Below are 52,864 nucleotides of genomic sequence, written 5' to 3' on the forward strand. Positions count from 1 at the left end.
GTCTCGGACCACGAATCGAGCGGCGGCGTCAGGAGGACGAACAGGCCGCCGCCGTCGACGACGCCCGCGAGGCGGCCGACGACGTTCGGCGAGAACTCCTCGTGGGCGTCGCAGACGACGACCGTTCGGGTGGTGCCGAGGAGGTTCCCGGCGTGCTTCGGGCGGACGCGCTCGAATCGGAAGCCCTCGCGGGCGGTGACGAACGCCACCTCGTCGTCGGGCGCGTCCGCGCCCGCCACTGCGTCGAAGGCGGCGTCGAGGTCGGCGTCGCGGGGGCCGGCGAGGACGAGGAGTCGGCGCTGGTTCGTCCGCCGCGCCGCCGTCCGGAGGGTACGGGCGAGAGCCGCGATATCCATGCCCGCCGTTTCCGGAGGCGTCGTAAGGAATGTTCCGCTCGCGACCGGCGACCGGAGAACGTTCGAACGCCGTGAATGTGCCGATAACGGCCGTGCGGACGGGTGACACGCCAGGGGAGCATTGAAAGCGTTTTTATGGGGTCCTGAGCTAACTGACTGTACAGCCTGCCCGGGGTTGATGAACGCTCCTCGCCGAGAGGGAACGACCGCGACCAGCAGTGGTCCGCCGGCGAGGATGTCGAGCCCGCGAGCAGGAACCAGGTGAACAACATGGCAGTATACGTAGAATTCGACGTCCCAGCCGACCTCGCAGAGGACGCCCTCGAGGCGCTCGAGGTCGCACGAGACACAGGCACGGTAAAGAAAGGTACGAACGAGACGACCAAGTCCGTCGAGCGCGGCAACGCCGAACTCGTCCTCGTCGCCGAGGACGTCTCGCCCGAAGAGATCGTGATGCACCTCCCCGAACTCGCCGAGGAGAAGGGCATCCCGTACATCTTCATCGAGACGCAGGACGAAGTCGGCCACGCGGCCGGTCTCGAAGTCGGCTCCGCCGCCGCCGCCATCATCGACGCCGGCGAGGCGCAGGAGCAGGTCGAAGACATCGCCGCGAAGGTCGAGGAACTTCAGTAATCGACCATGAGCGCAGAAGAGACCGCCAGCGACTCGACGTCCGCGGAAGTCATCGAGATCGTTGGCAAGACCGGGATGCACGGCGAGGCCATGCAGGTCAAGTGCCGCATCCGCGAGGGCTCCAACCAGGGCCGCATCATCACGCGGAACGTGCTGGGCCCCGTCCGCGAGGGCGACATCCTCCAGTTACGTGAAACCCAGCGTGACGCGGACTCCATCGGAGGTCAGTAACCAATGGTAGAGACGCGAACCTGCGATTACACGGGTGAACAGATCGAGCCCGGAACGGGCACGATGTACGTCCGAAACGACGGCACCATCCTCCACTTCAAGGACTCGAAGGCCGAGAAGAACTACTTCCTCGGCCGCGAAGCGCGTGACCTCGAGTGGACCGCCGAAGGACAGGCCGCCAGCGGTCCCACGGAGGGGAGCGACGAGTGAGCCACCACGACGAGCGCACGTTCGTGATGGTCAAGCCCGACGGCGTCCAGCGCGGACTCGTGGGCGACATCGTCTCCCGCTTCGAGGAGCGCGGGTTGAAACTGGTCGCCGGCAAGTTCATGCAGATCGACCGCGACCTCGCCGAGGAGCACTACGGCGAGCACGAGGACAAGCCGTTCTTCGACGGCCTCGTCGAGTTCATCACGTCCGGCCCCGTCTTCGCGATGGTCTGGCAGGGCGCCGACGCGACTCGACAGGTCCGCGCGATGGTCGGCGAGACCGACCCCGCCGAGTCCGCGCCCGGCACCATCCGCGGCGACTACGGACTCGACCTCGGCCGCAACGTCATCCACGCCTCGGACCACGAGGACGAAGGCTCCAACGAACGCGAGATAGACCTCTTCTTCGACGACGACGAACTCGTCGACTACGACCGCGTCGACGAGACGTGGCTGTACGAAGAAGAAGACCACTGAACCGCTGAACGGGCCCGACGAGCGCCGACGGCGCTCGAACGGACGATCGGCCGCACGCCGTCTTTTCGTTTTTCTCGCATTCGCCAGCGGCGCTGACAGTCCGTCCCACCGCGAGCAACCGCTATATCGACCGTGAGCCAACGACACGCATGGATCTCGAACTCCTCCTGTGGCTCCTCGGGGCGTTCTTCCTCGCGGCGGCGGTGTTCGGCGTCGGCCTCCTCGCCGTGACGGCGTGGACCGCGACGCGCGTCGTCGACCGCCTATTCGTCGCCGTCGCCCCCGTCCGCACCGGGACCCCGGCGTCGGTACGCGACGTGGAGACGCGAGTGGGTGCGCTCGCGGCCTCGCCGCACGTCGACTCGGGCGTCGTCCGCGCCGTCGTTCCCGAGTCCCGCCGCGGGCGCGGCCGACTGCACCGCCGCCTCCGACGGACGCCGGGCGTCCGCTTCGACGTGGCGCTCCCCTTGGAGGGCCGCGCGGCGACGTTGCCCGTCTGGACGCCGGTGCCGACGCGGCTGACCGGACGAACGGAGTTCGAGCGGGTCGCCGCCGCCTGCGGCGTCGCTCCGGAGCGAATCTCCGACGCGGTGGGCGAGGAGGTGGCGGTGCGCCGCGTCGGCGACGAATGGGCGGTCGGCCCCGCGCCGGCGACGGCGCAGTAACGGGCGTCGGAGCCGACCGTTCGCGCGTCCTCGACGCGGACCGGTTCTGACGCCGTCGCTTCCGGTCGACGTCGCCGCCGAAGCGCTCTCGTCCCCGGACGGACTATCCGGCGACGATGTTCGACGCGTGGCGCGAACGCGCAGAGGAACTGGAGCGGGAGGTGTACGCTCTCGCCCTCGCCGCGCGGGACGACCGGACGCCAGCGCGCGCGAAGGCAATCGTCGTCCTCGTCGTCGCCTACGCCCTGAGTCCGGTCGACCCGATTCCCGACTTCCTGCCCGTGGTCGGCTACCTCGACGAGTTGCTCGTCCTGCCGCTGGGCGTCGCGGCGGCGCTTCGATTGACGCCGAACGAGGTGGTGCGCGAGTGCCGGGCGCGCGCCGACGAGGACGTCGACGCCGGCCGGGCGAGGTGGGTGGTCGCCGCCGTCGTCCTCCTGACGTGGCTGGTCGGCGGCGCTCTCTTCCTGCGGGCGTTCGTCGGGTGGCCGTGACGCACCCCGGAACGCGGTGCGGCGGCTACGGCGGTTCGAGCAGCGTCGACACGCGCGCGTTCTCCTTCAGTCGGAGGCCGCCGGTCGGCACCGACAGCGGCACGGTCCCTACCGAGTCGGTGAACAGCGTCGGGTGCGAGCCGCCGCGTTCGCGCAGTTCGGTCCGCGGTTGGAGGACGAGGGGGTCGCCCTCGGTCAGCGTCTCGTTGTACGAGAGGAGGTACGTCCCTTCCTCTAAGTTCCACCAGCCGTAGTCGTCCTCGGAGTTCCGTTTCTCCGTCTCTACGGGCGAGGAGGCGGCGTCGGTCAGTTCGCCGCCGCCGAAGTCGATGCGGCCGGGTTCGTCGACGGAGCGAATCTCCGCGACGGTGAGGTCGACGCCGCGCTCTGCGACCTGCGTGTCCGCGTGGACGATGCCGTCGAGTCGGTCGGCGAGCGAATCGCTCATGGCGGGTGTTGAGTCGCAATCGCCGAAAAAGGTCCGGGCGGTCCTCGCGACTCCGCGGTTCCGCGATTCAGTCCGCCTTCGGCGTCGGCGCGGTGACGTCTATCTCGCCGGCGTCGAGTTCGGCCTCGATTTCGCGGGCGGCCGTCACCATGTTCTCCATCTTCTGGTAGGCGACCTCTCGGGGCAGGAGTTTCACGCCGCAGTCCGGGGAGACGGTGAGTCGCTCCGGCGGAACGACCTTGAGTCCCTCCAGGATGTTCTCCTTTATCTCCTCGACGGACTCGACTTCGGCGGTGTGGACGTCGACGACGCCGAGCGCGAGGTCCGGTTCGAACTCGGGGTCGGTGAACACGTCTATCTGCTCGTAGCCGCCGTTGCAGAGTTCCACGTCGAACTCGTCGATGGGGAACTCGTTTATCTCGGGGTAGATGCGCGAGTAGTCGCCGTAGCAGACGTGCAGACCGATGCGCACGTCCTCGGGGATGCCGTCGACGATGCGTTCGAGACACTCGCCGACGATGGCGTGGTCGTCCGGCGTCGTGGCGAGGGCGGGTTCGTCTATCTGGACGTACTTCGCGCCCGCCTCGACCAACTTCTCGACCTCCTGATTGACGAGGTCCGCGAGGTCGTACGCGAGGTCCGCCTCCGTGTCGTAGGCCTCGTTGAACGACCAGCGGGCGAGCGTGTACGGTCCCGTGATGGGAACCTTCACGGGCCGTTCGGCGACGTCGGAGGTGAACTCGAACTCATCAACCAACCAGGGTTCGTCGTACTCGACTTCGCTGGCGACGGAGGGCTTGTTGAAGTAGTTGTGCCCCCACACCTTGACCGGACCGTTGAACTCGTAGCCGGGGATGCGGTGGGCGAAGTACTCGACCATCTCCTCGCGGCGCATCTCGCCGTCGACGATGGTGTCGAGGCCGGCGTTCTCGTGTTCGTGCGTGATGACGCGGGCGGCGTCGTCGTACGCCTCCTCCAGGTCGTCGCCGTCGAACTTCGACTCGTCGTCCTCGGCGAGTTCCTTCGAGCGGTTGAGCCACTTCGGCTTCGGGTAACTCCCGACGACGGTGGTCAGGAGGAAGTGGTCGGTCTCCAGTCCGTTCGGGCGGAACTGCTCGCGGTTCTCGGCGTTCCGGGACATTACGCCTCCACCTCCGATTCGAGGTCGGCGGCCGCAGCCAACGCCTCGAGTTTCTCCTTGTGCTTGTTCACGGGCAGGTAGAACGGTTCGGTGTTGGTCGTCACGTAGGCGGTGTCGAACTCCGAGGCCTGAATCTGGCCGTTCACCCAGTCGACGCGTTCGCGGACGGTCTCTGGCTCTTCGACCAAGGTGTTCTGGCCGTCGGCGAGGCCGAGGGCCACGTCGTCTTTCGCGCCGTACTCGTTGAGGTTGTACAGCGTCTCCTCCCGGCCGCCGGCGACGAAGTCGAAGCCGATGGCCTCCACGTCGGCGTCCATCAGGTGCGCGTACGTCTTCTCGTCGATGGCGCCCCAGTAGGTGTGGACGACCACGTCGGCGTCCGTCGCGCCCGCGACGGCGTCGATGGTCTCGGGGACGAGTTCCGCGAGGTCCTCGTCCGGCGCGTCGGTCACGAGCGAGGGGTCGAGGAGGAACAGCGTCTCGTGTTCGGGGAACGCCTCCACCTCGCCGGCGAGGAAGTCGCCGACGGCCGAGAGGAACTCCGCCTCGTCGCCGTAGTGCTCGTCGCTCGCGAGTTCGGCCAGCGAGTACGGGCCGGGGAGGACGGCCTGTAGGGGCGTCTCGCCCGCGAGGTCGGCCGCCGCCTCCAGTTCCGCGGCCACGTCGCCGGAGAAGTCGAGTTCGCCGACGACGCGGGGGTCGCGGTAGAAGTTGTTGTTGTCGTAGTAGCGGACGATGCCGCCCGTCTCGACGTTGTCGTGGACGGTCAGCGGGTGCGCGAGCATGTCGTCCCAGCGGAGTTGCCCCTCGACCACCCGGTCGAGGCCCGCGTCGAGTTGGTCCGAGACGACTTCCTCGCGCGCCTCCTCGTAGACGCTACCGATAGCGCCCGACTCGTCGCCGGAGATGAGGTCGTCCTTCTGGTGCCCTTTGAGGTCTGAGAGGTCCGACTTCGCCCAGTCCGGGAGAGGAAACAGCCCGGGCGAGGTCGCTACCAGTTCGGTCATCACGCACGGCTACGAAATGCCGACGCTTAATATTTGCTGATGCGTTCTATTACTGCTGATTATGGGCCAGTTCGAGGATGGAGAGCACCTCGAACGGGTAGGACTCCTGGACCACCGTCTCGTGGTCGAACCCGCGCAACTCGACGCGCGCGACGACTTCGTCGTAGCCGGTGAGCGAACTGACGAGGAGGAGGACGCGCCCGCCGCCGGCGAGGACGCGCCCCACGTCGTCGATGAACGGATTCAGGAGTTTCCGGCCGGTTTCGCCGCCCGAGAGCGCCTGTTCCATCCAGTCGTCCCACTCGTTGTCGGGGTCGGTCGGCAGATAGGGCGGGTTGAACGCCACCGTGTCGAAGGCGTCCGTGCGGAAGGGGTCGACGAGGCTTCCCCGCACCGCCTCGATGCCGAGGTTGCCCTCCGCTTCCGACCGCTCGCCGCGTTCGCGGGCACTCTCGCAGGCGTGCGGGTTCACGTCGCTGGCGACGACCCTCTCGACGTCCGCCTCGCGGGCCGCCCGTTCGGCGACCCACCCCGAACCGGTGCCGACTTCGAGAAACCGACCACTCGCCCGGTCGACGACGGCCTCCGCGAGGAGCGCGGAGTCCTCCGCCGGTTGGTAGACGTCCGTCTCCATCCCCCGACGCTCGGCGAGGTCCCGGCCCGTCACGAGCCCTCACCGTCCGAAGAGTCGCCGTCGGCCGCGTCGTTCTCCTCGCGTCCGTCCCCGCCGTCGGTCGACGCCGTCGAGGGGTTCGGTTCTCGCGGGGCGGCCCCCCGGCCGTCGCCCGAGAGGACGAACCCGTTCTCCTCCGGTCTGGACATGAGTTCGCGTTGCGGGTACGGTATCTTGATACCCTCCGATTCGAACTCCTCCTTTATCGCGGAGATGACCGCCGTCTGCGTCCGCCACTTGCGGCGCGCGCTGGGGCGGTCGATCCAGACGCGGACGCCGAGCACGACGGCCGAGTCGGCGAACCGCTTGAGCACCACCTGCGGCGTCGGAACGCCCAGCGGTTCGTCCAACCGCTCGACGGCTTCGAGCGCCACGTCGGCCGCCCGTTTCGGGTCCGCGTCGTAGTCGGCGCCCACGTCGACCTCGATTCGGAGGCGTCCCTTCCGACTGCGGTTGACGAGGCTCTCGGAGGAGACCACGTCGTTCGGCACCATCACGTACTCGCCGTCGAACGTCTGGATGCGCGTGTTGACGATAGTGATGTCCGTGACGATGCCCTCGTGGTCGCCGACCTCCACCCAGTCTCCTATCTCGAACGGGCGGGAGAACATCAGGACGAACCCGGCCAACAGCGCCCCGAGCGTCTGTCTGGCGGCCATCCCGACGACGATGCCGAGGAAGCCCGCGCCGACGAGGATGCCGCCGAGGTCGACGTTCCAGAGGGCCAGCACCATCGAGACGCCGACGACGTAGAGGAACACCTGCGCGATGCGGTAGGCTATCTCGCGTTGGTGCTGGCTCACCGCGGGCCGGGCCTCCGTCACCTCGTCGACGAGGCGGCGGACGAGGCTCGTCATCGTGTACGCGCCGACGAGGATGAGAATCGAGAGACCGAGGTTGACGAACGACCGATAGCCGAAGTCGTACCCTTCGAACACCTCGGCGACCTGCGTCGCCTGCCCCCAGATGCCGACGATGGCGGCGGCGGCCCCGATGGTCACCGACATCGTCGTCAGCGTCACGAGCAGGCTCCACAGCGCCGCCGGGACGTGTTCGGGGTCGGAGTCGTGGACCCGGTCCCCGCGCGCCAGCAGCGCCGTCACGAGGAAGATGATGACTCCGGTGACCGCCACCCGGCCCGCGAACGACGGCACGAGCGAGGCGAGTTCGTCCAGCGGGGAGACGCCGTTCTGCAACGGGGCGAGGAGGGGCACCGCGCTCATCTATCGGCCGTGTTCGTCGGCGAGCGTCGCCAGCGCGGCGAACTCGCTCGGAGACATCTTCCCCGCGCGCTTCCGGAGCGTCGCCTCGTCGGCGGCGTCGACGACGGCCTCCGGGTCCGACAGCCCGGAGATGTGCGCCGTGTTGCGGATGCCGTTGCGGATAGTCTTCCGCCGCTGGGTGAAAAGCGCCTTCACGAAGTCGAGGAAGAACGACTCGTCGTCGACCTCGTAGTCGGGGTCGCGCGGCGTCACGCGGACGACGACGCTCTCGACGGCCGGCGCGGGCGAGAACGCCCCCTTGGGCACCGTCTCGACCACCTCCACGTCGCCGTAGTGCTGGGCGCTCACCGACAGGCGGCCGTACTCGCTCGTCCCCGACTCGGCGGCCATCCGCTCGCCGAACTCCTTTTGGAACATCAAGACGAGGGGGACGCCCCGCGGGAGCAATCGGAAGGTTATCTCCGAGGAGATGCCGTAGGGGAGATTCGAGACGCAGGCGGTGAACTCGGGGAGGTCGAGTTCCAGTGCGTCGCCCTCGAGGACGGTCAGCCGCCCGTTTTCGACCTCCGCAGCGAACTCCTCGCGGAGGAAGGCGGCGAGGCGGGAGTCGCGTTCGACCACGGTGACGCGGTCGGCGATACGAAGCAGGCGGTCGGTCAGCGCGCCCGTCCCGCCGCCGACTTCGAGCACGTGCGAGGTGTCGGCGTCCTCGGGTAGGTACTCGGGGATGCGCGCTAAGACGCGGTCGTCGACGAGAAAGTGCTGGTCCTGGTTGGGGTCGCCGCGCAGGCCCGCGCGTTCGATGAGTCGGTCCGGGTCGCGCGGCGCGCGCGCCGCGGCCTCGGGCGTGTCCGGCTGCGGCTCGGTCATCGGCCGAGGTTTCGTCCGCGCGGGTGTAAACGTCTCGGCTCGGATTTCAGTCGTCGCGGCCGACGAACGCCTTGTACTTCAGGTCGTCGTCGCGCAGTTCCTCCATGACGCGTTCGACTAACACGTCGTCGGCGTGGTGGAGTCCGGAGACCCGCTCTTCGACGTCCTCGAAGCTCTCGAACGGGCCGCGCTTCCGTTCGTCGAGGATGTTGTTCCGCAGTTTCTTGCCGATACCCGGCAGGAGGTTCAACTGGTGGAGGCGGAGCGTGATGGGCTGGGCGTCGTTGTAGAAGTCGACGAAGCGACGCTCGTTCTCGGTGACCAGGTCCTCGACGACGTACTCCAACTCCGAGTAGGCCGTGTTCGAGAGGTCGTCGTACTCTACCTCGCGGAGTTCTTCGACCGCCTCGCGCTTCTCTGCGGGGAACAACACCACCCTGTCGCCGATGGACGTATCGGAGTCGTCGGTCAGTCGAAGCTCGAAGAGGCGGAAGTTCCGCTCTCCGAGGGCGTACGCCAGCGGCGATTTCTTGTACCGGGGGCGGTCGTCGTCCGGCCGCCCGTGGGGGAGGTGGTCGAGGACGACGGCGTACTGGACCTCCTCCTCGGTCGCGTCGGCGCCGCTCTCGGTCTCGTCGACCGGCGAATCGGGGTCGGCGTCTCCGCTCTCAGCGCTCGTCATGTCATCCGATACGCCGAGGGCGTATTTAAACGGTTGGCCGTTTCGGCGGACGGGCGACGAACGGCGTCGCCCGCCCCCGGAAGCCGTCGTCCGAAAAGGAACCGATCGGTCGCCTCGAAGTCAGACGTACTTCGCGACGACGTTCAACACGTCGTCGAGTTCGTCGCCGCTCAGGGCGTACCGCTCTTGGGCGTAGACGGCGCGGAGTTCGTCCCGGCTCTGGGGCAGGAGGTCCGCGATTTTGAACGCGGTCTTCTCGTCCACCTTCTCCAGTTCGAGGAGTCCCTCGACGAGTTCGCGCGACTCCTCTGCGTCGAGGACGGCGAAGCGGTTGACGTGTTCGATGGCGCGGGCGAGTTCGTAGCGGAGTTCGCGCTCCTCGTCCGCGGCGCGTTCGGCCTCGACCTCTTCGAGGAGGTCTTTGACCTCGCTCGTGGTCTGGTACTCCTCGTGTACCTTCTCTTTGAAGATGGTCATCGCGAGTGGATTACTGCTGGGCGCGCAGGTGGGCGGGGCGGACGACGAGTATCTTGTCCTTGCCGCCGTCGTTGATCTCGACTTTGAACGCGCGGCCCTGCTTGCCGACCACTTCGCCCGTGTGGCCGTTGAAGCGCGGGTGGAAGCGACCCTTGCGCACGCTGGGGTCTATCTTCAGGTGGACCTTCTGGCCGTCGTCGTACTCCTGAATCGCGCGCTGCGGCGGGGAGGTTCCTCGCTCGCGGGGGTTGTTCGAGAGCTTTCCTCGCGTCCCGTGAAGCGGACCGTTTGAACTCGGCATAGTCGTGCAGCAGTCTACTGGTGACGAAGTTATAAAACGCACGTTCCTGTCCGGGCCGTGCGGAGGGCTCACGGGGCGACGTGCGGGCGGCACGGGGACCGAGTGACCGCACCGGGCAGCCGGACGCACAGAAAGCACGGGGGGCGAAGGGGAAGAGTCACGCCCGTCGCCCGAGAGGGACTCGACATGGACGACAGCGACGACCAACGCATCGAGACGCGCGCGATTCACGCCGGGCAGGACCCCGACGAGGAGACGGGCGCGCTGATGACGCCCATCTACGCCAACTCGACGTACGAACAGGACGGACCGGGCGACCACCGCGGTTACGAGTACTCGCGGACGGGCAACCCCACCAGGACGGACCTCGAATCGAACCTCGCCTCCCTGGAGGGCGGGGCGCACGGCCGCGCGTTCTCCTCGGGGATGGGCTCTATCAACACCGTCTTGAACCTCCTCGAAGCGGGCGACCACGTCGTCACCGGCGACGACGTGTACGGCGGCACCCACCGAATCTTCACGCAGGTGTACGAGAAGTTCGACCTCTCGTTCGACTTCGTCGACACCACCGACCACGACGCCGTCGCCGACGCGATGCGCGAGGAGACGGCCCTGCTGTGGGTCGAGACGCCGACGAACCCGCTGATGCGCGTCAACGACATCGGCGCCCTCGCGGACCTCGCCCACGAGTACGACGCGCTCTGCGCCGTCGACAACACGTTCGCCACGCCCTACCTCCAGCGACCGCTCGACTTCGGCGCCGATATCGTGAGCCACTCGCTGACGAAGTACCTCGGCGGCCACTCGGACGTGGTCGGCGGCGCCCTCGTCACCGACGACGCGGACCTCGACGAGGAACTCGGCTTCTACCAGAACTCCGTCGGCGCGACGCCGTCGCCGTTCGACTGCTTTCTCGTCCTCAGGGGGACGAAGACGCTCTCGGTCCGTATGGACCGCCACTGCGAGAACGCCCACGAACTCGCCTCGTGGCTCGAAGGTCACGAGCGCGTCGACAGGGTGTACTACCCCGGTCTGGAGTCGCACCCGCAACACGAACTCGCGGCCGAGCAGATGGACGACTTCGGCGGGATGCTCTCCTTCGAGGTGGACGGGTCGCTGAGTCAGGCCTCCACCGTCGTCTCCGAGACGGAGGTGTTCACGCTCGCGGAGAGTCTCGGCGGCGTCGAGAGCCTCATCGAGCAGCCGGCGGCGATGACGCACGCGGCCATCCCGCGGGAGGAACGCGTCGCGGCCGGCCTCGCCGACGGCCTCGTCCGCGTCTCCGTCGGCATCGAACACGTCGACGACCTGAAGGCGGACCTCGACTCGGCGTTCGACGCCGCGTTCTGAGCGGCTCCGTCGCCCGCTCTCTCCTCAACTGCGACGACTTCGGCGCATCGGAGTTCCCAGCCGACGAGAACGAGAGAAAACGCTACGCTCTTATCGAGCGTCTCTCCGAACATGGTTCAAGGAGTCACCGCGGGGAACAGCAGACGTACCGCCGACGAACAGGCGACGCAGTACGACGTCGAACCCGTCGAGTCGCCGCGGTCCGACGGGGTGCCGAGCCACCTCGGCGAACGGTTCGGGACGGGTCTGTCAGCCGCCATCTTCCTCGGCGCCGTCGTCGGCGTCGCCGTCACGTGGGCCCTCGGAGCGAGCACGCTCCTGCCCCTGTTCGTCGCCCTCGGGCTGGGATTCGCCCTCTCGCCGGTGGCCGGCCTGCTGGCCGTGGAACTGAGCGACTGAAAAATAGGGTCAGAACGGCCGCGGATTGACGCCTCAGATGCGGCCGACGTTCTCGACGGAGACGCTCTCGACGCCCTCGACGCCCGTGAACGCTTCTTCGACGGCCTCGGTGCCGCCGGCGTCGTCGGGGACGATGACCGTCGGGAGAAGCGCGACGAGGCCGAACGCCACGTCGTCGCGCTCGAAGCCGTTTATCTTCGCGCCCTCGGGGAGGGACTCTTCGAGACGCTCTTGAAGCTCGTCGAGGTCCATCTCGGGGCTGTTCGGCATGACCTTCATCTTGGCAGCTACCTTCCCCATCGTTACGGACCCATGAAGCCGCAGTCGGGACACTCGTAGAGGTTGCTCTGCTTTCGGCACTTCGCGCAGCGCGAAATCTCGGTACCGCACTCCGGACAGCTGAACGTCGCGGCGCTCATGCCGGAGATGTTGATGCCGCAGGACACGCACTGTCTGGCGTGTCGCTGCTCGGAGTCGGACTGGCTCATACGATTACCAACCCGTCGGCGACTTTTAACGGTTGTCTTTTCCGAGCTATCCGAGCGATCCGAGCGCGACGGGTGCTATCAACACTCCCATGAGATGGACGCGTCGGATACCGAGACGGGGCGGTGCGAGGCCGACCAGCGCCGCGACGGCGAACGCGCACGCCCCGAGCAAGCCGGCGAACGCGGCCGCCAGCACCCACAGCAGGAGGAGGACGGCGAGCGAGAGCGGCCGATGCGGGAGTCGACGGACCAGCGCGAGGTAGCGGTCGCCGACGAGGGGGACGAGTGCCGTTCCGACCCCCGCCGCGAGGACGACGACGGCGAGCGCCGAGACGGACCCGAACGGCGACCCGCCGCCGGCGACGGCCGAGAGGGCGACGGCGACGCCGCTGCGTTCGTCGCCGAGGACGACCAGCGCGGCCGCCGCGAAGACGGCCGTCGCGGTGTCCGCGCCGCTGGTCGCCACGACGTACGCGCGGTCGGTTCGCGCTCGTTCGCCACTCGGGTCCGTTCCCGTCGCCCCGCCTCCCGACTCCCCGCCGACGCCGCCGAGCGCCAACACCGTCGCCACGCCCGCGGAGACGCCGGGCAGGTAGCCGACCAGCGCCCCGCCGCCGACGCCCGAGAGCGCGGCGCGGAGCGTCGCTCGGGGAGAGAGGGCGACTCCCCGCCCGACCTGCGGCGGTATCGCCCCGCGGCCGGAGAGCGCGTCCACGAGCACCGGCGCCCCAAACAGGCCGGCGAACAGCGGCGCGAGCATCGACGCCGCCGCCTCCGGCACGAGCGCGCCCGTCGTCCCCGCGTCGAGAACGAGCAAACCGAGCGCCGCCGCGAGACCGAAGCATCCCGCGCCGGCCAGTCGCTTGCGCCACGTCGGTTCGGCCGCGACGAGGAGGCAGACGACGACGGCGAGGAGGACGGGGAGCGCCGCGTCCAGTTCCTCGCGGCCGGCGGCGACGAGCGCCGACAGGGGGAGCGACAACGGCACCGCGACGGCGACGGCGGCGGCGCTCCCGACGGCCGAGAGCCGGAGCGCCTCGCGGCCCCGTCCGGCGAGAACGAGCCGATGGCCCGGCAGCGACCCGGCCGCCGTCGCCGCGTCCGGGACGCCGAGGACGAGGGCGGGGACGACGTCGAGGAAGGTGTGGACGACGCCCGCCGCGAGGACGGCCGCGCCCACCGCCGCCGGCGGCGCGGGCAGCGTCGGCGCGGCGGCCGCCAGGAGGAGGGCGAGGGCGTTGACGTGCAGTCCGGGGACGAGGCCGCTCGCGGTGCCGAGGCAGATACCGCCTGCGACGAACCCGAGGGTCACGAGGGCGGCGTCGGCGGACGGGAGCGGTGCGGCCATCTGCGCGTGCTGGCCGCGCTCTCGTATATAAACGTGCGGCGGGACGAAGCCGTATCCGCACCGCGCACCTCGCGACGGCACGGAACGTCGTTCACCCGGTGAAAATATTCACAGGATAACTACACTTTCTCCGGCGCCGTCGGTCAACGCGTCGAGGGGCGACCGCGGCGGACCGCCGGGGCGGAGGACCCGTCGCGACGCGGTCGGCCTCTCGGCGGAAGGTGAACGAGATGAGGCAAGACAAGCGCGACATACCGGTCAGAGTCGACACGCCAGACGCTGTCGCTCGTCAGCAGACGGGCTTCGGTGACGCGAGCGAGTACGGAGAACTCAGCGGCGAGTACTTCACGTTCGCCGCCGAGACGGACATCACACCGCTGTTGAAAGGTCTCGAAGACGACCACTGTCAGTGTCCGCACTGGGGGTACGTCGTCGCGGGAACCCTCGGCGTCGGCTACTCCGACGGGAGCAGCGAGGTGACTCGGACCGGTGAACTGTTCTACTGGCCGCCGGGGCACACCGTCCGTGCGCACGAGGACTCGGAGATCGTGATGTTCAGTCCGCAGACGGAACATTCGGCGGTCATCGACCACATACGGGCGAAAGTAGGTGAGAGCGCCGAGTGACGACCCCGCACGACCGAACCGAATCGAGAACGACACCGATGGAGGAGGACCGGACGGCGACGGCGCGCGCAGGTTCGGTCACCCTCCGACCCGACTGAAACGTTTTATCCGTAGTATGAATAGTGCTAGCATGGGAGACGCGATGCAAGCGATCGAGTTTCTGGCGCGATCGGAACACCGCGTCCCAGCGCTGGAAGCTCTCGCCGAAGAACGACGCGACCGGCGGGACCTGCGCGAGGCAACCGGCGCGTCCGACCCAACCGTCGGGCGCGTCCTCCGCGACCTCGAGGACCGTTCTTGGATCGCGCGCGACGGGCCGCGCTACGAACTCACGCCGCTGGGCGAGTTCGTGACCGAGCGGTTCGTCGAGTTGCGGTCGGGGATGGAGACGTGCGAGACGCTCCGCGAGGTCTGGCGGTGGCTCCCGAGGGAGATGGAGGGGTTCGACGTCGAGAGCTTCGACGACCTCGTGGTCTCGTATCCCGGGCCGAGCTATCCGTACACGCCCGTCGAACGGGTCAGTCACCTGCTCGAATCGACCGACTCCATCCGCGGACTCGGAACGACGATATACAAATCGGGTAACCTCGAAGTGTTCTGTCGACGCGTGCTGGAGGGGATGGAGATGGAGTACATCTACTCGCTTCCCGTCCTCCGAGCGATCGTAGACTGGAACCCCGACCTGACCGCCCGAGCGCTCGAACGCGACAACTGCACCGTCTTCCTCCACGACGGCCTCCCGGATAGCGACCGATGCGGACTCAACATCATGGACGACTGCGTCGGCATCTGCGGCCACGACCCCGAGACCGCGCAGCTCGAAGCCGTGATCGATACGAAGTCCCCCGAAGCCCGCGAGTGGGCGGACGCCGTCTACGAGCGGCACCGACGGGAGGCGCGGCCGTTCGAGGTTCGAGAGCTCCTCACCGACGGCTCTCGGCGGGAGTCGCCACTTCGTGTCGAGCCGCGGTAGCCACTGCGCGGCGGGGTCCAGAAAAATGCGGGATGTACTGACGATTCGAGGTGCGACGTCCGGACGGACGTGCGAGCTTCGGCGTTAGCCGAAGAGTTCGCCGAGGCCCTCGCCGGAGGACTCGTCTTCTTCCTCGTCGTCCTCGTCGGCGGCGGCGTCTTCGTCGCCACCCTCGTCGTCGTCGCTGTCGTCGTCGTCGGACGTCTCGACGTCGCCACCGGCGCTACCGCCCGCGGCGGGCGCGGGAGCGGCGGCGGCCGTGTCGACGGCCTCCTCGATGTCGACGTCCTCCAGCGCGGCGACGAGCGCCTTGACGCGGGATTCCTCGACGTCCACACCGGCGGCGTCGAGCACCGCGGTGACGTTGTCTTCGTTGATCTCTTCGCCCGATTCGTTCAGGATGAGAGCTGCGTAAACGTATTCCATTGTTGTGTTCCTCGTTGATTATCCGAACATCGCGCCGAGTCCGTCGGCACCGTCGTCATCGTCGTCGTCGGTGTCGTCGGTGTCGTCGGCCTCGGTTTCCGTGTCTTCGTCAGTCGATTCGTCCTCGTCCGCCTCGTCGGCGGACTCGGCCGCAGGCTCGGGCGTCTCGACGCCGCGGAGCTCCTCGGGGAGGGCCTCCTCGTCGTCGATCTGCGCCGCGAGCGTGCGGAGCTGCGCGTCGGCCTTGGCGATGAGGTCCGGAACGAGTTCGGGGTCCTCGATGGCGGCGAACAGGCCGAGGGCCTTCGCCTCGCCGGCGGCTTTCGCCAGCATGGTGGGCGCGGTCTGCGCCGTCGGGTAGCCCGCGTTGATCGAGAGGTTGCGGGCGCCCGCCGCGGCGGACTGGATGTCCGTGCGGTACTCGTCCACGTCGATGGCGAGTTCGTCGGGCTCGAACAGGACGCCCTCGGAGTAGACGCCGCGGAGGTCGAGACCGACCTCTTTCGGCTCGATGCCGAGTTCCGCGAGGACGTTGGCGAGTTCCTCGGAGACGACCTCGCCCTCGTCGAGCACGTGGGAGTCCTCGGTGACCTTGATGGAGCCGTCCATGATGCGGGCCGAGGCCCCCACCTGCTGGAGTTCGCCGACGAACGGACCGGGGTCGACGCCGGTGTCACCCTCGGGGATGACGATGTCGTTCGGGGCGACCTCGCCCGCGTTGATGGGCGCGGGGGTCTTCGAGGCTTCGAGCTCCTTGTAGAGGCCGAACGGGTTGTCGTTCGTCCCCACGAGCGCCACCTGTCCGTAGACGAACTCGGTCAGCTGTTCGAGGCCGTCGTTCACGTCCTCCAGCGCGCGCGTCAGGAGCGTGTTGCGGCTCATGCGGAGCGCGGCGCTCCCGTGAAGCTCCCGGCGCATGCTCTGCAGTTGGCGGCTCGGGATGCCGGTGACGCTGACGACGCCGACGGACTCGTAGTTTTCGAGGAAGTCGACGAGTTCGTCGACTTCGATGCGCTTCCACTCGGGGATGGTCTCTGTCTTGCGGACGCTTTCGCTCTCGCTCATGCTTCGACCTCCACCGATGGGCCCATCGTCGTCTTCACGTAGACCCCGTCGATGTTGAGGGGGCCCTTCTCGAGCGTCGCTTCGAGGCGACGCACGATGACGTCGATGTTCTCCGCGATTTCGTCGGTGGACATGTCCTCGGCACCCACGCGGGTGTGGAACGTCCGGCGGTCACGACTGCGGAGTTGGACCGTGTTCTTCATCCGATTCACAACTTCGACCACGTCGTCGTCCGGTTGGAGCGGCGTCGGCATCTTACCACGAGGACCGAGGACGGTCCCGAGGTAGCGGCCGATATCTTGCATCATGTCGGCCTCGGCGACGAAGAAGTCCGTTTCGTCGGCGAGGTCCTTCGCGGCGTCCGAGTCGTCTCCAAGGTCTTCGAGGTCGTTACCGTCCATCACTCGGTCGGCAACCTCCTCTGCTTGGAGCGCGGTCTCGCCGGTCGCGAAGACGACAATTTGCGTCTCCTGTCCGGTGCCGGCCGGGAGCACGATGCTCTCGTCGACACGCTTCGACGGGTCGTTTAGGTCAAGGTCGCGCAGGTTGATAGCGAGGTCGACCGTTTCGCGGAAATTCCGCTGCGGTGCCTCGTCAAGTGCGCGAGAGACTGCGTCAACTATCGTATCTGCCATTATTCACCTCCGTAGTACGCAGGATTGCTCCTACGGGTCAGTGAAACAGGCGTCTGCCTGCCTCGTCGGAGCAAATGGGAATGGCGCCCTTAAGTCCGTCGAAGGGATTTCCGGAGAAATACGGTATCCGCCCGCTACGCGGCGTTTCCGTGCCACCGACACACAAACGCTGACGGGCGTCCGCCCTCGAACTGACGCCTCCGGACGAGGCGGAGATGATGATGACCCACCTACCGAACGCGTCCGACGGACGCGCGGCTCCCACGGAGGGAGTTGACGCGAAGTCGAAGAAGGGAACGCCGTCCCCGGAGCGGTCGGCGAGTCGGTCTACGCGGTGAGTTCGTCGTCGTACTCGCCGTCGTCGATGCGCTGTTTGAACTCGCGGGGGTTGTTCCCCTCGATGGTGACGCCGAGGGAGGTGCAGGTTCCGACGACCTCTTTGGCGGCGTTCTTCGTGTCGTACGCGAGCAGGTCCGAGGACTTCTGCTCGGCGATTTTCTTCACCTGGTCGAAGCTCAGGTCCGCGACGAAGTTCTCCTGGGGTTCGCCGGAACCGGTCTCGAACCCGGCCTCGTCCTTGATGAGTTCGGCCGTCGGCGGGACGCCGACCGAGATGGAGAACGAGCCGTCGTCGTCGTACTCGACCGTCACGGGCACTTCCATGCCGTCGAACGCGGCGGTCTGATCGTTTATCTCCTGCACGACGTCCTGCACGTTCACCGGCGTCGGGCCGAGTTCCGGTCCGAGCGGCGGACCGGGGTTGGCCTCCCCGCCGGGAACGAGCACTTCGATAGTTCCAGCCATACCCCAAATCACCCCGCCGCGACTTTTAACGGTTTTCTTTCGCGTCAACGCCCGTGCGAGGGAGGGCCACGCGGACGGCTGTCGCGTCCGGATTCGCGCTCGGCGGGTCAGATATCGACGGCGAACGGCGCGGCGTCAGCGGCGCGTTCGGCCATCGCCCCGAGCAGCGTCGCCACGCCGTCTAAGTCCTCGGTGTCGACGACTTCCACCGGCGTGTGCATGTAGCGGTTCGGAATTCCCACGTTCAGCGAGGGGATGCCGCTTCTGGAGGTGTAGAACGCGTCGGCGTCGGTTCCGGTCCGGATACCCGCCGCCTGCAACTGCACGTCCACCGCGGCCTCGTCAGCGGCGTCGCGAGCGAGTTCGACGACGGCGGGGTGGTTCGTGCTCCCGCGCGTGACGACCGGCCCCCCGCCGAGTTCGACGGGGCCGCGGCGCTTGCCCGACACGTCGGGGTTGTCCGTCGCGTGCGTCACGTCGATGGCGACGGCGGCGTCGGGGTTCAGGTCGTAGCTGACCATCTTCGCGCCCTGCACGCCGAGTTCCTCCTGCACCGTGCTGACGGCGTACACCGTCGCGTCCACGTCCGCCTTGACGGCCCGACGAAGCGCCTCGGCCGCGGCCCACGTCCCGACGCGGTTGTCCATCCCGCGGGCGGCCATTCGGGTGCCGTGTAGGTCCCGGATTCGCGTCCGAACGGTGAGGGGGTCGCCCACTTCGACGAGTTCGCGCGCCTCCTCCTCGCTCGTCGCGCCCACGTCGACGAACTGCTCGGTCAGGTCCTCGTGTTCCTCGTCCCCGGTCTCCCGCAGGTGGATGGCCGTCTGACCGACGACGCCCGGCACCTCCTCGTCCCCGGCGTAGACGGTGACGTGCTGACCCTTCGAGACGGTGCGGTCCGCGCCGCCGATGGCTTCGATGCGGAGGAAGCCGTCGTCGGTCACGTCGCGGACGATGTAGCCGATCTCATCGGCGTGCCCCGTGAACGCGATTTCGGCCGCGTCGTCGGCCCCCTCGTGAACCGCCACCGCGTTGCCGTAGGCGTCGATGCGCACCTCGTCGGCGAACTCCTCGACGTACGACACCCACACCCGCTGACCCGCCGTCTCGAATCCGGAGGGACTCGGCGCGCTCAGCAGGTCGGTCAGAAACGTCCGTCGCTGCTCGTCCATGGGGGAGGCGAGGGCCAGTTCGCACCTCAAAGCACCGATACCGGTGCCGTCGTCCGAGTTCCGACGGCACCGTCGTCGGAACGCGCTCCTCTGGACCCCGACATCCTCTCCCTTTTCTGACGTTCCGTCACCCGTTTTATTCCGGGCAACGGGCACAACGATTATTCCGCTCGTCGGCGTATTGAGAGTGCTATGGGAGACAAATCGTTCACGCTTTTCGAGATAAATCTGCACGAGCCTAACTTCAGCGCGTCGAACTCGGCGCCGGGGTTCGTCAAGAAACTGGCCGAAGAGGCCACCGAGACCGACGAAGGCGACGAGGACGGGGGCGGCCTGTTCCAGTCTATCAGCGTCACCGACGGTGACGCCGAGGACTCCGTCGGCGACGACGAGGACGACACCGACGTCTCCGTCGACGACGAACTCGAGGACATCGAGACCGACGACGACACCGGGTCGTCGGGGCGCGGGAAGGGGAGCACCATCATCGGTCTCCTCCTCCTGGCCGGTTTCGCCGTCGCGAAGAAGCTGATGAGCGGCGACGACATCGACGAGTTGGCCGAACTCGACGACCTCACCGACATCTCCGTCGGCGACGTGACCGACACCGACGAAGCGGTCGAAGAGGCGGAGGACGCCGTCCTCGACGACGACGCCGACGAAGAGAGCCACGACGTCGACGCCGACGCCGAATCGTCGGGTCGGAGCAAGAGCGGCATCCTCGTGGCGCTCGTCCTCCTGGGCGCCCTGCTCGTCGCGAAGAAGCTGATGAGCGGCGACGACGAATTCGACGAACTCGACGACCTCTCGGACACCGACGACGAGAGCCACGACGCCGCTCTCAACACGGACGACAACGACGAGGCGGCGACGAGCATCGTCGACGACGAGGAGACCGACGCGGGCGACGACGACGACCACGACGCCGTCCTCGACGAGGACGACGAACACGACGACGAACAGTAAGCCGCGCCGTTTCGACGACCGCTCGACTCCGCGACTCGACCCGCCTTTCTTTTCCATCCACTTATCGAGTGCCGACGGTCGGACAACCTTAAGCGCCGTCCGGGGAATCCTGGGACATGACCGTTTCGAGCGCCCCCGGGAAGGTGTACCTGTTCGGGGAGCACGCAGTCGTCTACGGCGAACCGGCGGTGCCCTGCGCCGTCGAGCGCCGAGCGACCGTCTCCGTCGACGCCCGCGAGGACGACCGGGTCCGCGTCACCGCGCCCGACCTGAGCCTCGACGGCTTCACCGTCGAGTACGGCGGCGAGGGCGACGACAGACCCGACGTGAACGTCGCGCAGGGACTCGTCGAGGCCGGCATCGCCTACGTCGCCGCGGCCGTCGAACAGGCCCGAGACGCGGCCGACGCGCCGAGCGCCGGATTCGACGTCACCGTCGAGAGCGACATCCCCCTCGGCGCCGGACTCGGTTCCTCGGCGGCCGTCGTCGTCGCCGGCATCGATGCCGCGACGCGCGAACTCGGCACGCCGCTGGACCCCGAAGCGGTCGCCGAACGCGCCTACCGCGCGGAGTACGACGTGCAGGACGGACACGCTTCCCGCGCGGACACGTTCTGCTGCGCCGTCGGCGGCGCCGTCCGCGTGGAGGGCGACGACTGCCGGCGCATCGACGCGCCGAACCTCCCGTTCGTCGTCGGCTTCGACGGCGGCGCGGGCGACACTGGGGAACTCGTCGCCGGCGTCCGGTCGCTCCGCGAAGAGTACGGTTTCGCCGCCGACACCGTCGGGAGCATCGGCGACTTGGTCCGCCGCGGCGAGGCGGTCCTCGCGGAGGCCGACCCGACGGACGACCCGCCCGAGTCGGTGCTCGCCGAACTCGGCCGCCTGATGAACTTCGACCACGGCCTCTTGGAGGCGCTCGGCGTCTCCTCGCGCTCTTTGGACAACATGGTCTGGTCGGCCCGCGAGGCGGGCGCGCACGGCGCGAAACTCACCGGCGCGGGCGGCGGCGGTTGCGTCGTCGCCCTCGACCGAACCGAGGAGACGGAGACGGCCCTCCGGTTCACGCCGGAGTGCGAGGACGCGTTCCGCGCCGAACTCGCGCGCGGCGGGGTCCGGGTGGAGGAGGAATGACGACCACCACCGTCCTCAAACTCGGCGGGAGCGTCCTCACCGACAAGTCAGCCCCCGAGACCGTCGACGGCGACGCCCTCGACGGCGCCGTCGGGGCGGTGGCCGAGGCGTTGGACGCGGACGACGCCCCGCGCCTCGTCCTCGTCCACGGCGGCGGGAGCTTCGGCCACCACCACGCCGCGAAGCACGGCGTCAGCGACGCCGACGGCACGCGCGACGCCGAGGCGGCCTTCGCCGTCCACGACGCGATGCGCCGGCTGAACGACGCCGTGGTGACGCGGCTTCACGGGGCGGGCGTCGACGCCCTCCCGGTCCACCCGCTCTCGGCGGCGACGCGGGACTCGGCGGCCCGCCTCTCGCTTCCCCTCGACCCGGCGGCGACCATGCTGGAGGAGGGGTTCGTCCCGGTCGTGCAGGCCGATATGGTCGCGCACGCCGGCGCGGGCGCGACGGTGCTGAGCGGCGACGAACTCGTGACGACGCTCGCGCGCGGCCTCGACGCCGACCGCGTGGGACTGTGTTCGACGGTTCCGGGCGTCCTCGACGACGACGGGGCGGTGATTCCCGAGATAACGGCGTTCGAGGACGTCCGCGACGTGTTGGGCGGCAGCGACGCGACCGACGTGACCGGCGGGATGGCCGCGAAAGTGCGCGCCCTGCTCGAACTCGGCGCGCCGGCGCGCGTCTTCGGTCCCGACGCCCTCGCGGCCTTCCTCGCCGGGGAGGACGCGGGGACCGTAATTCGCGGTTGAGCGCCGAACTGGCCGGTCAGATATCGATTCGGAGGCCGTCGCGCGCGAAGCGCACGTCGCCGTCGTACCCTCTCGCGATCGACTCCAACATCTCCTCGTGTCGCCCCTCGGTGTGGGGATACAGATGCGTCAGATAGACGCGGCCGATGTCGCGGCCGGAGAGGGCGGCGCCCAACTTCGAGGGCGTCGGGTGGCCCGATACGTCCACGTCCTCGGGGAACGAGCAGTCGTGCGCGAGGACGGCCGCGCCGTCCGCGAAGTTGGCGAGTCCCTCGAACGCCTCCGAGTCGCCGGAGAACACGAAGTCGCCGTCGTTGTCGCCGTCGCCCGCGAACCGGTAGGCGAGACAGTCCACGGAGTGGCGCACCTCCATCGCCTCCACCGCGAACCCCCCGACGTCGAACGACCCGGCGGGGACCTCTCTGATCTGCAGGTCGACCCGGTTCTGCATGTACTCGTACACGTCGAGGAGGTCGTCGAGGTGTCGTTTCGTGCCCACCGGGCCGACGACTTCGAGGTGCGTCTCCCCCGCCAGCCACCGCGCCTTCAACAGGGGGAGGAGGTCCGAGACGTGGTCGAGGTGATGGTGGGTGAGCAGGACGGTGCCGACGCCCTCGTAGCCCGTCTCGGTGCCTGCGAGACGTGAGAGGACGCCGCTGCCGCAGTCGACCAAGAGCGAGCGGTCGCCGGACTCCACGAGGAGGCCCGTCTGCGCCCGGTCGTGGGCGGGCATCGCGCTTCCGGTACCGAGAAAGGTGACGCGCATAGTCGTCGTACGCGGCGGCACGGATATAAGCTGGCGGAGTCCGCCGTCGGCGGCGGGTCGCACTCGTCCCCGAGTCGCGCGCGCGGACGCAACCCACTTACAGGCGCGCCCCCGACAGAGAGCAATGAGTGGCGGTGGCCGACGCCTCCTCCGCGAGACGGCCTCGCGGACGGCCGAGGAAGACTCGTTCGAGTTCGACCCCGAAACCGTACCGCTGGCCGACGAGGACGTGCTGGCGCGACTGGAACCGGCGGTCAGGGAGTGGTGGGTCGACCAGTTCGGACGCTACGTCGGCGGCAACGGCGGCTTCTTCACGCCGCCCCAGCGGGAGGGTATCCCCCTCATCGACGAGGGGGAGAACGCCCTCGTCTGCGCGCCCACGGGGTCCGGCAAGACGCTCGCCTCCTTTACGGCCATCCTCAACGACCTCTTCCGGAGGGACCGAGAGCGCGAGGAGGGGTTGGAGAACTCCGTCTACTGTCTGTACGTCTCGCCGCTGAAGTCGCTGGCCAACGACATCCACCGGAACCTCACCGAACCGCTCGAAGGCATCACCGAACGGATGGCCGAACGCGGCGAGGAGGTGCGGGTCCGGCACGCCATCCGGCACGGCGACACCGAGAGTTCGGAGCGCCAGAAGATGCTGGAGACGACGCCGCACATCCTCAACACGACGCCGGAGACGCTGGCGATTCTGCTCAACTCGCCGAAGTTCAAAGAGAAGCTCCGGACCGTCGAGTACGTCGTCGTCGACGAGATTCACAGCCTCGCGGAGAACAAGCGCGGGACGCACCTGTCGGTGTCGCTCGAACGACTGGAGGACCTCTGTCCGTCCGCCCCCACGAGAATCGGCTGTTCGGCGACGGTCGAACCGCTGTCGACGATGGCGGAGTTTCTGGTGGGGCGCGACGACGACGGCGAGGCGCGCGACTACGAGATAGTCGACACGCGGTTCGTCCGCGACTTCGACGTGCGGTTGGAGTGCCCGACGGACGACCTCATCGACACGCCGCGGGGCGTCGTACAGGAGGGGTTCTACGACCGACTGGACGAACTCGTGCGGTCGCACACGAACACGCTGGTGTTCACGAACACCCGGTCGGGCGCCGAACGCGTCCTGCACAACCTGCGAGAGGAGTACGACGGCTACGACGAGACGAACTCGGGGTGTCACCACGGGAGCCTCTCGAAGGAGCGCAGGGGGGAGATAGAGTCGCGGTTGAAGGCGGGCGAGTTGGACGTGGTGACCACGTCCACGAGCCTCGAACTGGGTATCGACATGCCGCACATCGACCTCGTGGTGCAGGTAGGGTCGCCGAAGTCCGTCGCGTCGCTCCTCCAACGAGTCGGGCGCGCGGGCCACCGACTCGGCCAGACCGTCGAAGGGAGGGTGATAGCTCTCGACAGGGACGAGTTGGTCGAGTGCGCGGTGATGCTGAAGAAGGCCGAGGAGGGGTTCGTCGACCGGGTGTTCGTCCCCGAGAACGCCCAGGACGTGGCCGCACAGCACGTCTACGGCATGGCCATCAACGCGGTGCGGCGCGAGGAGGACGTGCTGGCGACGCTCCGGCGGGCGTACCCCTACCGCAACTTCTCGGACGCCGAGTGGGAGCGGCTGTTGGCCTATCTGACGGCCGACTACGAGGGGTTAGAGGACAAGAACGTCTACGCGAAGGTGTGGCGCGACACGAACGACGCGCCCGACGGCGAGCACCACTACCCCGAGTACGAGGTGGGCGAGCACCTCCTCGGCAAGCGCGGGCGGATGGCGCGCGTCATCTACATGACGAACATCGGCACCATCCCCGACTCCTTTACCTGCGACGTGGTGACGCGGCAGGGCGACGAGTGGGTCGGACAACTGGACGAGAACTACCTCGACACCTTAGAGGAGGGCGACGTGTTCGTCCTCGGCGGCGACCGCTTCGCCTACCGCTACCGGCGCGGGTCGAAGGTGCACGTCGACCGGACGAGCGACCGCCCGACGGTGCCGTCGTGGTTCTCCGAGCGCCTGCCGCTCTCCTACGACCTCGGCCGCGAGATAGCGGCGTTCCAGGGGGACCTGCTCGACCGACTGGAGGCGGGCGGCGCGCCCGGCGTACGGACGTGGCTCCGGGAGTTCCCGATGGACGAAAACAGCGTCCGGGCGGTCACCCGGATGTTCGACGAGCAGGTGCGTTACGCCGGCGCCGAGAGCGTCGCCACCGACGACCGACTCGTCGTGGAGGTGCAGTTGGACCGCGCGGCCTACCGCCGGCACTTCTACGTCCACTCGAACTACGGGCGGCGGTTCAACGACGGCCTCTCGCGCCTCGTCGCCTATCGCTGCGCCCAGCGGTCGAGCGCGAACGTGCAGGTGGCCGTCGCGGACAACGGCTTCACCGTCTCCATGCCGCTGAACCGGAAGGTGGACGTGGAGGCCGTCCTCCGCGACATCGACCCGGAGGACGTGGACGCGGACCTGCGCGCGGCCGTCGACGGCACCGACCTGCTGAAGCGGTACTTCCGCATCAACGCCGCGCGCTCTCTGATGATACTGAAGCGGTACAAGGGGTACGAGAAGACCGCGGCCCAACAGCAGGTCTCTTCCGAAATGCTGCTGTCGTTCGCGCAGGGCCTCGACTCCTTCGCCGTGATGGAGGAGACCTACCGGGAGATTCTGGAGGACAAGCTGAACGTCGCCGCCGTGAAGGACGTGCTGGGCGACGTTCGAGCGGGCGAAATCGACGTCGTCGCCCGCGAGGTGGACTCCCCGACGCCGCGCGCGTTCGGCCTCGCCACGCTCACGGCCAGCGACGTGGTGCTCGCGGAGGACGAGAGCGAGGTGTTACAGGAGTTCCACGCCCGCGTGCTCGACGAGATAGGCGACGAGGACGCGGTGGTCGCCGGCGAGGACCGACCTTAGTTCACCAGCAACCAGAGGGCGACGAACGTGACGCACCCGATGAAGGCGGCGACGAGGTAGTCGCCGGGCGTCGACGCGCCGAGGAACGTGAGCACCACGCCGGCGAGGCCGCCGGAGACGGCGCCGAGGACGCCGCGCCTGAACGCGTCGGACTCGTCGAACCGCTCTCGCAGCGAGGTCATACCGGTGTCGGTTGGTCACCGGGGGGCAAGAACGCTCCGACGCGCGTCCGATATCCGTATAAATTTTGTTGGAACAACCGTGAGAGTCACTCGATGGCCGCCACCTCGTCCGTCGACGTCGCGGACCTCACCCCGCGCGCGTGGCGACTGCTCCGCGTCGCCGCCGGATACGACCAGCGAACGGTCGAACGCGAAATCGACGACGTCCTCCAAGCCCACGTGTCGATGCTCGAATCGGGGGAGCGCGCGCTGTCGCGGTCCCGCCGAAAGGAACTGCTCGACCTGTACGCCTCCGAACTCGACGCCGAACAGATCGAAGCGCTCGCGGAGCACTTTTAGTCACAGAAGGGATGTGATACGATAACTATCCCGTCCCGTCTCCGAAAGTATTAATCGTGGAGTTTCGTAATCGAACGTGTATCAATGATACAGCTCGGTAGATCGCGTACGCAGGGGCGGCTGATACTGTTTGCCATCGCGGTGGTCGGAACCTTACTCATCGCCTTCGGCCCCTCGGCGGAGGGGCTGTCGGTGAAGGGACAGTACGCGATGGCGACGATGTTCTTCGCCGGGTTTCTCTGGGTGACCGGGGCGCTCCCGTTGGCCGTGACGGCGCTGTCGATACCGTTCGTACTCACCGCGTTCGGGGTGTACCCCGACCTCGACACGGCGCTGGTCGGCTTCGCGGACCACCTCATCTTCCTGTTCATCGCCGGCTTCATGCTGGCGAACGCGCTGCAGAAGTACGGCATCGACCGGCGAATCGCGCTGTGGATCATGTCGAAGATGGGGTCGTCGCCGCGGCGACTCATCGCGGCGGTGATGCTCGCCACGGCGTTCCTCTCGATGTGGGTGTCGAACACGGCGACGACGGCGATGATGACGCCCATCGCCCTCGGCGTCCTCACGCAGGTGCTCGGGCGCGACGAGGTGGCCGCGGCCGACGACGACCCGAACGCCGACTTCGACTCCGAGATGGCCACCGACGGCGCGGGAATGGGCGCGTCCGCGGAGGGCGACTCCTTCACGAACATCCAGATTTCGATGCTGCTCGGAACCGCCTACGCCGCCAGCGTCGGCGGCGTCGGCACGCTCATCGGCACGCCGCCGAACGCCATCCTCGCGGCGCAGCTCAACCAGATTCTCGGCTACGAAATCGGCTTCGCCCGGTGGCTCCTCATCGGGATTCCCATCGTCATCGTCACGCTCCCTCTGGTCTGGTACATCCTCACGTATCACATCTACCCGCCGCAGATCGACAACGTCGAATCGGCGCGCGAGGAGGCCGCGCGCTACCTCGAAGAGGAGGGGGCGCTGAGCACGCGCGGCAAGCGCGTCGCGTACATCTTCACCGCGACGGCGGGACTGTGGGTGCTCGGCGGCCTCGGTGACCTGCTGGGCGGCTACCTCCCCGCCGCGTGGGCGACGACGATATTCGGCGGCGACGGCGCGACGGTGTTCGGCGTCGAGGGCCACCAGGGAATCCTCTACTACGTGATGGTCGGTCTCGCCGCGATTCCGGCACTCGTCCTCGCGGACACGATGGAGTGGGACGAACTCGTCGACATCGACTGGGGCACCATCCTGCTGTTCGGCGGCGGTATCGCCCTCGCGGACGCCCTCGCCGCGACGGCCGCGACCGACTGGATAGCCAACTCGGTGTTCAGTTCGCTGACCGGCGCGCCCATCGTCCTCGTCGTCGCCACCGTCGTCCTCCTCGTCATCTTCCTCACGGAGATGACCTCCAACACCGCGACGGCGACCATCATCGTCCCCATCCTCATCGGTATCGGCAGCGTCTTCGCCTCGACGCTCGGTCTCGCGGAGGTGTCGGCGGCCGTCTTCCTCTCGGTCTCCGGCGCGGTGGCGGCGAGTTTCGCCTTCGCGCTCCCGGTGGCGACGCCGCCGAACGCCATCGTGTTCGGGTCGGGCTACATCGAACAGGAGCACATGATGCGCGCCGGCGTCATCCTCAACGTCGTGATGACCGCCGTGCTGACGGGACTCATCTGGTTCATGTTCCAGTTCGTCTGGCCCCTCGTCCTCTGGTAGTCGACCGGCGCATCGCTTTTCTTTCCGTTCACCCGCTCTCCTCTTCGGACTCGGACCACTCCCCGCCCACCCGGTCGACGCCCATCAACTCCTCGCCCGCGTGCTCGGTGAACGACACCTTCAGGTTCGCCTCGGGTATCGAGAACCGCTCGGCGGCCAGGTCCATCGCCGTCAGGGCGAACGACCGCTTGCGCTCGAACGACCGCCCCTCGCGAACGTCGGCGCTCAGGAAGCACAGCGGGCCCTCCTCGGCGCGACCCAACGAGAGGTTCGCCGGGGGATGCTCGCGTATCACCACCGCGACGTGCCCCGTCGTCGTCGCCATCTCCGCCGCGTACGCCTCCGTCACCTCGTCCGTGAACGCCTCCTTCTCCTCGGTGCTCACCTCGGCCGTGGTGTCGAACTGGAGCAGCGGCATCGTTAGACGTCGTAGACCGGGATGGTCGCGTAGCGGCCGTAGACGGTCCCGAGGACGTACCCGTAGCCGACGTGCGCGGCGAGCGTCAACAGGAGATACAGCGCCAGCGTGACCCCCGTCTGCTCGGACCAGAAGGCGACGGCGAATCCGGTCCAGACGATGGCGTTGAAGACGGCGCCCTTCGCTCCCATGCTCTCGCCCGGCATGAACACCGCCAGCGAGGCGAACAGGAGCGGAATCGTGGTCATCCCGCCGCCGACGAAGATTATCGCGCCGAGCAGGAAGCTATCGCCCAACCCGACGATGCTCGCGAGACCGGCGACGGCGGAGAGTTCGAACGCTCCGACCAGCCACGCGACCCCGAGAATCGGGACCATCACCGCCATCCCCGCGAGTCCGGCCGCCGCCCCCAGCGCCGCCTGTCTGACGCCGAGCAGTTGCCCCTCCGAGTCGGCCTCCGGTCGGGACATCGGCGTCTGTTTCCGCGACATATGCGACGGTTTCGCACCCCACGAGCAAAAACGTTCTCGCGCGACGGGCGACCGACCGACGACGCCCTCACCGCCGTCGGACGGTGGCCCGACGAGGCTCGCGCGTCTCCGACGCCCTCACCGCCGCGCCCAGTGGAGCATCCGCGCGTAGAAGGGGTCCGACCCGAGGGCGTCGGCGTCGCCGACGAGAACGAGCGCCTTCTTCGCCCGCGTGAGGGCGACGTTGACGCGTCGGTGGTCCTCGAAGATGGGGCCGTCCAGCGCCCCGGTGGCGACGAAGGAGACGAGGACGACCTCCTTCGAGGAGCCCTGAAAGCGGTCGACGGTGTCGACGGTGACGTCCGTCCGTTTGCTTATCTCCGCGACCTGCGCGCGGAACGGGGCGATGACGCCGACGTCGTCGGGGTCGACGCCGGCGGCGACGTAAGCGTCGACGATTTCGGCCACGCGGTCGGCCTCCGTCGGGTTGGTGTTGCCGACGCGCGACCCGTCGGGGTCGACGAACGCCACGGGGTCGCGGAGTTCCTCGGGCAGTGCGGACTCCGCGACGCCGAGGTCCGAGAGTCGCTGCGCGGCCACCGCGCCGTCGGCGGGTCTGAGCGCGCCGTCGTAGAACTCCGCCGAGGAGAACGCCTGGATGCGCTGGCTCATGCGATACTGGCGGTCCAACATTACCGACGCCTCCGGGTACCGGTCGATGAGTCGCTCGAACAGCGACTCCTGCAGGTCGTTCTCCGCGCGAACGACCGGCGGCAACTGCTGGTGGTCGCCGACGAGGACGAACCGCTCGGCGAGGTTGACGGCCGCGAGCGTTCCGGGTTCGGTCAACTGCGACGCCTCGTCGACGAGGGCCACGTCGAACGACTGCTCGCGCATCATCCGCGACCCACAAGAGGAGGTGGTGGCGGCGACGACGGGCGCGTCGTTCAACTCCGCCGCGCGGTCGTTCGGGTCGCCCGCCGTCTCCAAGTGGAGGTCGAGCATGTCCTCGCGGATGCCGTTCTCAGTGCCGACGCGAATCGCGTCCTCGAACCCCTGCTCGCGGAGGGCCTCCAAGGCGTTGTCGACGGCGCGGTTGGTGAACGCCGACAGGAGGACCCGCTGACCCTCGTCGACGAGGGCGCGGACGGTGCGCGCGATGGTGTACGTCTTGCCCGTCCCCGGCGGCCCGTGGACGAGTGCGGCGTCGTCGGCGTCCACCGCGAGCCTCACCGCGCGGTTCTGCGCCTCGTTGTTGTCGATGTACGTCTCCGCGCTCCGGTCGGCGAACGCGGGGTCGCGCCGACCGAACAGCACGTCCTTGCGGTCCTCCGACCCCTTCAGCAGGGCGTCGTGGAGGGCGGTGAGCATCCGCGAGACCGATATCTCGGAGGGGTAGACGTCGAGGCGGCGGAGTTCGACCGGTTCGTCCGCGGTGACGACCACCTCCTCGCCGAGTTCGCGGATGCGGCAGAGTTCGGCGTGTCCGCCCACCGGGTCGCCGTCGCTGGCGAGGCAGACGTCGCCCTCGCGGAGTTTCGACACCGCGCCGTCCGGTTTCCGCGCGCGGAGTTCCCAGCGCTCGCCCGCTATCTCGCGCCGGTCGAGGTAGTCGAGGTTTATCAGCGCCCGGTCGTCGTCGGCGCGCTCCTCGGCTGACTGCTCCCACAGTTTGCGGTACTCCCGGTGCGTCTCGCGTCGCTCCTCCTCGATGGCGCGGTAGAGGTGGTCGAAGTACTCGCGTTCGTCCTCGGGGAGCGGCGTGCCTATCTGCCCCGCCTTCGACTCCTGGTCCAGTCGACCGGAGACGACCATGCAGGTGTCCTGCTCGAAGCAGTACTCGCACCGGGCGTCGGCCTCGAACCCCGTCGGCACCGAGAAGTCGAACTCCATCGCGGCTATCTCGTTGCGCTTGCGGACGACGAAATCCAGGAGGCCCTTGCCCACCGAGAACTCCTTGGCGGGCGAGAGGTCGCCGGACTCCTCGTTGCGGTCCAAGGCCGTGTTCTTCGTGTAGAGGAGCGTCGCCGTGTCGGCCGGGACGCCGCGTTCGGCGAGGACGAGGGCGTACGCCGCGGCCTGAATCTTGTCCTGAAACCGCGGGTCGCGCTTGAGGTTCTTGCCCGTCTTCAACTCGACGGGCATCCCGCGCCGGAGGGCGTCCGCACGCCCCTTGATTCCGAACGTCGGCGAGATGAGCGTGTACTCCGAGCGCCACTCGTCCTCCGAGGGACCGCCGTCCCACTCCGACGAGGCGGCGTCGGCCGCCTCGCCCGTTAGGGTGCCCTGCGCCAACCAGCCCTCGATGGCGGCCGCGTTCCGCCGCACCTCGTCTCGCACCTCCCCCGCGTCGTAGCCGAGGAGGCCGAGTTGCAGGCCCGCCTCGGCGACGCGTTCGTCGATGGAATCTTCGAGGTCCCGCCCCCGCAACAGGTCCCCGAACACCTCGTGGACGACGGTCCCCTTCACCACGGGGTAGTTCAGCGGGATGCCCGAGAGTTTGTTCAGGTAGTACATCCGGGGGCACTGCACCCACGAGCGCACGTCGGTCACGTCGACGAGGAAGTCGGGTTCGAGCACGACGTACGACTCCTTCGACGTGGCGTAGGTGGTCTCGCCCCGGTACTCGGACTCCTCGGCCTCGGTGACGAGGAGGTCCATGCCGGGGTCGGCGAGGTCCGCGGTGTGGGTCCACTTCCCCCAGAGCGTCACCCGGACCGTCGCGTCGCCGTCCGCGGCGTCCGTGGCGTCGGCGCTGCCGACACCGTCGGGGCGAATCGTCATCTCCGCGAGCGACCGCTGTCCGTACTGCGTCTCCACTTCGCGTTCCTCGCCCACCTCGACGAGACGGCCGCGGAGGTTCACACGGAGTGGTCCGCGCCGGCGCGAAAAACGCTGTCGGTTGCGGGGACCGATGGGGGTAGTCGAACCGCTCACTCGCGGGTCGCGACTTCGTCTCACCAGTATCCGCCGCCGGAACCGGCACGCTCATCCGACACGCCGTGGTACGCCTCGGCATGCACGTCAGGGACTGGAAGGACGTACTCTCGGACGTCACCGAGTCGGGCGCGGACCCCGACGGCTGGCGAGCCGTCGCCGGCCACCGGAAGAAGGGCCTCGGCGAGGAACTGTTCATCGGGCACCCCGACGCCGGCGTCTACGAACTGAAGACGTACGCGAAGAACCCGCTCGAAGTCCGCGGCGTCGGTTCGCGCGTCGCCCGCCGCATCGACGACGACATCGAACCGCTCCTCCCGCGCCGCGGCGACGGTGACGACGGCGGCCGCTTCGCCGTGCAGTCGCCGCCGTCGGACGAAGAACACGCGAAGTCGATGGCGACCCGACTCGAAGAGACCGTGAAGGTCCACGCCGAGGCACCGACGACCCCCGAGGACTTCTTCACCGACCTGATGGACGCGGTGGACAGTCCGGCGTTCGGCCCGATGGAGTACGAGTTCGACGGCCGCCCCGACCGACTGGACGAGTTGACCGAGGAGTTCGCCGACGCCGACGACCTGTTGAGCGAGGATTTGGAGGAACTCATCGACGAGGACGAGGTCGGCCGCGGTTTCCAGTAGCGGCGTCGGGCGGGAGTCCTCGAACCGCGGAACCGTGTTTTCAAATCCCCTCGCGCCGACGTATCGAACATGAGCGCACGGGCGACCGTCGAAGACTACTACGAGGCCCTCCGTCGCGGAGAGCCGCTGTACCCCTACTTCGCGGAATCCGGGGAGGTAACGAAGTTCGGGGTGGGCGAGACGCTCGTCGGCTACGACGCGGTCGCCGAGGGACTCCGCGAACAGACCCGAACGACGACGGACTGGACGGTGGAGAGCGGCGATTTGCGCGTCGTCGAACGCGACGACCACGCCGCCTTCGCCGACGACGTCCGGATGGCGTGGACCGACGTTGAGGCGGGCGAGGACCGCGCGTTCGACACGCGGTGGAGCGGAACGCTCGAACGGCGGTCCGCGGACGGCGGCGCGAGCGACGGGGACGACGAGAACGGCCGGGGCGAGACGGACGAGTGGGTGTTCCTCGGGATGCACGTGAGCGTCGCGCACGACCCGGAGGACGGCTGAATGGTCGGACCGAGCATGAGCGACGAGGAACGCGCCGCCGCGAGCACCCATCTGAAGGTCGGGTTCGTCCTCCTCGTCGCCGTCTCCGGCGCGCTGGTGGCGTTCCAGTCCGGCGGGACGCCCACTCTCGTCGGCGGCGCGTTCCTCGTCGGTCTGTTCGTCGGCCTCCTCCTCATCTTCTTTCTCGTCCGTTGGTGGGCCGACTTCGTGGCGACGACGAACCGCGGTCGCAGTCGATGAGTGCGGGGCGCCATCGACCGGCGGGAGCGGCCCGCGATAACTCCTCGGAGACGAACGTTTATCCGACAGCATCCGGAAACGCCGTGGGACGAACGCGCGGGCCGACCGTCTCGCCGCCGGGCGGGAACCGGGTCGCTCCGTCTTTCGATTCTGCCTCAACCGGGCTCTTCGACCCGTCTCGACACCGAACTCACCAACCCATGACAACGAACCGATGCGGTCGGACCGCCGCGCCCGAGGACGCTGCGGGACCGACCTCCGAGAGGACCGGCAGATGACCGAATTTGCGGGCGTCTCGCCGTCGTCAACCGACCGGATTCGCGTCCTCCACGTCGACGACGCGCCGGACCTCGGCGAACTGGTCGCGGCGTTTCTCGAACGGGCGGACGACCGACTCGTGGTCGAGACGGCGACGAGCGTGGACGAGGGCCTCGACCGACTGTCCGAGGAGGAGTTCGACTGCGTCGTCTCCGACTACGAGATGTCCGAAGAGACCGGCATCGACTTCCTCGAAACCATCCGCGCGACCCGACCGAACCTCCCGTTCATCCTCTACACCGGGCGGGGGTCCGAGGAGGTAGCCAGCGAGGCCATCACGGCCGGCGCGACGGACTACCTCCAGAAGGAGTCCGGAACCGACCACTACGCCGTGCTGGCGAACCGAATCGCGAACGCGGTCGAACGCGAGCGAACGCGGACCTCGATGGACGAGATACAGCACCTGTTCTCCGAACTGGTCGACCGCACCGACGACGTGCTCTGGTTGTTCTCCAGCGATTGGAGCGAAACGGTGTTCGTGACGGCATCCTACGAGGACGTCTACGGGCAACCGCTGTCGGCCCTCCGAGCGGACCCCCGAGCGTTCCTCGACGCGGTGCACCCCGAGGACCGAGACCGGGTCGAACGGGCGATGGAGGCCCTCTCGGACGGGCGGTCGATCGACATCGAGTACCGGGTCAACGAGACGGAGAGCTACCACCGCTACGTCTGGGTCAAGGGGGAACCGATAACCGGCCCCGACGGGCGGGTGACGCACGTCGGTGGGTCGACCCGCGACATCACCCGCCGCCGGGCCCGCGAGGAAGAACTCGCCCGCACGGAGCGCCAGTACGAGGCGGTGTTCGAGGACCCGAACGTCCTCGTGGGGGTGCTCACCCCCGACGGGACGGTCCTCGACGTCAACCGGACCGCGATGGACTACATCGACGCCGACCGCGAGGCGATACTCGGCGCGCCGTTCCGCGAGACGCCCTGGTGGGGCGACGACGACTCCCTCCGGGACGACGTCCAGCGGTGGGTCGACCGCGCGGCGTCGGGGGAGTACGTCCCGTTCGAGGCCGAGATAGTCGGCTCCGACGGGCGTCGCGTCATCAACGGCGTGCTCAGACCGGTGACGAACGACGACGGGGCGGTGACAGAGATAATCGTCTCCGACCGGGACATCACCGACCGGCGGACGCGCGAACGCGTCCTCCGGGAGATGTACGAGACAACCGCCGACCCCGAGCTATCTTTCGACGAACGGGTCCGGGAACTCCTCGCACTCGGCCGCGCGCAGTTGGGGGTCGACTACGGGACGCTATCGCGGATTCGCGGCGACGACTACTACTTCGAGGTCGTCGACGCGGCCGACGACGGCATCCGCGAGGGCGACGTCGTGCCGGTGTCGGCGACCAACTGCGAAATCGCCGCGGCGACCCAGGAAACCCTCGTCATCGAGGACGTCGAACGCGACGCGCCGGACGAAACCGACCGAGCCGGTTTTACCGAGTGGGGCATCTCCTGCTACCTCGGAACCCCGGTGTTCGTCGACGACGGCGTCTACGGGACGTTCTGCTTCTACGATACGGAACCCCGGAACGAGCCGTTCTCCGAGTGGGAGGTCACGCTCGTCGACCTGATGAGCCGCTGGGTGAGTTCGGAGCTTCAGCGACAGCAGGCGAACGAGCGGTTGCAGCGGCAGAACGAGCGACTGGACCGATTCGCCTCCATCGTCTCGCACGACCTGCGGAACCCGCTGAGCGTGGCGATGGGGTCGGTCGAACTAGCCGAACAGACCGAGGACCTATCCCATCTCGCGCCCGCGCAGCGCTCGCTCAGACGGATGAGCAGGCTCATCGACGACCTGCTCGTGCTTGCCCGGTCGGGGGACGTCATCGACGCCGTCTCGGTCGTCAACCTCGGACCGGTCGCAGAGCGTGCCTGGGAGAACGTCCCGACGGACGACGCGACCCTCCGGGTCGAGACCGAGCGGACAGTCCGCGCGGACGAGACGCGACTGCGGCAACTGTTCGAGAACCTCGTCCGCAACGCTGTCGAACATGGTTCGACAGGCCACCGGACCATGTCCGGTGACGCCGTGGAGCACGGCTCCACGGGCAGTCAGGCTTCGCCTGACGACGCCGTCGAACACGGTGACGGGACGGTGACCGTCTCGGTCGGCAACCTGACCGACGGCTTCTACGTGGCGGACGACGGGCCGGGAATCTCCGCCGAGGACCGCGACAAGGTGTTCGAGCACGGGTACTCGACGGAGCGCGACGGGACCGGGTACGGACTCGCCATCGTCAGGGAGATAGCCGACGCTCACGGCTGGGAAGTTCGCGTGACCGAGAGCGCCGACGGCGGCGCGCGGTTCGAGGTCACCGGCGTCGACGTCGTCGACGGCGACTGAGCGTTACAGCCGCGAGTCGGGATTCACCCGGGCAATCCACTTCCAGGGGTTCTCCAGTTCCTCCTCGGTCGGGAGGTTCTCCGGACGCTCCCACACCGCCGAGGCGGCGGCGACGCCACGTTCGTCGGCCACCGTCTCGAAGAACTGCGCGCCGCGTTCGTACTGGCGGCGCTTCATCCCGAGGCCGAGGAGGCGACGGGCGAGGCGAGCGACGGGACCGCCGCCCTTGCGCCGCGCGTCGAGTTTCTCGCGGAGGTCCTCGTACTCCTCGTCGAACGCCCGGTCCATCAGCAGTTCCGCGTAGCCCTCGACGGCCGTCATCGCGGTGTCGAGGTCCGAGAACGCCTCGCGGTCGAACTGCCCGTCCGCGAGGGCGTCGAGTCCGTCCTGCATCCGGGTTTCGAGGTGGTCGGATAGCCACGGGGCCGCGCCGAACTCGGCGGCGTGAGACACCTCGTGGAAGGCGATCCAGCGTCGAAAGCGGGGGAAGTCGACGTCGAGAGACTCGGCGGCGTCGACGATGTTCGGGTGGATGAAGTAGAGTCCGTGCTCCTCGTCGCCCTCCGCGAGGAGGAGGGGGTCGTACTGCCCGAGGACGTTCTTGCCGAGGAACGACAGCATGAACGCCATCGTTCCGGTGTTGACGACGCGGGTCACGCCGGGGAGGGTGACGCGGCCGCGCTCTTCGATGGGTCGCATCACGCGCTCGAACGTCCGGATGTTCGCGTCGATCCAGTGGTGACGACTCTGCACCTCGATACTGTCGGGGAGGTCGAACTCGACGTCACCCACGTCGCGGAGGCGGCGGCGGGCGTCTCGAACGTCCGTCGCGTACCCCTGACGGTCGGCCTCGGAGAGCGTGAGGTCGCCGGGGTCGGTCACGTTCTTCGCGGCGTCGGCGACGGCGATCCAGTCGATGGCGCCGGTGCCGGTGCCGTCGCCCGAAGCGGTCGCGACCGCGTGGACGCTACGGAGGATATCCATACACGGTGGTAGTGGTCGGGAGACAAAACCCTTGTTCCGTCCGCTCGCCGTACGCGTATCGGTCGGACCGCCGTCCCCCCATTTATGCGCGCTCGCGCCGAGAGACAGGCGTGCTCGCCATCGACCACGTCGCCTTCGGCGGCAGCGACTTAGACGACCTGCGCGCGGTCGCGGAGACCGTCGGACTCCCCACAGAGTACGGCGGCCCGCACGGAACCGGAACGACGCACATGGCCGTCGTCGGCCTCCCCGACGGCGCCTACCTCGAACTCGTCGCCCCGACGGAGGACACCGACCCCGCCGACGCCGGGTTCTGGCCCGCCCACCTCGCCGCGGACGCCGGACCCGCGGGGTGGTGTCTCGACGTGCCCGACGTGGCCGCGGCGGCGAAATCGGCCATCGACCGCGGCGTCCGCGTGGACGGCCCGCACGAGGCCTCGCGCGTCCGTCCGGACGGGACGCGCGTCGAGTGGGACATGTGCTTCGAGGGCCCCGACGGGGACGAACGCCTCCCGTTTCTCATCGCCGACCGAACGCCCCGGTCGTACCGGACGACGCCGGACTCCGGTCTCGTCGACTCCCCGCTAGTCGGTCTCGCCGCCGTCGTCCTCGCCGTCGACGACATCGGGACGTCGGCCGACCTGCTGACCCGACGCCACCGCCTGCCGACGCCCGTCGACGCCGCCGGCCCGTTCGACCGCCTGCGCGTCTGTCCGGGTTCTCCGGTCGCCCTCGCGGAGGCCGGCGACGGCGGTCCGCTCCGGGAGCGGATCGAGGCGGTCGGCGAGGGACCGTGCGCGTACCTCCTCGGCGTCGACGACTTCGCGGCGGCCCGCGAGCGCTTCTCGCTCGGCGACCCGTTCGCGTTCGGGCGCGACGGCGACCGGCGGGCGGCGTGGTTCGACCACGAGCGGTTCGGTGGTCGACTCGGCGTCGCGGAACGGGGGGACTGAGCGGTCGCTCGGCGGTCGAGAGAAAGGAAAACCGTCGTCGGTCGAAGCGTCGGAGTTAGACTTCGGCTTCGAAGTCTTCCAGTTCGTAGACCTGGTCGGTGCCGCGGCGGTCGAGCGTCTCGTTGGCGAGGAGCCAGTAGACGACCGACAGGGCGCGTCGACCCTTGTTGTTCGTCGGGACGACGAGGTCGACGTTCGAGGTCTGGTTGTTCGAGTCGCACATGGCGATGACGGGGATGCCGACCGTGATGGCCTCCTTGACCGCCTGCGCGTCGCCGATGGGGTCGGTGACGACGACCACGTCGGGTTCGATGTAGCCGGCGTAGTCGGGGTTCGTCAGCGTGCCCGGGATGAACCGTCCCGTGCGGGCGCGGGCGCCGACGGCGTCGGCGAACTTCTTCGCCGGGAATCGACCGTACTGGCGCGAACTCGTGACGAGAATCTGCTCGGGGTCGTAGTTCCCGAGGAAGTCCGCGGCGGTGCGGATGCGCGAGTCCGTCTGGCTCACGTCGAGGACGTACAGACCGTCGTCGCGGACGCGGTGGATGAACCGCTCCATGTCCTTCGTTTTCTGCTGGGTCCCGATGTGGACCCCGGCGGCGAGGTAGTCCTCGACCGGGATGAGGAGGTCGGCCTCCTCGTCCGGCATGACGTCCTCGTCGAAGGCCGGTCCGGCCTCCTCTTTTTCTTCGGTTGCTTCGGCCTCGGCCTCGTCCTCGGCCGGAGCCTCCTCGGTGTCGGCTCCGGCGTCGGCCGTCTCGGCCTCGGCGACTTCTTCTTCTGTCGTCTCGGCCTCCGTCGTCTCGGCGGCGTCGGCGTCGGCGTCTTCGGCCTCCGCGACGTCCTCGTCGACGACTTCGACCGCTTCGTTGTCGTTGTCTGTCATACTGCGTCGTCCGCGATGCGGATGAGTTCGTTCAGTTTGGCGGTTCGCTCGCCCTGCACCGCCCCCGTCTTGATGAAGGCGGCGTCGGTGGCGACGGCGAGGTGTGCGATAGTGGTGTCCTCCGTCTCTCCGGAACGGTGGGAGATGACCGCGTCGTAGTTGTTCCGGACGGCGAGTTCGACGGCGTCGAAGGCGTCCGAGAGGGTGCCGATCTGGTTCGGCTTGATGAGAATCGAGTTCGCGGCGCCCACGTCGATGCCGTCCTGCAGGCGTTCGACGTTCGTGACGAACAGGTCGTCACCGCAGACGAGCGTCTGGTCGCCCACGCGCTCGGTCAACTCCGCGAAGCCTTCGTAGTCGTTCTCGTCGAGGGGGTCCTCGACGTAGACGAGGTCGTACTCCGCAACCATCTCGGCGACGTAGTCGACCATCTCGTCGGTCGACTTCACCTCGTCGCCGAAAACGTAGCCGCCCTCGTCCTCGTCGTACAGTTCGGCCGCAGCGATGTCGAGGCCGAATCCGATCTCGAAGCCGAGGTCGTCTTCCACGTCGGAGACGGCCTCGTCGACCACCTCGAACGCTTCCGCGTCCGAGATGGGCGGCGCCCACGCGCCCTCGTCGCCCTTCGCGGCGGGGATATCGCGGTCGTCGAGTATCTCGGAGATGCGGTCGTGGACCGCGGCGTTGGCGAAGACGGCCTCCGAGACGCTCGGCGCGCCGACCGGCGCGGAGAGGAACTCCTGGATGTGGGTGGCCTCCTTCGCGTGTTCGCCGCCGCCGACGACGTTACCGAGCGGCGTCGGGAAGTTCTCACCACGGAACGCGCCACCGAGATGCTGGTACAGGGGCGCACCGAGCACGTCGGCGCCGGCTTTCGCGGCCGCCATCGAGATGGCGACGGCGCTGTTGGCGCCGACCTCCGAGAAGTTGTCCGTCCCGTCCGCCGCGCGAAGTGCTCCGTCGACCTCGCGCTGGTTCCCGGCGTACACCTCGTCGACGAGGCGCGGGATGGCGTGGCGTCGGGCGGCCGCGATGGCCTCCGACGGCGGGAGTTCGATAGCCTCGTACTCGCCGGTGCTCGCGCCGCTTGGCGCGGCCGCGCGACCGAAGCCGCCCGACTCGGTGAGTACGTCCGCCTCGACGGTCGGGTTGCCCCGGGAGTCGAGGACGCGTCGGAGTCGTACGTCTGTGATGAGTGTCATGTTCACTTACCCTCTCGTCTGACCGTGAACGGCAGCACGCCGGCGTCGTACTCCTCGGCCGCGATGAGGATGGGTTCGCTCTGGTCCGTGTCGAGCAGGACCGGCGCTCCGTACGACACCTGCAGCGCTCGCGCGCCGAGGATGCGTGCCTTCTCGTATCGGTTGTAACGCTGGTGCATTATTGGTACGGTGCCACCACGTCCACGAGGTCTTTGTGTGAGACCATCATGCGTCGACAGCAGTGACGCTCGACGCCGAGGTCATCGAGGACTTCGGCGGGGTCTTCGTCGCCCTCGCGGGCGCGGGCCTTAAACTCGTCCCAGTGTTCGCCGACGACGTTGCCGCACGTGAAACACCGGACGGGGATCATCATAGCTGAATCACCTCAGCGGTAGGACTTCTGGTAGCGCGCTCGGGCGCCCGGTCCGCCCCACTTTTTCGACTCGGACTGGCGGACGTCGTTCACCAGCAGCGAGCGGTCGAAGTCCATGTAGGCGTCGCGGAGTTCGGCGTCGTTGAGATGCTGCACCAGACCGCGCGCGATAGCCGTGCGCGTCGCGTCGGCCTGTCCGGCGAAGCCGCCGCCGGAGACCGTAACGTCGATGTCGACCTGCGACCGGAGCTCCTCGCCGGCGATGCGGAACGGCTCCAACATCTTCAGGCGGGCCATCTCCGGTTCGCTCAGTTCGACCGGTCGGGAGTTGATACGGACGCGGCCTTCCCCGTCGCTCACGGTGGCGCGGGCGATGGCCGTCTTCTTCTTTCCTGACGTGTTCGTTACCATGTGACGTTAGCACCCAGTTTCTCGGAGACCTCTCCGAGCGAGATGAACTTGATGTTCGAGAGGCGGTCCAGCGAAGTGCCGTCGACGACGTCGCCGTCCTCGTCGAACGGGTTGCCGACGTAGACGCGGACGTTCGAGAGCGCCTCACGGCCGTCGTCGTTCTTGTACGGGACCATCCCGCGGACGGCGCGCTTGAAGATGCGGTCCGGCCGCTTGGGGTAGTACGGACCCTGGTCGGAGCCGACTTCCACGCGCTTGCGGTAGCGTCCCATCACGTCGTCCTCGGACCCGGTGATGACCGTGTCCTCGGCGTTGACGATGGCGACCTTCTCGCCGGCGAGGGCCTTCTGGGCCACCTCGCTGGCGACGCGGCCCATGATGCAGTTCCGCGCGTCGACGACCACGTCGGCGTCGAACTCTGCGAGACTCATCGGATCACCCGCACGTCTGATCCCTCGGGGTTCTGTTCTGCGATCTGTTCGAGCGTCACCGTCGCACCGACCTGCTCGATCTTCTTGCGGGCCGACGACGAAAAGTCGACAGCCGCGACGGTGACGTTCTTCTCCAGCACACCGCTGCCCAGCACTTTGCCGGGGACGATGACCGTCTCGTCTTCCTTGGCGTACCGTTCGATACGACCGAGGTTGACCTCTGCGTGGGTGCGCCGGGGTTTCTCCAGACGGTCCGCGACGTCCTGCCACACGTTGGCTCCGGAGTCGCGCGAGGCCGCCTTTAGCTCGGCGATGAGACTGTTGAGTCTCGGGTTAGTCTTACTCATTGTCTATCTGTTGAGAGAAAACGGAGTGCAGGGAGCAGGATTCGAACCTGCGGACCCCTATGGGACGGCGCCCTGAACGCCGCGCCGTTGACCAGACTTGGCTATCCCTGCGCGCACTCCGACGTACTGCGTGCCCCTTCAAACCAGTTTCGGTCCGACGGTTCCCTGTGAGCCGTTGGCTCGACTCGGCGGCCGTCAGGGCGGCCGTTCGGGCGACTCGCACGCCGGACGCGTTCGCTCCTGCGCTCGCGGCGTGTCGTCGGGTAGTGTGAGGGGCAGTCATGGTTCTATATCGCGATTTTCTCTTCGAGTTCGGCCGCGCGGTCGGAGATGCTCTCCACGGCGCGGCGAACGAGTTCCTCGACGGTGAACGACCCGTCCGTCTCCACGTGGAAGACGAACGCGCCGGGGACGTCGTGGACTTCGACCTCCTTTCCGGGATACCGCTTCGCGAGGTCGTTGTCGAACGCCTCGGTGGGGACGAGGTCGCCGTTCTGCGCGCCCTCGTCGGCGGCGTGTTCGGCCGCCTGCTCTTCGATGACGCCGCGCAGGATGTTCGGTTCCTGCTCGTCGAACTCGTTGGCGTCGCCGACGACCTCCACGCGGTGGAGATGTCGGTAGCCGACGGCCACGCCGCCTTGGTGTTTGGCGTGTTCCTTCCCGCGCCCGAGGACGGCGTCGGCCTCCAGTTCGAGGCGTTGACCCTCCTTCAGTTCGATGATGGGCACGTTCTGGTCGGCCGGTTGGACGAGTCCGTCGGACGTCTCGATATCGCCCGAGTAGGCCGTCGCCGGTCCCTCGACGTCGAGTGCGAGAGTGACGACGTCACCCTCCTCGAAGTCGCCCAGGTCGGTCGTCAGCGGAACGAGGCCGAGACGCAGACCGATCATCTCGTCGAACATGACCGAGGAGTTCTCGACGAACCGGACGGTGTCGACGCTGAACGTCGGCACGTCCGCGATCATCGCCCGGCGGATGCCGTTTGCAACCGCCGGCGTCATCCCGCGAACGAGAAAGCGGGCTTTCCGGTCGTCGCGTTCGATGAACTCGACCTCGAAATCTTCTGCCATGGTTCTGGGTTAGAGTCGGCTGTTTTTCGGCGCGCGAGTCCCGTCGTGCGGGATGGGCGTGACGTCCTCGATACGGCCGATTTCGAGGCCGGCGCGAGCAAGCGCGCGGATGGTCGCCTGCGCGCCGGGTCCGGGGCTCTTGTTGAGGTTACCGCCGGGCCCGCGCACGCGAACGTGCAGGGCGTCGATGCCGGCCGCTTTGATCTCCTCTGCGACCGAACCGGCCATCTGCATGGCCGCGTACGGCGACGCCTCGTCGCGGTTCTGCTTCACCACGGCGCCACCGGACGACTTCGCGACCGTCTCGGCGCCGGTCTGGTCGGTGACGGTGATGAGGGTGTTGTTGAACGATGCGTACACGTGGGCGATGCCCCACGTCGTGCCGGTGTTTTCGGATTCGCTCATTGGTTACTCCTGTCCCTCGGCGCGTTCGGGGTGCAGTTCGTCCGAGAGGGGACTGCCCTCGTCGAACGCGACGAGGTCCTCCTCGGAGGCTTCGACCTTCTTCGAGGGGCGCGTGATGCGGCCCTCGCCGACGACGACGTGGCCGTGGATGATGAACTGCCGCGACTGCTTCGGCGTGTGACCGATGCCCTTCCGGTAGGCGACGGTCTGCAGGCGGCGTTCGAGGATGTCGGTCACGTCGAGACCGAGCACTTCGCTGATGTCGGCGTCCTGCGAGAGGATGCCGTAGCGGCGAAGTCGGTCGAGGAACTCCTCGCCGAGTTCCTCGGCGGCTTCCATGTCACCCTGCGCCTCGCCGATGAGGCGTCGGGCCTCGCGGCGGTAATCGCGCAGTTCTGACTGGGCGCGCCAGAGTTCCTCTTTGTTCTTCAGCCCGTAGCGCCCGAGGAGGTCGGCCTCCTGCGCGATACGTTCGCCTTGGAACGGGTGGTTCGGCGTCTCGTAGAACTTGGTGTTCTTGCCGGTCGCCATTACTCGTCACCCTCCGCCGCCTCTTCGGCGGCCTGTTCTTCCTTGATCGCTTCGACGTTCACGCCGATGGTCCCCTCGGTACGTCCCGTGGACTTCGTGCGCTGTCCGCGCACCTTCTGTCCGCGCTTGTGTCGGACGCCCTTGTAGGAGCTGATCATCTTCATGCGATTGATGTCGTGGCGGCGCTTCTCTTCGAGATCCGAGCCGGTCTTGTGGGTGGTCTCGCCGCTGTAGAAGTCGTCGCGGCGGTTGATCATCCACTCGGGGGCGTGGTCGGTAAAGTTCTCGACGACGTCGACAACCGAGTCGATTTCGTCTTCGTCGAGAAGCCCGAACGTTGCCGTTCGGTCCACACCCGCGGCGTCGGTAACGATGCGCGCCGTGCGCTTGCCGATACCTTTCATGTCGGAGAGACTCCGCTCTACCGACTTCGTGCCGTCCAGGTCGGTCTGACCGATTCGGACGAAGTATCGGAGGTTTTCCTCCTCCTCGGGAGCGTCGTCTTGTGGTTCTTCTGCACTCATGGCTGGAAAGTCGGGGCGAGCGTTGCGGCGGGGATTCGAACCCCGGAGGCGATATGCCACAGAGTTAGCAACCCTGCGCCTTGGGCCAGGCTTGGCTACCGCAACATATGCTCTGGTACTGTCGCCCTCTCGGACTCGGGACCCTTGCCCCTACAGCGTATTGCAGTCGCAACAAAACGTGGGCCCTACTTAAGCATCACGATAGGGCGCTCGAGTGAGAACGCGCCACACGCGCCAGAGCGTCCCTGAACCCCGCCGTTTCCCGGCGTTCGACAGACCACGGTTCGCGGTACCACGCGGCGGGCGTGCGCCGGGGCGGACGAACCGCCGAACGGCTATCCCCCGGAGGGACGAATACGACGTATGAGCGCGAACTCACCCGCGACCGGAGCGCCGAACCGACCCGTCACCGTGGAATCGGAGGCCGAACTCGACGAACTCGTCGCCGCGAACGACCTCGTCCTCGTCGACTTCTACACGAAGGGCTGCACGCTGTGTCAGAGCATCGAACCCGTCCTCGGAAACGTCGCCCGCGCGCACGAGGATTTGACGGTCGCCCTCTGCAACCCGCGCGACGACGTCGGCCTCGTGGACCGCTTCGACATCAGGAGCGTTCCCACCCTCGTCCTGTTCGAGGACGGCGAGCGCATCGGAACCCTCGCCGAGGGTTTCCAGGGCGGCGCGGCCATCGACGAGTTCATCGCCGGGACGCGGTCGCAGTCGGACGACGATAGTAGCGTCCGCAACTGAGTACTCATCCGACCGTACGGCATCGTGCGGTCGAGTGAGTGAAGACGTGCGGACGCTACTAGCTCTTTCTCCGGTTCTCGCCGCGGACGACCAACACCGGCACCCGACTCCGACGGACGACGCGCCGGGCGACGCTCCCGAGGGGGACGGCGTCGAGTCCGCGACGCCCCCGCCCGCCGACCACCACGAGGTCGACGCCGTCCTCGGCGGCGTCGAGGACGCGCGTCGCCGGGACGCCCGTCTCGACGACGGTGTCGACGGAGACGCCTCGCTCCGCCGCGTCGACGGCGACGGCCCTGACGGACTCGCGCGCCGCGGATTCGAGCGACGTTCGGAGCGCCGAGGGTCGGGCGAACCGCTCGTCGACGACCGAGAGCGCCGTCACTTCGGCGTCGTAGGCGGCCGCCAGCGACACCGCGGCGTCGGCCGCGCGGTCCGCGCTCCCGTCGCTGCCGACGGCGAGAAGGTGGCGGCGGTAGTCGGGCGTCGGGTCCGGACCCTCGACGGTCGGCACCGCGAGCACCGCGGCGTCGACGGCGTCCACGACGGCTTCGGCGACGCTCCCGAGGAGGAAGCGGTCGAGTCCGGTGCGGCCGTGCGTGCCGACGACGACGACGTCGACGCCCACCTCGGCGGCGTAGTCCGCGATGACGGACGCCGGTCGTCCCTCCTCGACGGCGGTGAGGGCGTGGACGCCCGCCGCCGTCGCCCGCCGCGCCGCGGTGGCGGTGGCCTCCTCGCCCTCCATCGCGGCGCGCGTTCGCTCCCGCCGGCGCATCTGCTCGGTCGAAAAGGAGTCGGCGTGCCTGTCGTCGACGACGGCGAGAACGTGGAGCGTCGCGTCGGTCCGCGCGGCGAGTGCGACGGCGTGCGCGGCGGCCGCCTCGGCGCCGGGACTCCCGTCGGTGGCGAGGAGGATGTGGGAGACGGAGAACGAGTCGGCAGCGACATCGGCACCGGCGCCCGAACCGGGCGCCGACCCGCCGTCGGGAGAGGGTGTCATGCGACTGATACGCCGCGCGGACGGATATACTGTCGGTCAGGGGAAAGAGGGGGACCTGACGACTCAGGCGCCGATGTACTTCTCGTTGACGACCCACTGGTCGTCGTCGTCCTGCACGAGGTACTCGCCGTAGTAGGGCACCCGGTTCTCGACCGTCTCACGGTAGGTCTCGCGAATCTCCTCGCGGGTCATCTCGCCCATCGTCCGCAGGTCGTCGTTGCGGTTGAGACAGCCCTTGAGGTAGCCCTCGTGGGTGACGCGGACCCGGTGGCAGTTCGCGCAGAACTCCTCGTTCTCGACGGGGTCGACTATCTCGACCATCCCGCCGCCGTCGCCGCCGTCCGCGTCGGGGTCGGTCCCTCCGACCCAGTAGCGCTTCCGGTCGTGCATCTCGCGGTGCTCGACGCGATGGGATATCTCCGCAAGCCAGTCGTGGACGCGTTGGATGTCGATGTTCCACTCGGGGTGGCCGGTCAACTCCGGCATGTACTCGATGAGTTGGAGTTGGAGGCCGGGGTTCTCAGCGACGTGGTCGACCATCTCGTCGACGTAACCGGCGGTGTGCTCGAAGACGACCATGTTGAGCTTTACCGGCGAGAGGCCGGCGTCGACGGCGGCCTGCACCCCCTCCATCACCTTGTCGTAGGCGCCGGACTGGGTTATCTCGGCGAACTCCTGGGGGTCCAACGCGTCCTGCGAGACGTTCACCCGCGAGAGACCCGCCTCCTTCAGGTCCTCGGCGCGCCCCGGGAGGAACGTCCCGTTCGTCGTCAGCGACGTCTCCATCGAGTCGGGGGCGCGTTCGAGAATCTCCTCTAAGTCCTGCCGGAGCATCGGTTCCCCGCCGGTGAATTTCACCTTCTCGACGCCGAACTCCTCGACCACTTCGAGAAAGCGGACCACGTCGTCGGCCGACATCTCGTCGTCGTCGGGGTCCATCGGGCCGCGCGTGTCGCCCAACCCCTCGTTGTGACAGTAGACGCAGTCGAAGTTACACCGGTCGGTGAGAGAGACGCGGACGCCGGTGACCTCGCGTCCGAAATCGTCCTCGAGCATGTCTCGAAACAGGGGGCGAACGGTGATAAATTCGCGGCCCGTCCGACCCGAATAGTAACGACGAACGGTTACGCGAACGGGCGGACGTGTCGTCGTCGAGTTACGGCGGTCGGCGCCCGCGGCGGCCCCCCTTCAAAACCCTTATTCGGCGCACGGACCCATTCTCGCGGCATGAACGACGAAGCGGTACGCGACCGGCTCCGGGCGGTCGAGGATCCGGACCTCGGCGACGACATCGTCTCGCTGGGCCTCGTCAACGCCGTCGAGGTCGACGAGGACGCGGGCGTCGTCCGAATCTCCATCGCCCTCGGCGCACCGTACTCGCCGCACGAGACGGACATCGGCGCGCGCGTCAGAGAGGTGTTCGCGGACACCGACTACGAGGTGGACCTCTCCGCGTCGATTCCGGGCGGTCTCTCGGCCGACGAGGACGTCCTCCCCGGCGTGAAGAACGTCATCGCCGTCGCCTCCGGGAAGGGGGGCGTCGGCAAGTCGACCGTCGCGGTGAACCTCGCGGCGGGCCTCTCGAAACTCGGCGCGCGCGTCGGCCTGTTCGACGCCGACGTGTACGGACCGAACGTCCCCCGCATGGTCGCCGCCGACGAGGCGCCGCAGGCGACGGGCGAACAGCAGATAATCCCGCCCGAGAAGTACGGACTGAAACTGATGTCGATGGCGTTTCTCGTCGGCGAGGAGGACCCCGTTATCTGGCGCGGCCCGATGGTCCACCAACTCCTGACCCAACTGGTCGAGGACGTCGAGTGGGGCGAACTCGACTACATGATTCTGGACCTGCCGCCGGGCACGGGAGACACCCAACTCACGGTCCTCCAGACGCTCCCACTCACGGGCGCGGTCATCGTGACGACGCCGCAGGACGTGGCCATCGACGACGCCCGGAAGGGCCTGCAGATGTTCGGCAAGCACGACACGAACGTGCTCGGCATCGTCGAGAACATGTCGTCGTTCCGGTGTCCCGACTGCGGGTCCTCCCACGACATCTTCGGGACGGGTGGCGGCGAGGCGTTCGCCGCCGAGAACGGGCTTCCCTTCCTCGGCGGGATTCCGCTTGACCCCGCCGTGCGGACGGGCGGCGACGGCGGCCGACCCGTCGTCTTAGAGGAGGACAGCGAGACGGCCGAGGCCTTCCGCCGACTGACCGAGAACGTCGCGGACATGGCGGGCGTCGTCCGGCGGCGAGAGGCCTCGGGGCGATGACCGAGGAGGGCGAGTCGCCGGAGCGAAACGGCGGGTCGGGGCGGGACGCCATGCCCGAGGGACTCCGCTCGGAGTCCGACGCGGGCGAGGGCGCGGACGGCGGCGCCGGCGACCGATTCGAGTCGGACGCCGACCGCCGGGAACTGCTCCGCGAGGTGGCCGAGGACGTGTACGGGGAGAGTTCGGAGAGCCGACAGCTCTCGGCCGTCCTCTACCGGGTGAGCGACCTGTACGACCCCGCCGAGGACACCTCCCCCGAGGAGATATACCTGAACGTGCGGCACATCATGGACATCAAGGAGCGAGGCGGCCTCCGAACCGAGTAACCGGGTTTTCACTTCCGCTCCCAGCGATACCATCGTTCTTCCCCGGTCCGGCCCCGAGCAACCGTGTGCCGCCGCGTCCCCGAACGTTCACTTTCACCGCGCGCTCACGCGGTCCGGCCGACCGGTCTGCGCCCACTGACCGCATCCCGGGGAGGGAACCGACGAGCCGAGAGCGACCACTTTTCACCGTCGCGGCCGAGGGGCGAACGTGGACGCCGAACAAGACACGTTCGAGAACCCGTTCAACATGGACCCCGACTGCACGAACTGCCCGGGCCTCTGCGACGTCCGCGAGAACGTCGCGCACGGGTACGGGGACGTGGGCGCGGAGTTCCTGTTCATCGGGGAACGCCCAAGCGAGGGCGCCGACCGGAACGGGATTCCGTTCACCGGCGAGTCGGACGAACGCCTCCAGCGCATCCTCGGCGACCTCGGCTTCTCGCGGTCGCCGGCGGACAGCGACCGACCGGACCTCCAGAACGCCTTTCTCACCTACCTCACGCGCTGTCGCCATCCCGACCGGCGACCGACCGACGAGGAGGTGCTCACCTGCGAACCATACCTCAACGCCGAGGTGCGCATGATAAACCCCGAGATACTCGTTCCCATCGGCCAGCGGACGCTGGAGGAGTTGGCCATCGACTACACGACGCGCGCGCCGGACAGTTTCGACGTCGAAGCCGAACACGCGACGACGATTCGCGGCCGCGGCTTCGAACTCGTTCCGATGCTGTCGCTCGACGAACAGACCGACGAGGACACCGACGAGTTCGTCGACCACGTCCTCGAATCGGTGTTCTCGCGCGACTACCGGCAGACGAAGGGCCGCCGCGGTCGCTGACTCGCTCGGGGCATTCAGGTCCGCCAGTACGGCGTCGCCGTCTTCTTCGCCCGCCGCGCGCCGGACAGAATCGCCCCGACGACGGCGACGAGGAGTGACGCGCCGACGAGGAGCGCCCACGCCTCCGCGGCGAACAACCAGTACAGGCCGGCGACGACGCCGAGGAGGACCACGAGGGCGGCTCCGAGATACGAGAACGCGCGCGTGAGTCCCGAGGCGGCCGGTCCATCGGTCGGTCCGTTGGTTCGTCCGTCCGGCGTTCGAGAGTCACCTCTCTGAGCGTCCGAGGGCATACCCTCCCTTCGGTCGGGGGGCACTTGAACCGAAACGGCGAGTTGAAGGGTCGCCCTCCCGGAGGTGGGGACATGACCGTCGTCGTTCTCCTGGTCGACCCACCGCGCCCCGGACTCGCCCTCTCGGAACTCGCCGCGACGAGTCCGCTGTCGGAGGCGGAGGCCGCCGACCTGCACGCCGCGATGCTGAAAGACACCATGGTCGCCGTCTCGCGGTCCGGCGGCGACCTGCTCGTGAACTACCCCGCCGAGGAGCACCTCCCCGAGGCCTCTAGGAAAGAAGAGGGAACGGCCGAGGCGGAACTGCGCGCCCTGGCCGTCGACGCCTTGGAGGACCCCGACGAAGCCCGTTTCGAGGTGCAGGTCGGGTCGTCGTTCGGAGCGCGCGCGGGAAACACGTTACAACACCTCCTCCGCGACGAGGACGTCGCCTCCGCGACCCTCCTCCGCGGCGACGCCCCGTTCTTCACCCGCGCGAAGATGGACTCGATGTCGATGAAACTCCGAACGACCGACGTCGTCCTCGGCCCGTCAACCGGGGGGCGGTGCTACGTCGCCGGCTTCTGCGAATCCGTCGACTTCGCGGACGCCTTCGAGACGCCGGAACTGCAGACGCTCACCGACCGGGCGACGGACACCGGACACGACGTGGCGTTCGCGGAGTTCCAACCGACCGTCCGGACCGGCGCCGACCTGCTGACGCTCGTTCCGACGATTCGGGCGCGTTGGCAGGCGAGCAAAATCGTGCCCGGCCACACGGCCGAGTTCGTCGTCGAGGAGGGCCTCCACGTCGTCGAGGGCGGGGGCGAACCGACGCTGGTCCGCGAGGATTGACCGACAAGCCTTAGAACGACCCCCGAGAATCACGGGTCGCTGGTGGGATGGCAGAGTGGACTATTGCGCCGGTCTTGAAAACCGGTGGCCTTCGGCCTCCTGGGTTCGAATCCCAGTCCCACCGCGTTCTGACGTACACGCCGTGAGTACCACGTAACGTTCGCACTCCCCGTGAGCATCGAATCGGATACGCCGCGGATTCGAATCAGGGAGTGAAGCGAACGAAACGAATGAGTTCGAACCCAGTCCCACTGCGTTCTGACGTTAACACTGTGAACACCGCGAGCACGGCGTCTCGGTGTTGACGACGGATCGGCGCCGGTCCGGACGCGTCGTCGCGCGCGGACGGCGGTGGCGTCACGGGCCGACTTCGGCCGCCGGCGACAAAGCCCTGCCGTCGGCGTCCCCGAGATGCGTAACGGCTATGGGTCGCCCTCCCAACACCGAATCATGGACTGGCCACACGACCCCGACGGCGAAGAAGGGAGTGAGGGGATGCGGAAGTACGGGCAGGCGATCATCGCGAAGAAAATAAACGAAGACGAGGACTTCCCTCTCTCGCGCGACGAGTTCGTCGAAGCGCACGGCGACGAACCGATCCGAATCGACTACCAGACGGTCGTCCCTCTGCGCGACATCTTCGAGAACGTCGAGCAAGAGGAGTTCGACGCGTTCGTTCCGTTCCACAAGGCGGTCGGACGGGCGATGCGCGAGTCGGGCTACTGGTTCTACGAGGGCGTCGACCAGTTCGTCAGCGGCAAGAAGAGCACCTGAACGGTCACCGTCGGTCCCGCCGCGTCTCCGGCGACGGACGCTCCCAGTCGCGCACCGCGTCGCCGTGAACCTCCGCCATCACCTTCTCCTCTAAGAGGTTCACCGCGACGCTGTTGGCGCCTTCGGGGATGATGAGGTCGGCGTGCTTTTTCGTCGGTTCGATGAACTGGTCGTGCATCGGCTTCACCGTCGAGAGATACTGGTCGATGACGCCCTCCAGGTCGCGCCCGCGGTCGATAACGTCGCGCTGGATGCGCCGGAGGATGCGCACGTCGGCGTCCGTCTCGACGTAGAGGCGCAGGTCGAGCATCTCGTTTACCTTCTCGTCGTACAGCGCGAGGATACCCTCGACGATGATGACGTCGGTCGGTTCGACCGTCGTCGGTTCGTTTTTTCGGTTGTGTATCTCGAAGTCGTACACCGGCATCTCGATGGGTCGCCCCTCCAACAGCGTCGAAAGCTGTTCCCGCAGGAGCTCCCACTCGAACGCCGAGGGGTGGTCGTAGTTGACCGCCTCGCGTTCGGAGAGGTCGAGGTGGCTCAGATCCTCGTAGTAGTTGTCGATAGGGATGCGCGTGACGGACTCGCCGACGTTCTCCGTAATGAGTCGCGCGACGGTGGTCTTGCCCGCGCCGGTCCCGCCAGCGATGCCGACGACGAACGACGGGATAGTCATCGATGGAGAACGCGCCCGATTCGGTTTGAGCGTGGCGGTTCGCCCCGGTGGTCGTTCCCGCCGCCGAAACCGCGTGTCAGTAACTATCACTAGCGTCTCACGGGGGTCAAACGCGCGAAATCGAGGTCTACTGACGGGTCGAAAGGTAGATTTATAAAGCGTAACTGCCTTTGCGTGTCATATGGCACGTGATATCGTACGGCGTGACTTTCTGAAAAGAGCGGGTGCGGCCGGGGCAGTCGGCGTGGTGGGGCTGTCGGGATGCATCGGGAGCCCGGACGACGGGGAAACCGAGACGCAGGGTGAGACCGAAACCGACGCCGGGTCGGGGACCGACGGAGGTACCGGAACCGACTCCGGCAACGGCGGCGGCAGCGGCGGCGGCAGTCCCGACGGACTGGTCGTCATCGGCTACCCCGAGAGCGGGATTCAGCTGTTCCGCGACTACTACAGCCAGTCCGAGGGGTCCGAGGCCATCCTCATCCCCGACGGTCTGCGCGACGGCGCGCTCCCGGCGCAGGTCGGCAACGACATGAACAATGTGACGGGGACGGCGCCGGCGGCCGGCGGGCCGAACCAGGATGCGTTCGTCTCGCTCTTCGAGGAGGAGTACGGCTCCGCACCCGGCGTGTTCACCTCCCAGTCGTTCGACTCGGCGGCCATCGGCATCTTGGCGAACGCCGCGGCGGGCGAGAACGGCGGCCCCGCAATCAAAGAGCAGATGCGGCGCATCGCCAACCCGGAGGGGATGGAGGTCGGTCCCGACAACTTCGTCGAGGGCGTCGAGGCCGCCGCCAACGGCGAGGACGTCAACTACCAGGGGGCCTCCTCCTCGACCAACTTCGACCAGAACGGCGACCCCGCTTCCGCGGCGTACGCCATCTGGGAGTTCGACGGCGTCGACTCGCAGTCGACCTCGACCCTCGAGACGCAGTCGTTCGAGGGGCAGAACCCGAACGGCGCCGGTCCCGCCGCGGACAGCGGACCCGGCGGCAGCGACCGCGAGATATCGCTCGGAATCCTCCTGCCGGAGACCGGCGACCTCGCTTCGACCGGTCAGCCGATGATTCAGGCCGCCCAGATTCCGGGCATGCTGGTCAACGACGCGAACCCGGCGGGCCTCTCGGTCAACCAGCAGATAGAGGACACCCAGACCTCGCCGA

The 52,864-nt window shown here is 67.9% G+C and carries 67 protein-coding genes and 3 tRNA genes (2 of these 70 only partly in view); 29 read left to right on the forward strand and 41 right to left on the reverse strand.

The features are described from left to right. A protein-coding gene (gene tmcA, locus C474_RS00830) for a tRNA(Met) cytidine acetyltransferase TmcA (RefSeq protein WP_008383023.1) crosses the window boundary here: on the reverse strand, positions 1-356 show its 5' end (the start). It extends 1,969 nt beyond the left edge of the window; the window shows 356 of its 2,325 coding nt (coding positions 1-356); the start codon lies at positions 354-356; the stop codon falls past the left edge of the window. 270 nt (positions 357-626) lie between these two features. On the opposite strand from tmcA, the gene rpl7ae reads away from it, so the two are divergent. The 6 genes from rpl7ae to C474_RS00860 all read left to right on the forward strand — a co-directional run bounded on the left by rpl7ae (position 627) and on the right by C474_RS00860 (position 3,065). Further along, positions 627-989: a 50S ribosomal protein L7Ae gene (rpl7ae, locus tag C474_RS00835; protein ID WP_008383024.1), complete on the forward strand. Its 363-nt coding sequence runs from the start codon at positions 627-629 to the stop codon at positions 987-989. Positions 990-995: 6 nt separating this feature from the next. After that, on the forward strand, positions 996-1,220 hold the full coding sequence (locus C474_RS00840; protein ID WP_006054022.1) for a 30S ribosomal protein S28e: 225 nt from the start codon (positions 996-998) through the stop codon (positions 1,218-1,220). A 3-nt stretch (positions 1,221-1,223) separates the two neighbouring features. Then, positions 1,224-1,430, forward strand: a complete 207-nt coding sequence (locus C474_RS00845; protein ID WP_008383037.1) for a 50S ribosomal protein L24e — start codon at positions 1,224-1,226, stop codon at positions 1,428-1,430. Next, the gene (gene ndk / locus C474_RS00850) at positions 1,427-1,906 is read left to right on the forward strand and encodes a nucleoside-diphosphate kinase (RefSeq protein WP_008383039.1); all 480 of its coding nucleotides are present in this window, start codon (positions 1,427-1,429) and stop codon (positions 1,904-1,906) included. Before C474_RS00845 ends, ndk begins: the two co-directional genes overlap by 4 nt. A gap of 149 nt (positions 1,907-2,055) precedes the next feature. Next, complete coding sequence (locus C474_RS00855; RefSeq protein ID WP_008383041.1) at positions 2,056-2,571, forward strand: hypothetical protein; 516 nt, start codon at positions 2,056-2,058, stop codon at positions 2,569-2,571. A 116-nt stretch (positions 2,572-2,687) separates the two neighbouring features. Continuing rightward, positions 2,688-3,065, forward strand: a complete 378-nt coding sequence (locus tag C474_RS00860) for a YkvA family protein (RefSeq protein ID WP_008383042.1) — start codon at positions 2,688-2,690, stop codon at positions 3,063-3,065. A gap of 25 nt (positions 3,066-3,090) precedes the next feature. On the opposite strand, the gene C474_RS00865 is transcribed toward C474_RS00860, so the two are convergent. The 9 genes from C474_RS00865 to C474_RS00905 form a co-directional block, all read right to left on the reverse strand. After that, positions 3,091-3,513, reverse strand: a complete 423-nt coding sequence (locus C474_RS00865) for a dCTP deaminase/dUTPase family protein (protein WP_008383044.1) — start codon at positions 3,511-3,513, stop codon at positions 3,091-3,093. 67 nt (positions 3,514-3,580) lie between these two features. Further along, a complete protein-coding gene (locus C474_RS00870) occupies positions 3,581-4,654 on the reverse strand; it encodes a methionine synthase (protein ID WP_008383046.1) in 1,074 nt (357 codons plus the stop codon). Then, entirely contained in the window at positions 4,654-5,661 is a 1,008-nt protein-coding gene (locus C474_RS00875) for a methionine synthase ii (cobalamin-independent) (RefSeq protein ID WP_008383048.1), read from the reverse strand. Before C474_RS00875 ends, C474_RS00870 begins: the two co-directional genes overlap by 1 nt. Before the next feature lie 49 nt (positions 5,662-5,710). Continuing rightward, complete coding sequence (locus C474_RS00880; RefSeq protein WP_008383049.1) at positions 5,711-6,328, reverse strand: HemK2/MTQ2 family protein methyltransferase; 618 nt, start codon at positions 6,326-6,328, stop codon at positions 5,711-5,713. Further along, the gene (locus C474_RS00885) at positions 6,325-7,557 is read right to left on the reverse strand and encodes a mechanosensitive ion channel family protein (RefSeq protein ID WP_008383052.1); all 1,233 of its coding nucleotides are present in this window, start codon (positions 7,555-7,557) and stop codon (positions 6,325-6,327) included. The genes C474_RS00880 and C474_RS00885 overlap by 4 nt, the downstream gene beginning before the upstream one ends. Further along, positions 7,558-8,427 carry a 16S ribosomal RNA methyltransferase A gene (locus tag C474_RS00890; RefSeq protein WP_008383054.1) on the reverse strand — a complete coding sequence of 290 codons (870 nt, stop codon included), beginning with the start codon at positions 8,425-8,427 and terminating at the stop codon, positions 7,558-7,560. Positions 8,428-8,473: 46 nt separating this feature from the next. Beyond that, positions 8,474-9,109, reverse strand: coding sequence for a DUF655 domain-containing protein (locus C474_RS00895; protein WP_008383056.1), 636 nt, complete (start codon positions 9,107-9,109; stop codon positions 8,474-8,476). Positions 9,110-9,229: 120 nt separating this feature from the next. Beyond that, positions 9,230-9,586 (reverse strand): RNA polymerase Rpb4 family protein, encoded by a 357-nt coding sequence (locus C474_RS00900; protein ID WP_008383058.1) that lies wholly within the window; start codon positions 9,584-9,586, stop codon positions 9,230-9,232. A 10-nt stretch (positions 9,587-9,596) separates the two neighbouring features. Beyond that, the gene (locus tag C474_RS00905; protein WP_008383060.1) at positions 9,597-9,887 is read right to left on the reverse strand and encodes a 50S ribosomal protein L21e; all 291 of its coding nucleotides are present in this window, start codon (positions 9,885-9,887) and stop codon (positions 9,597-9,599) included. A 186-nt stretch (positions 9,888-10,073) separates the two neighbouring features. Between C474_RS00905 and C474_RS00910 the strand changes: the two genes are divergently transcribed. Then, the gene (locus C474_RS00910; protein WP_008383061.1) at positions 10,074-11,237 is read left to right on the forward strand and encodes a cystathionine gamma-synthase; all 1,164 of its coding nucleotides are present in this window, start codon (positions 10,074-10,076) and stop codon (positions 11,235-11,237) included. 111 nt (positions 11,238-11,348) lie between these two features. Next, a complete protein-coding gene (locus tag C474_RS00915; protein ID WP_008383062.1) occupies positions 11,349-11,636 on the forward strand; it encodes a hypothetical protein in 288 nt (95 codons plus the stop codon). A gap of 33 nt (positions 11,637-11,669) precedes the next feature. On the opposite strand, the gene C474_RS00920 is transcribed toward C474_RS00915, so the two are convergent. Genes C474_RS00920 through C474_RS00930 form a run of 3 tightly spaced genes read right to left on the reverse strand, consistent with a single transcriptional unit; the run spans position 11,670 to position 13,472 of the window. Beyond that, complete coding sequence (locus tag C474_RS00920) at positions 11,670-11,936, reverse strand: elongation factor 1-beta (RefSeq protein WP_008383063.1); 267 nt, start codon at positions 11,934-11,936, stop codon at positions 11,670-11,672. A gap of 2 nt (positions 11,937-11,938) precedes the next feature. Beyond that, entirely contained in the window at positions 11,939-12,124 is a 186-nt protein-coding gene (locus C474_RS00925) for an HVO_2753 family zinc finger protein (protein WP_008383064.1), read from the reverse strand. 46 nt (positions 12,125-12,170) lie between these two features. Beyond that, positions 12,171-13,472: a tripartite tricarboxylate transporter permease gene (locus C474_RS00930; RefSeq protein WP_008383065.1), complete on the reverse strand. Its 1,302-nt coding sequence runs from the start codon at positions 13,470-13,472 to the stop codon at positions 12,171-12,173. A gap of 230 nt (positions 13,473-13,702) precedes the next feature. On the opposite strand from C474_RS00930, the gene C474_RS00935 reads away from it, so the two are divergent. Beyond that, positions 13,703-14,098, forward strand: a complete 396-nt coding sequence (locus C474_RS00935) for a cupin domain-containing protein (RefSeq protein ID WP_049916634.1) — start codon at positions 13,703-13,705, stop codon at positions 14,096-14,098. Between the two features lie 130 nt (positions 14,099-14,228). Continuing rightward, positions 14,229-15,071: a helix-turn-helix transcriptional regulator gene (locus C474_RS00940; protein ID WP_008383067.1), complete on the forward strand. Its 843-nt coding sequence runs from the start codon at positions 14,229-14,231 to the stop codon at positions 15,069-15,071. Positions 15,072-15,155: 84 nt separating this feature from the next. On the opposite strand, the gene rpl12p is transcribed toward C474_RS00940, so the two are convergent. The 5 genes from rpl12p to C474_RS00965 all read right to left on the reverse strand — a co-directional run bounded on the left by rpl12p (position 15,156) and on the right by C474_RS00965 (position 19,173). Next, complete coding sequence (rpl12p, locus tag C474_RS00945; RefSeq protein ID WP_008383068.1) at positions 15,156-15,497, reverse strand: 50S ribosomal protein P1; 342 nt, start codon at positions 15,495-15,497, stop codon at positions 15,156-15,158. An 18-nt stretch (positions 15,498-15,515) separates the two neighbouring features. Continuing rightward, positions 15,516-16,562 carry a 50S ribosomal protein L10 gene (locus C474_RS00950; RefSeq protein WP_008383069.1) on the reverse strand — a complete coding sequence of 349 codons (1,047 nt, stop codon included), beginning with the start codon at positions 16,560-16,562 and terminating at the stop codon, positions 15,516-15,518. Next, entirely contained in the window at positions 16,559-17,197 is a 639-nt protein-coding gene (locus C474_RS00955) for a 50S ribosomal protein L1 (protein ID WP_008383070.1), read from the reverse strand. The genes C474_RS00950 and C474_RS00955 overlap by 4 nt, the downstream gene beginning before the upstream one ends. Positions 17,198-17,524: 327 nt before the next feature. Beyond that, entirely contained in the window at positions 17,525-18,001 is a 477-nt protein-coding gene (locus C474_RS00960; protein WP_008383071.1) for a 50S ribosomal protein L11, read from the reverse strand. 107 nt (positions 18,002-18,108) lie between these two features. Then, positions 18,109-19,173, reverse strand: a complete 1,065-nt coding sequence (locus C474_RS00965; RefSeq protein ID WP_008383072.1) for a M20/M25/M40 family metallo-hydrolase — start codon at positions 19,171-19,173, stop codon at positions 18,109-18,111. Positions 19,174-19,365: 192 nt separating this feature from the next. Here C474_RS00965 and C474_RS21915 point away from each other — a divergent pair, with 192 nt between their 5' ends. The 3 genes from C474_RS21915 (at position 19,366) to C474_RS00980 (ending at position 22,024) form a co-directional block, all read left to right on the forward strand. Then, the gene (locus tag C474_RS21915) at positions 19,366-20,139 is read left to right on the forward strand and encodes a hypothetical protein (RefSeq protein WP_008383073.1); all 774 of its coding nucleotides are present in this window, start codon (positions 19,366-19,368) and stop codon (positions 20,137-20,139) included. A gap of 116 nt (positions 20,140-20,255) precedes the next feature. Beyond that, positions 20,256-21,272 (forward strand): mevalonate kinase, encoded by a 1,017-nt coding sequence (gene mvk / locus C474_RS00975; RefSeq protein WP_008383074.1) that lies wholly within the window; start codon positions 20,256-20,258, stop codon positions 21,270-21,272. Beyond that, the gene (locus C474_RS00980) at positions 21,269-22,024 is read left to right on the forward strand and encodes an isopentenyl phosphate kinase (protein ID WP_008383075.1); all 756 of its coding nucleotides are present in this window, start codon (positions 21,269-21,271) and stop codon (positions 22,022-22,024) included. Before mvk ends, C474_RS00980 begins: the two co-directional genes overlap by 4 nt. Before the next feature lie 16 nt (positions 22,025-22,040). Here the strand turns inward: C474_RS00980 and C474_RS00985 are convergent, their stop codons facing one another. Beyond that, the gene (locus C474_RS00985; RefSeq protein ID WP_008383076.1) at positions 22,041-22,790 is read right to left on the reverse strand and encodes an MBL fold metallo-hydrolase; all 750 of its coding nucleotides are present in this window, start codon (positions 22,788-22,790) and stop codon (positions 22,041-22,043) included. Between the two features lie 124 nt (positions 22,791-22,914). On the opposite strand from C474_RS00985, the gene C474_RS00990 reads away from it, so the two are divergent. After that, on the forward strand, positions 22,915-25,695 hold the full coding sequence (locus C474_RS00990; protein ID WP_008383077.1) for an ATP-dependent helicase: 2,781 nt from the start codon (positions 22,915-22,917) through the stop codon (positions 25,693-25,695). Here the strand turns inward: C474_RS00990 and C474_RS00995 are convergent. Next, complete coding sequence (locus C474_RS00995) at positions 25,692-25,877, reverse strand: hypothetical protein (RefSeq protein ID WP_008383079.1); 186 nt, start codon at positions 25,875-25,877, stop codon at positions 25,692-25,694. The two genes, C474_RS00990 and C474_RS00995, sit on opposite strands and share 4 nt — an antisense overlap. A gap of 93 nt (positions 25,878-25,970) precedes the next feature. Between C474_RS00995 and C474_RS01000 the strand changes: the two genes are divergently transcribed. Together C474_RS01000 and C474_RS01005 are read left to right on the forward strand one after the other, a co-directional pair. Beyond that, positions 25,971-26,216: a hypothetical protein gene (locus tag C474_RS01000; RefSeq protein WP_008383081.1), complete on the forward strand. Its 246-nt coding sequence runs from the start codon at positions 25,971-25,973 to the stop codon at positions 26,214-26,216. Between the two features lie 84 nt (positions 26,217-26,300). After that, entirely contained in the window at positions 26,301-27,929 is a 1,629-nt protein-coding gene (locus C474_RS01005) for an SLC13 family permease (RefSeq protein ID WP_008383082.1), read from the forward strand. 28 nt (positions 27,930-27,957) lie between these two features. Here the strand turns inward: C474_RS01005 and C474_RS01010 are convergent, their stop codons facing one another. From C474_RS01010 to C474_RS01020, 3 genes are all read right to left on the reverse strand, one after another. Further along, a complete protein-coding gene (locus C474_RS01010) occupies positions 27,958-28,347 on the reverse strand; it encodes a tautomerase family protein (RefSeq protein WP_008383084.1) in 390 nt (129 codons plus the stop codon). Positions 28,348-28,349: 2 nt separating this feature from the next. Further along, complete coding sequence (locus tag C474_RS01015) at positions 28,350-28,838, reverse strand: DUF6789 family protein (RefSeq protein WP_008383085.1); 489 nt, start codon at positions 28,836-28,838, stop codon at positions 28,350-28,352. A gap of 117 nt (positions 28,839-28,955) precedes the next feature. After that, the gene (locus C474_RS01020; RefSeq protein ID WP_008383087.1) at positions 28,956-31,682 is read right to left on the reverse strand and encodes an AAA domain-containing protein; all 2,727 of its coding nucleotides are present in this window, start codon (positions 31,680-31,682) and stop codon (positions 28,956-28,958) included. Positions 31,683-31,834: 152 nt separating this feature from the next. Between C474_RS01020 and C474_RS01025 the strand changes: the two genes are divergently transcribed. The 4 genes from C474_RS01025 to C474_RS01040 all read left to right on the forward strand — a co-directional run bounded on the left by C474_RS01025 (position 31,835) and on the right by C474_RS01040 (position 35,813). After that, entirely contained in the window at positions 31,835-32,395 is a 561-nt protein-coding gene (locus tag C474_RS01025) for a hypothetical protein (RefSeq protein ID WP_008383089.1), read from the forward strand. Between the two features lie 69 nt (positions 32,396-32,464). After that, positions 32,465-32,899: a nuclear transport factor 2 family protein gene (locus C474_RS01030; RefSeq protein ID WP_008383092.1), complete on the forward strand. Its 435-nt coding sequence runs from the start codon at positions 32,465-32,467 to the stop codon at positions 32,897-32,899. Beyond that, positions 32,900-33,139, forward strand: a complete 240-nt coding sequence (locus tag C474_RS01035) for a hypothetical protein (protein WP_008383093.1) — start codon at positions 32,900-32,902, stop codon at positions 33,137-33,139. Positions 33,140-33,413: 274 nt separating this feature from the next. After that, complete coding sequence (locus C474_RS01040; RefSeq protein ID WP_083861932.1) at positions 33,414-35,813, forward strand: response regulator; 2,400 nt, start codon at positions 33,414-33,416, stop codon at positions 35,811-35,813. A 3-nt stretch (positions 35,814-35,816) separates the two neighbouring features. On the opposite strand, the gene C474_RS01045 is transcribed toward C474_RS01040, so the two are convergent. Beyond that, positions 35,817-36,797 (reverse strand): zinc-dependent metalloprotease, encoded by a 981-nt coding sequence (locus C474_RS01045; RefSeq protein ID WP_008383097.1) that lies wholly within the window; start codon positions 36,795-36,797, stop codon positions 35,817-35,819. 110 nt (positions 36,798-36,907) lie between these two features. Between C474_RS01045 and C474_RS01050 the strand changes: the two genes are divergently transcribed. Continuing rightward, positions 36,908-37,750, forward strand: coding sequence for a VOC family protein (locus C474_RS01050; protein WP_008383099.1), 843 nt, complete (start codon positions 36,908-36,910; stop codon positions 37,748-37,750). A gap of 55 nt (positions 37,751-37,805) precedes the next feature. On the opposite strand, the gene rpsB is transcribed toward C474_RS01050, so the two are convergent. From rpsB to C474_RS01115, 13 genes are all read right to left on the reverse strand, one after another. Further along, a complete protein-coding gene (gene rpsB, locus C474_RS01055; RefSeq protein WP_008383102.1) occupies positions 37,806-38,636 on the reverse strand; it encodes a 30S ribosomal protein S2 in 831 nt (276 codons plus the stop codon). Continuing rightward, positions 38,633-39,838, reverse strand: coding sequence for a phosphopyruvate hydratase (gene eno, locus C474_RS01060; RefSeq protein WP_008383104.1), 1,206 nt, complete (start codon positions 39,836-39,838; stop codon positions 38,633-38,635). Before eno ends, rpsB begins: the two co-directional genes overlap by 4 nt. Positions 39,839-39,840: 2 nt before the next feature. Further along, positions 39,841-40,020, reverse strand: a complete 180-nt coding sequence (locus tag C474_RS01065; RefSeq protein WP_193363638.1) for a DNA-directed RNA polymerase subunit K — start codon at positions 40,018-40,020, stop codon at positions 39,841-39,843. Further along, the gene (locus C474_RS01070) at positions 40,017-40,211 is read right to left on the reverse strand and encodes a DNA-directed RNA polymerase subunit N (RefSeq protein WP_008383107.1); all 195 of its coding nucleotides are present in this window, start codon (positions 40,209-40,211) and stop codon (positions 40,017-40,019) included. The genes C474_RS01065 and C474_RS01070 overlap by 4 nt, the downstream gene beginning before the upstream one ends. A 12-nt stretch (positions 40,212-40,223) precedes the next feature. Further along, positions 40,224-40,622: a 30S ribosomal protein S9 gene (locus tag C474_RS01075; protein ID WP_008383109.1), complete on the reverse strand. Its 399-nt coding sequence runs from the start codon at positions 40,620-40,622 to the stop codon at positions 40,224-40,226. Then, positions 40,616-41,053, reverse strand: coding sequence for a 50S ribosomal protein L13 (locus C474_RS01080; RefSeq protein WP_008383111.1), 438 nt, complete (start codon positions 41,051-41,053; stop codon positions 40,616-40,618). Before C474_RS01080 ends, C474_RS01075 begins: the two co-directional genes overlap by 7 nt. Continuing rightward, entirely contained in the window at positions 41,050-41,400 is a 351-nt protein-coding gene (locus C474_RS01085; protein ID WP_008383113.1) for a 50S ribosomal protein L18e, read from the reverse strand. Before C474_RS01085 ends, C474_RS01080 begins: the two co-directional genes overlap by 4 nt. Positions 41,401-41,426: 26 nt before the next feature. Then, positions 41,427-41,511 (reverse strand) — tRNA-Leu (locus C474_RS01090). Positions 41,512-41,687: 176 nt separating this feature from the next. Continuing rightward, on the reverse strand, positions 41,688-42,470 hold the full coding sequence (locus C474_RS01095; protein WP_008383115.1) for a DNA-directed RNA polymerase subunit D: 783 nt from the start codon (positions 42,468-42,470) through the stop codon (positions 41,688-41,690). Between the two features lie 9 nt (positions 42,471-42,479). After that, entirely contained in the window at positions 42,480-42,875 is a 396-nt protein-coding gene (locus C474_RS01100; protein ID WP_008383117.1) for a 30S ribosomal protein S11, read from the reverse strand. 3 nt (positions 42,876-42,878) lie between these two features. Next, positions 42,879-43,406: a 30S ribosomal protein S4 gene (locus C474_RS01105; protein WP_008383119.1), complete on the reverse strand. Its 528-nt coding sequence runs from the start codon at positions 43,404-43,406 to the stop codon at positions 42,879-42,881. Further along, on the reverse strand, positions 43,406-43,930 hold the full coding sequence (locus C474_RS01110; protein ID WP_008383120.1) for a 30S ribosomal protein S13: 525 nt from the start codon (positions 43,928-43,930) through the stop codon (positions 43,406-43,408). Before C474_RS01110 ends, C474_RS01105 begins: the two co-directional genes overlap by 1 nt. A 20-nt stretch (positions 43,931-43,950) precedes the next feature. Further along, positions 43,951-44,035: transfer RNA gene (locus C474_RS01115), tRNA-Ser, on the reverse strand. A gap of 258 nt (positions 44,036-44,293) precedes the next feature. On the opposite strand from C474_RS01115, the gene C474_RS01120 reads away from it, so the two are divergent. Next, positions 44,294-44,680: a thioredoxin family protein gene (locus C474_RS01120; protein ID WP_008383122.1), complete on the forward strand. Its 387-nt coding sequence runs from the start codon at positions 44,294-44,296 to the stop codon at positions 44,678-44,680. Between the two features lie 58 nt (positions 44,681-44,738). On the opposite strand, the gene C474_RS01125 is transcribed toward C474_RS01120, so the two are convergent. Beyond that, the gene (locus C474_RS01125) at positions 44,739-45,683 is read right to left on the reverse strand and encodes a universal stress protein (protein WP_008383124.1); all 945 of its coding nucleotides are present in this window, start codon (positions 45,681-45,683) and stop codon (positions 44,739-44,741) included. A gap of 63 nt (positions 45,684-45,746) precedes the next feature. Then, positions 45,747-46,739 (reverse strand): GTP 3',8-cyclase MoaA, encoded by a 993-nt coding sequence (gene moaA / locus C474_RS01130; protein WP_008383126.1) that lies wholly within the window; start codon positions 46,737-46,739, stop codon positions 45,747-45,749. 171 nt (positions 46,740-46,910) lie between these two features. Here moaA and C474_RS01135 point away from each other — a divergent pair, with 171 nt between their 5' ends. From C474_RS01135 to C474_RS01145, 3 genes are all read left to right on the forward strand, one after another. After that, positions 46,911-47,957, forward strand: a complete 1,047-nt coding sequence (locus C474_RS01135) for an Mrp/NBP35 family ATP-binding protein (protein ID WP_008383129.1) — start codon at positions 46,911-46,913, stop codon at positions 47,955-47,957. Then, positions 47,954-48,283 (forward strand): hypothetical protein, encoded by a 330-nt coding sequence (locus tag C474_RS01140; RefSeq protein WP_008383130.1) that lies wholly within the window; start codon positions 47,954-47,956, stop codon positions 48,281-48,283. Before C474_RS01135 ends, C474_RS01140 begins: the two co-directional genes overlap by 4 nt. Positions 48,284-48,491: 208 nt before the next feature. Continuing rightward, complete coding sequence (locus tag C474_RS01145; protein ID WP_008383132.1) at positions 48,492-49,124, forward strand: uracil-DNA glycosylase; 633 nt, start codon at positions 48,492-48,494, stop codon at positions 49,122-49,124. Between the two features lie 14 nt (positions 49,125-49,138). On the opposite strand, the gene C474_RS01150 is transcribed toward C474_RS01145, so the two are convergent. After that, positions 49,139-49,417: a hypothetical protein gene (locus tag C474_RS01150; RefSeq protein WP_008383135.1), complete on the reverse strand. Its 279-nt coding sequence runs from the start codon at positions 49,415-49,417 to the stop codon at positions 49,139-49,141. Positions 49,418-49,489: 72 nt separating this feature from the next. On the opposite strand from C474_RS01150, the gene C474_RS01155 reads away from it, so the two are divergent. The 3 genes from C474_RS01155 (at position 49,490) to C474_RS01165 (ending at position 51,025) form a co-directional block, all read left to right on the forward strand. Continuing rightward, the gene (locus C474_RS01155) at positions 49,490-50,251 is read left to right on the forward strand and encodes a DUF2064 domain-containing protein (RefSeq protein WP_008383136.1); all 762 of its coding nucleotides are present in this window, start codon (positions 49,490-49,492) and stop codon (positions 50,249-50,251) included. A gap of 41 nt (positions 50,252-50,292) precedes the next feature. Continuing rightward, positions 50,293-50,375 (forward strand) — tRNA-Ser (locus C474_RS01160). Between the two features lie 326 nt (positions 50,376-50,701). Beyond that, positions 50,702-51,025: a DUF5785 family protein gene (locus C474_RS01165; RefSeq protein ID WP_008383138.1), complete on the forward strand. Its 324-nt coding sequence runs from the start codon at positions 50,702-50,704 to the stop codon at positions 51,023-51,025. A 4-nt stretch (positions 51,026-51,029) separates the two neighbouring features. Here the strand turns inward: C474_RS01165 and udk are convergent, their stop codons facing one another. Then, positions 51,030-51,701, reverse strand: a complete 672-nt coding sequence (gene udk, locus C474_RS01170; protein ID WP_008383140.1) for a uridine kinase — start codon at positions 51,699-51,701, stop codon at positions 51,030-51,032. Positions 51,702-51,882: 181 nt separating this feature from the next. Between udk and C474_RS01175 the strand changes: the two genes are divergently transcribed. Next, a protein-coding gene (locus C474_RS01175; protein ID WP_049916620.1) for an ABC transporter substrate-binding protein crosses the window boundary here: on the forward strand, positions 51,883-52,864 show its 5' portion. The gene runs 431 nt beyond the window's last position; the window shows 982 of its 1,413 coding nt (coding positions 1-982); its start codon is at positions 51,883-51,885; the stop codon falls past the right edge of the window.

Origin of the sequence: Halogeometricum pallidum JCM 14848, assembly GCF_000337095.1 — an archaeon.
GTDB classification, from domain to species: domain Archaea; phylum Halobacteriota; class Halobacteria; order Halobacteriales; family Haloferacaceae; genus Halogeometricum; species Halogeometricum pallidum.

Excerpts from the sequence above, each read along its gene's own strand:
- rpl7ae (WP_008383024.1), top strand. The coding sequence starts at position 627 with ATGGCAGTATACGTAGAATTCGACGTCCCAGCCGACCTCGCAGAGGAC.
- C474_RS00840 (WP_006054022.1), top strand. The coding sequence starts at position 996 with ATGAGCGCAGAAGAGACCGCCAGCGACTCGACGTCCGCGGAAGTCATC.
- C474_RS00845 (WP_008383037.1), top strand. The coding sequence starts at position 1,224 with ATGGTAGAGACGCGAACCTGCGATTACACGGGTGAACAGATCGAGCCC.
- C474_RS00855 (WP_008383041.1), top strand. The coding sequence starts at position 2,056 with ATGGATCTCGAACTCCTCCTGTGGCTCCTCGGGGCGTTCTTCCTCGCG.
- C474_RS00860 (WP_008383042.1), top strand. The coding sequence starts at position 2,688 with ATGTTCGACGCGTGGCGCGAACGCGCAGAGGAACTGGAGCGGGAGGTG.
- C474_RS00865 (WP_008383044.1), bottom strand. The coding sequence starts at position 3,513 with ATGAGCGATTCGCTCGCCGACCGACTCGACGGCATCGTCCACGCGGAC.
- C474_RS00870 (WP_008383046.1), bottom strand. The coding sequence starts at position 4,654 with ATGTCCCGGAACGCCGAGAACCGCGAGCAGTTCCGCCCGAACGGACTG.
- C474_RS00875 (WP_008383048.1), bottom strand. The coding sequence starts at position 5,661 with ATGACCGAACTGGTAGCGACCTCGCCCGGGCTGTTTCCTCTCCCGGAC.
- C474_RS00885 (WP_008383052.1), bottom strand. The coding sequence starts at position 7,557 with ATGAGCGCGGTGCCCCTCCTCGCCCCGTTGCAGAACGGCGTCTCCCCG.
- C474_RS00890 (WP_008383054.1), bottom strand. The coding sequence starts at position 8,427 with ATGACCGAGCCGCAGCCGGACACGCCCGAGGCCGCGGCGCGCGCGCCG.
- C474_RS00895 (WP_008383056.1), bottom strand. The coding sequence starts at position 9,109 with ATGACGAGCGCTGAGAGCGGAGACGCCGACCCCGATTCGCCGGTCGAC.
- C474_RS00900 (WP_008383058.1), bottom strand. The coding sequence starts at position 9,586 with ATGACCATCTTCAAAGAGAAGGTACACGAGGAGTACCAGACCACGAGC.
- C474_RS00905 (WP_008383060.1), bottom strand. The coding sequence starts at position 9,887 with ATGCCGAGTTCAAACGGTCCGCTTCACGGGACGCGAGGAAAGCTCTCG.
- C474_RS00910 (WP_008383061.1), top strand. The coding sequence starts at position 10,074 with ATGGACGACAGCGACGACCAACGCATCGAGACGCGCGCGATTCACGCC.
- C474_RS00915 (WP_008383062.1), top strand. The coding sequence starts at position 11,349 with ATGGTTCAAGGAGTCACCGCGGGGAACAGCAGACGTACCGCCGACGAA.
- C474_RS00920 (WP_008383063.1), bottom strand. The coding sequence starts at position 11,936 with ATGGGGAAGGTAGCTGCCAAGATGAAGGTCATGCCGAACAGCCCCGAG.
- C474_RS00925 (WP_008383064.1), bottom strand. The coding sequence starts at position 12,124 with ATGAGCCAGTCCGACTCCGAGCAGCGACACGCCAGACAGTGCGTGTCC.
- C474_RS00930 (WP_008383065.1), bottom strand. The coding sequence starts at position 13,472 with ATGGCCGCACCGCTCCCGTCCGCCGACGCCGCCCTCGTGACCCTCGGG.
- C474_RS00935 (WP_049916634.1), top strand. The coding sequence starts at position 13,703 with ATGAGGCAAGACAAGCGCGACATACCGGTCAGAGTCGACACGCCAGAC.
- C474_RS00940 (WP_008383067.1), top strand. The coding sequence starts at position 14,229 with ATGGGAGACGCGATGCAAGCGATCGAGTTTCTGGCGCGATCGGAACAC.
- rpl12p (WP_008383068.1), bottom strand. The coding sequence starts at position 15,497 with ATGGAATACGTTTACGCAGCTCTCATCCTGAACGAATCGGGCGAAGAG.
- C474_RS00950 (WP_008383069.1), bottom strand. The coding sequence starts at position 16,562 with ATGAGCGAGAGCGAAAGCGTCCGCAAGACAGAGACCATCCCCGAGTGG.
- C474_RS00955 (WP_008383070.1), bottom strand. The coding sequence starts at position 17,197 with ATGGCAGATACGATAGTTGACGCAGTCTCTCGCGCACTTGACGAGGCA.
- C474_RS00960 (WP_008383071.1), bottom strand. The coding sequence starts at position 18,001 with ATGGCTGGAACTATCGAAGTGCTCGTTCCCGGCGGGGAGGCCAACCCC.
- C474_RS00965 (WP_008383072.1), bottom strand. The coding sequence starts at position 19,173 with ATGGACGAGCAGCGACGGACGTTTCTGACCGACCTGCTGAGCGCGCCG.
- C474_RS21915 (WP_008383073.1), top strand. The coding sequence starts at position 19,366 with ATGGGAGACAAATCGTTCACGCTTTTCGAGATAAATCTGCACGAGCCT.
- mvk (WP_008383074.1), top strand. The coding sequence starts at position 20,256 with ATGACCGTTTCGAGCGCCCCCGGGAAGGTGTACCTGTTCGGGGAGCAC.
- C474_RS00980 (WP_008383075.1), top strand. The coding sequence starts at position 21,269 with ATGACGACCACCACCGTCCTCAAACTCGGCGGGAGCGTCCTCACCGAC.
- C474_RS00985 (WP_008383076.1), bottom strand. The coding sequence starts at position 22,790 with ATGCGCGTCACCTTTCTCGGTACCGGAAGCGCGATGCCCGCCCACGAC.
- C474_RS00990 (WP_008383077.1), top strand. The coding sequence starts at position 22,915 with ATGAGTGGCGGTGGCCGACGCCTCCTCCGCGAGACGGCCTCGCGGACG.
- C474_RS00995 (WP_008383079.1), bottom strand. The coding sequence starts at position 25,877 with ATGACCTCGCTGCGAGAGCGGTTCGACGAGTCCGACGCGTTCAGGCGC.
- C474_RS01000 (WP_008383081.1), top strand. The coding sequence starts at position 25,971 with ATGGCCGCCACCTCGTCCGTCGACGTCGCGGACCTCACCCCGCGCGCG.
- C474_RS01005 (WP_008383082.1), top strand. The coding sequence starts at position 26,301 with ATGATACAGCTCGGTAGATCGCGTACGCAGGGGCGGCTGATACTGTTT.
- C474_RS01010 (WP_008383084.1), bottom strand. The coding sequence starts at position 28,347 with ATGCCGCTGCTCCAGTTCGACACCACGGCCGAGGTGAGCACCGAGGAG.
- C474_RS01015 (WP_008383085.1), bottom strand. The coding sequence starts at position 28,838 with ATGTCGCGGAAACAGACGCCGATGTCCCGACCGGAGGCCGACTCGGAG.
- C474_RS01025 (WP_008383089.1), top strand. The coding sequence starts at position 31,835 with ATGCACGTCAGGGACTGGAAGGACGTACTCTCGGACGTCACCGAGTCG.
- C474_RS01030 (WP_008383092.1), top strand. The coding sequence starts at position 32,465 with ATGAGCGCACGGGCGACCGTCGAAGACTACTACGAGGCCCTCCGTCGC.
- C474_RS01035 (WP_008383093.1), top strand. The coding sequence starts at position 32,900 with ATGGTCGGACCGAGCATGAGCGACGAGGAACGCGCCGCCGCGAGCACC.
- C474_RS01040 (WP_083861932.1), top strand. The coding sequence starts at position 33,414 with ATGACCGAATTTGCGGGCGTCTCGCCGTCGTCAACCGACCGGATTCGC.
- C474_RS01045 (WP_008383097.1), bottom strand. The coding sequence starts at position 36,797 with ATGGATATCCTCCGTAGCGTCCACGCGGTCGCGACCGCTTCGGGCGAC.
- rpsB (WP_008383102.1), bottom strand. The coding sequence starts at position 38,636 with ATGACAGACAACGACAACGAAGCGGTCGAAGTCGTCGACGAGGACGTC.
- eno (WP_008383104.1), bottom strand. The coding sequence starts at position 39,838 with ATGACACTCATCACAGACGTACGACTCCGACGCGTCCTCGACTCCCGG.
- C474_RS01070 (WP_008383107.1), bottom strand. The coding sequence starts at position 40,211 with ATGATGATCCCCGTCCGGTGTTTCACGTGCGGCAACGTCGTCGGCGAA.
- C474_RS01075 (WP_008383109.1), bottom strand. The coding sequence starts at position 40,622 with ATGGTAACGAACACGTCAGGAAAGAAGAAGACGGCCATCGCCCGCGCC.
- C474_RS01080 (WP_008383111.1), bottom strand. The coding sequence starts at position 41,053 with ATGAGTCTCGCAGAGTTCGACGCCGACGTGGTCGTCGACGCGCGGAAC.
- C474_RS01085 (WP_008383113.1), bottom strand. The coding sequence starts at position 41,400 with ATGAGTAAGACTAACCCGAGACTCAACAGTCTCATCGCCGAGCTAAAG.
- C474_RS01095 (WP_008383115.1), bottom strand. The coding sequence starts at position 42,470 with ATGGCAGAAGATTTCGAGGTCGAGTTCATCGAACGCGACGACCGGAAA.
- C474_RS01100 (WP_008383117.1), bottom strand. The coding sequence starts at position 42,875 with ATGAGCGAATCCGAAAACACCGGCACGACGTGGGGCATCGCCCACGTG.
- C474_RS01105 (WP_008383119.1), bottom strand. The coding sequence starts at position 43,406 with ATGGCGACCGGCAAGAACACCAAGTTCTACGAGACGCCGAACCACCCG.
- C474_RS01110 (WP_008383120.1), bottom strand. The coding sequence starts at position 43,930 with ATGAGTGCAGAAGAACCACAAGACGACGCTCCCGAGGAGGAGGAAAAC.
- C474_RS01120 (WP_008383122.1), top strand. The coding sequence starts at position 44,294 with ATGAGCGCGAACTCACCCGCGACCGGAGCGCCGAACCGACCCGTCACC.
- C474_RS01125 (WP_008383124.1), bottom strand. The coding sequence starts at position 45,683 with ATGACACCCTCTCCCGACGGCGGGTCGGCGCCCGGTTCGGGCGCCGGT.
- moaA (WP_008383126.1), bottom strand. The coding sequence starts at position 46,739 with ATGCTCGAGGACGATTTCGGACGCGAGGTCACCGGCGTCCGCGTCTCT.
- C474_RS01135 (WP_008383129.1), top strand. The coding sequence starts at position 46,911 with ATGAACGACGAAGCGGTACGCGACCGGCTCCGGGCGGTCGAGGATCCG.
- C474_RS01140 (WP_008383130.1), top strand. The coding sequence starts at position 47,954 with ATGACCGAGGAGGGCGAGTCGCCGGAGCGAAACGGCGGGTCGGGGCGG.
- C474_RS01150 (WP_008383135.1), bottom strand. The coding sequence starts at position 49,417 with ATGCCCTCGGACGCTCAGAGAGGTGACTCTCGAACGCCGGACGGACGA.
- C474_RS01155 (WP_008383136.1), top strand. The coding sequence starts at position 49,490 with ATGACCGTCGTCGTTCTCCTGGTCGACCCACCGCGCCCCGGACTCGCC.
- C474_RS01165 (WP_008383138.1), top strand. The coding sequence starts at position 50,702 with ATGGACTGGCCACACGACCCCGACGGCGAAGAAGGGAGTGAGGGGATG.
- udk (WP_008383140.1), bottom strand. The coding sequence starts at position 51,701 with ATGACTATCCCGTCGTTCGTCGTCGGCATCGCTGGCGGGACCGGCGCG.